The sequence below is a fragment of the Saccharothrix stipae genome (genome assembly GCF_054781895.1).
Map to the genome: position 1 here is coordinate 1,108,453 of NZ_BAAGTN010000008.1, position 56,145 is coordinate 1,164,597.

54 protein-coding genes, 1 tRNA gene and 2 riboswitches (2 of these 57 cut by a window edge) are annotated in these 56,145 nt (G+C 71.6%); of the genes, 29 read left to right on the top strand and 26 right to left on the bottom strand.

What is annotated here, in order from left to right:
* The 3 genes in view from ACYVLT_RS22045 to ACYVLT_RS22055 are tightly spaced (at most 56 nt apart) and all read right to left on the bottom strand, a layout consistent with a single transcriptional unit that may run on beyond the window.
* Positions 1-1,762, bottom strand: the 5' portion of a protein-coding gene (locus tag ACYVLT_RS22045) for a 3-hydroxyacyl-CoA dehydrogenase NAD-binding domain-containing protein (RefSeq protein WP_461122056.1). Its footprint begins 302 nt before the window's first position; the window shows 1,762 of its 2,064 coding nt (coding positions 1-1,762); the start codon lies at positions 1,760-1,762; its stop codon lies beyond the left edge, outside the window.
* Positions 1,762-2,964, bottom strand: a complete 1,203-nt coding sequence (locus ACYVLT_RS22050) for an acetyl-CoA C-acetyltransferase (RefSeq protein ID WP_461122057.1) — start codon at positions 2,962-2,964, stop codon at positions 1,762-1,764. The genes ACYVLT_RS22045 and ACYVLT_RS22050 overlap by 1 nt, the downstream gene beginning before the upstream one ends.
* 56 nt (positions 2,965-3,020) lie before the next feature.
* Positions 3,021-3,473 (bottom strand): GNAT family N-acetyltransferase, encoded by a 453-nt coding sequence (locus tag ACYVLT_RS22055; protein ID WP_461122058.1) that lies wholly within the window; start codon positions 3,471-3,473, stop codon positions 3,021-3,023.
* A 192-nt stretch (positions 3,474-3,665) separates the two neighbouring features.
* Here ACYVLT_RS22055 and ACYVLT_RS22060 point away from each other — a divergent pair, with 192 nt between their 5' ends.
* From ACYVLT_RS22060 to glyA, 8 genes are all read left to right on the top strand, one after another.
* Positions 3,666-4,790, top strand: a complete 1,125-nt coding sequence (locus tag ACYVLT_RS22060) for an acyl-CoA dehydrogenase family protein (RefSeq protein WP_461122059.1) — start codon at positions 3,666-3,668, stop codon at positions 4,788-4,790.
* Positions 4,790-5,920, top strand: coding sequence for a CaiB/BaiF CoA transferase family protein (locus tag ACYVLT_RS22065; RefSeq protein ID WP_461122060.1), 1,131 nt, complete (start codon positions 4,790-4,792; stop codon positions 5,918-5,920). The genes ACYVLT_RS22060 and ACYVLT_RS22065 overlap by 1 nt, the downstream gene beginning before the upstream one ends.
* 419 nt (positions 5,921-6,339) lie before the next feature.
* On the top strand, positions 6,340-6,501 hold the full coding sequence (locus ACYVLT_RS22070; RefSeq protein ID WP_181319924.1) for a hypothetical protein: 162 nt from the start codon (positions 6,340-6,342) through the stop codon (positions 6,499-6,501).
* A gap of 201 nt (positions 6,502-6,702) precedes the next feature.
* Positions 6,703-7,191 carry a helix-turn-helix transcriptional regulator gene (locus ACYVLT_RS22075; RefSeq protein ID WP_360464986.1) on the top strand — a complete coding sequence of 163 codons (489 nt, stop codon included), beginning with the start codon at positions 6,703-6,705 and terminating at the stop codon, positions 7,189-7,191.
* Between the two features lie 109 nt (positions 7,192-7,300).
* Positions 7,301-7,678, top strand: a complete 378-nt coding sequence (locus ACYVLT_RS22080) for a hypothetical protein (RefSeq protein WP_461122061.1) — start codon at positions 7,301-7,303, stop codon at positions 7,676-7,678.
* 14 nt (positions 7,679-7,692) lie between these two features.
* Positions 7,693-7,995 (top strand): DUF3817 domain-containing protein, encoded by a 303-nt coding sequence (locus tag ACYVLT_RS22085; protein ID WP_360464980.1) that lies wholly within the window; start codon positions 7,693-7,695, stop codon positions 7,993-7,995.
* A 63-nt stretch (positions 7,996-8,058) separates the two neighbouring features.
* A riboswitch (glycine riboswitch) is annotated at positions 8,059-8,146 on the top strand.
* Position 8,147: 1 nt separating this feature from the next.
* Positions 8,148-8,242: riboswitch (glycine riboswitch) on the top strand.
* 128 nt (positions 8,243-8,370) lie between these two features.
* Entirely contained in the window at positions 8,371-9,471 is a 1,101-nt protein-coding gene (gcvT, locus tag ACYVLT_RS22090; protein WP_461122062.1) for a glycine cleavage system aminomethyltransferase GcvT, read from the top strand.
* A gap of 15 nt (positions 9,472-9,486) precedes the next feature.
* A complete protein-coding gene (gene glyA, locus ACYVLT_RS22095) occupies positions 9,487-10,752 on the top strand; it encodes a serine hydroxymethyltransferase (protein ID WP_461122063.1) in 1,266 nt (421 codons plus the stop codon).
* A 103-nt stretch (positions 10,753-10,855) separates the two neighbouring features.
* On the opposite strand, the gene ACYVLT_RS22100 is transcribed toward glyA, so the two are convergent.
* Positions 10,856-11,503 (bottom strand): hypothetical protein, encoded by a 648-nt coding sequence (locus tag ACYVLT_RS22100; protein ID WP_461122064.1) that lies wholly within the window; start codon positions 11,501-11,503, stop codon positions 10,856-10,858.
* A 118-nt stretch (positions 11,504-11,621) separates the two neighbouring features.
* On the opposite strand from ACYVLT_RS22100, the gene ACYVLT_RS22105 reads away from it, so the two are divergent.
* Positions 11,622-13,727, top strand: coding sequence for a S9 family peptidase (locus tag ACYVLT_RS22105; protein WP_461122065.1), 2,106 nt, complete (start codon positions 11,622-11,624; stop codon positions 13,725-13,727).
* A 52-nt stretch (positions 13,728-13,779) separates the two neighbouring features.
* On the opposite strand, the gene ACYVLT_RS22110 is transcribed toward ACYVLT_RS22105, so the two are convergent.
* The 4 genes from ACYVLT_RS22110 to ACYVLT_RS22125 all read right to left on the bottom strand — a co-directional run bounded on the left by ACYVLT_RS22110 (position 13,780) and on the right by ACYVLT_RS22125 (position 17,600).
* Positions 13,780-14,622, bottom strand: coding sequence for a spermidine synthase (locus tag ACYVLT_RS22110; protein WP_461122066.1), 843 nt, complete (start codon positions 14,620-14,622; stop codon positions 13,780-13,782).
* Positions 14,619-15,032, bottom strand: a complete 414-nt coding sequence (speD, locus tag ACYVLT_RS22115) for an adenosylmethionine decarboxylase (RefSeq protein WP_461122067.1) — start codon at positions 15,030-15,032, stop codon at positions 14,619-14,621. The genes ACYVLT_RS22110 and speD overlap by 4 nt, the downstream gene beginning before the upstream one ends.
* A 55-nt stretch (positions 15,033-15,087) precedes the next feature.
* Entirely contained in the window at positions 15,088-16,287 is a 1,200-nt protein-coding gene (locus ACYVLT_RS22120; protein ID WP_461122068.1) for a type III PLP-dependent enzyme, read from the bottom strand.
* Between the two features lie 98 nt (positions 16,288-16,385).
* On the bottom strand, positions 16,386-17,600 hold the full coding sequence (locus ACYVLT_RS22125) for a metallophosphoesterase (protein ID WP_461122069.1): 1,215 nt from the start codon (positions 17,598-17,600) through the stop codon (positions 16,386-16,388).
* A 114-nt stretch (positions 17,601-17,714) separates the two neighbouring features.
* Here ACYVLT_RS22125 and ACYVLT_RS22130 point away from each other — a divergent pair, with 114 nt between their 5' ends.
* The 3 genes from ACYVLT_RS22130 (at position 17,715) to pabB (ending at position 21,302) form a co-directional block, all read left to right on the top strand.
* Positions 17,715-18,233, top strand: a complete 519-nt coding sequence (locus ACYVLT_RS22130) for a SigE family RNA polymerase sigma factor (protein ID WP_461122070.1) — start codon at positions 17,715-17,717, stop codon at positions 18,231-18,233.
* Positions 18,215-19,153, top strand: coding sequence for a hypothetical protein (locus ACYVLT_RS22135; RefSeq protein WP_461122071.1), 939 nt, complete (start codon positions 18,215-18,217; stop codon positions 19,151-19,153). The genes ACYVLT_RS22130 and ACYVLT_RS22135 overlap by 19 nt, the downstream gene beginning before the upstream one ends.
* A gap of 130 nt (positions 19,154-19,283) precedes the next feature.
* Positions 19,284-21,302 carry an aminodeoxychorismate synthase component I gene (pabB, locus tag ACYVLT_RS22140; protein WP_461122072.1) on the top strand — a complete coding sequence of 673 codons (2,019 nt, stop codon included), beginning with the start codon at positions 19,284-19,286 and terminating at the stop codon, positions 21,300-21,302.
* A 79-nt stretch (positions 21,303-21,381) separates the two neighbouring features.
* Here the strand turns inward: pabB and ACYVLT_RS22145 are convergent, their stop codons facing one another.
* Entirely contained in the window at positions 21,382-21,723 is a 342-nt protein-coding gene (locus ACYVLT_RS22145) for a histone-like nucleoid-structuring protein Lsr2 (RefSeq protein ID WP_015104119.1), read from the bottom strand.
* Positions 21,724-21,997: 274 nt separating this feature from the next.
* On the opposite strand from ACYVLT_RS22145, the gene ACYVLT_RS22150 reads away from it, so the two are divergent.
* Positions 21,998-22,279: a metal-sensitive transcriptional regulator gene (locus ACYVLT_RS22150; RefSeq protein WP_461122073.1), complete on the top strand. Its 282-nt coding sequence runs from the start codon at positions 21,998-22,000 to the stop codon at positions 22,277-22,279.
* A 63-nt stretch (positions 22,280-22,342) separates the two neighbouring features.
* Positions 22,343-22,416: transfer RNA gene (locus ACYVLT_RS22155), tRNA-Leu, on the top strand.
* 225 nt (positions 22,417-22,641) lie between these two features.
* On the opposite strand, the gene ACYVLT_RS22160 is transcribed toward ACYVLT_RS22155, so the two are convergent.
* Entirely contained in the window at positions 22,642-23,589 is a 948-nt protein-coding gene (locus tag ACYVLT_RS22160; protein WP_461122074.1) for an RNA polymerase sigma-70 factor, read from the bottom strand.
* Positions 23,586-24,539: an NAD-dependent epimerase/dehydratase family protein gene (locus ACYVLT_RS22165; RefSeq protein ID WP_461122075.1), complete on the bottom strand. Its 954-nt coding sequence runs from the start codon at positions 24,537-24,539 to the stop codon at positions 23,586-23,588. Before ACYVLT_RS22165 ends, ACYVLT_RS22160 begins: the two co-directional genes overlap by 4 nt.
* Positions 24,540-24,709: 170 nt before the next feature.
* Between ACYVLT_RS22165 and ACYVLT_RS22170 the strand changes: the two genes are divergently transcribed.
* The gene (locus tag ACYVLT_RS22170; protein ID WP_461122076.1) at positions 24,710-25,069 is read left to right on the top strand and encodes a hypothetical protein; all 360 of its coding nucleotides are present in this window, start codon (positions 24,710-24,712) and stop codon (positions 25,067-25,069) included.
* A 494-nt stretch (positions 25,070-25,563) separates the two neighbouring features.
* Here ACYVLT_RS22170 and ACYVLT_RS22175 read toward each other — a convergent pair whose 3' ends face one another.
* Together ACYVLT_RS22175 and ACYVLT_RS22180 are read right to left on the bottom strand one after the other, a co-directional pair.
* Positions 25,564-25,788: a helix-turn-helix transcriptional regulator gene (locus ACYVLT_RS22175; protein WP_461122268.1), complete on the bottom strand. Its 225-nt coding sequence runs from the start codon at positions 25,786-25,788 to the stop codon at positions 25,564-25,566.
* A complete protein-coding gene (locus ACYVLT_RS22180) occupies positions 25,716-26,528 on the bottom strand; it encodes an AraC-like ligand-binding domain-containing protein (protein ID WP_461122077.1) in 813 nt (270 codons plus the stop codon). The genes ACYVLT_RS22175 and ACYVLT_RS22180 overlap by 73 nt, the downstream gene beginning before the upstream one ends.
* A gap of 186 nt (positions 26,529-26,714) precedes the next feature.
* Between ACYVLT_RS22180 and ACYVLT_RS22185 the strand changes: the two genes are divergently transcribed.
* A complete protein-coding gene (locus ACYVLT_RS22185; RefSeq protein ID WP_461122078.1) occupies positions 26,715-29,480 on the top strand; it encodes a helix-turn-helix transcriptional regulator in 2,766 nt (921 codons plus the stop codon).
* 28 nt (positions 29,481-29,508) lie between these two features.
* Here ACYVLT_RS22185 and ACYVLT_RS22190 read toward each other — a convergent pair whose 3' ends face one another.
* The 3 genes from ACYVLT_RS22190 to ACYVLT_RS22200 all read right to left on the bottom strand — a co-directional run bounded on the left by ACYVLT_RS22190 (position 29,509) and on the right by ACYVLT_RS22200 (position 32,064).
* A complete protein-coding gene (locus ACYVLT_RS22190) occupies positions 29,509-30,324 on the bottom strand; it encodes an alpha/beta fold hydrolase (protein WP_461122079.1) in 816 nt (271 codons plus the stop codon).
* A 115-nt stretch (positions 30,325-30,439) separates the two neighbouring features.
* Positions 30,440-31,234 carry an alpha/beta hydrolase gene (locus tag ACYVLT_RS22195; protein ID WP_461122080.1) on the bottom strand — a complete coding sequence of 265 codons (795 nt, stop codon included), beginning with the start codon at positions 31,232-31,234 and terminating at the stop codon, positions 30,440-30,442.
* Positions 31,231-32,064, bottom strand: coding sequence for an alpha/beta fold hydrolase (locus ACYVLT_RS22200; RefSeq protein ID WP_461122081.1), 834 nt, complete (start codon positions 32,062-32,064; stop codon positions 31,231-31,233). The genes ACYVLT_RS22195 and ACYVLT_RS22200 overlap by 4 nt, the downstream gene beginning before the upstream one ends.
* A gap of 253 nt (positions 32,065-32,317) precedes the next feature.
* Here ACYVLT_RS22200 and ACYVLT_RS22205 point away from each other — a divergent pair, with 253 nt between their 5' ends.
* The 6 genes from ACYVLT_RS22205 (at position 32,318) to ACYVLT_RS22230 (ending at position 39,608) form a co-directional block, all read left to right on the top strand.
* Positions 32,318-32,806, top strand: coding sequence for a SigE family RNA polymerase sigma factor (locus ACYVLT_RS22205; protein WP_461122082.1), 489 nt, complete (start codon positions 32,318-32,320; stop codon positions 32,804-32,806).
* A gap of 13 nt (positions 32,807-32,819) precedes the next feature.
* Entirely contained in the window at positions 32,820-33,731 is a 912-nt protein-coding gene (locus tag ACYVLT_RS22210; RefSeq protein WP_461122083.1) for a hypothetical protein, read from the top strand.
* 387 nt (positions 33,732-34,118) lie between these two features.
* A complete protein-coding gene (locus ACYVLT_RS22215) occupies positions 34,119-35,600 on the top strand; it encodes a non-reducing end alpha-L-arabinofuranosidase family hydrolase (protein ID WP_461122084.1) in 1,482 nt (493 codons plus the stop codon).
* A 663-nt stretch (positions 35,601-36,263) separates the two neighbouring features.
* The gene (locus ACYVLT_RS22220; protein WP_461122085.1) at positions 36,264-36,725 is read left to right on the top strand and encodes a hypothetical protein; all 462 of its coding nucleotides are present in this window, start codon (positions 36,264-36,266) and stop codon (positions 36,723-36,725) included.
* Between the two features lie 112 nt (positions 36,726-36,837).
* The gene (locus ACYVLT_RS22225; protein WP_461122086.1) at positions 36,838-37,449 is read left to right on the top strand and encodes a TetR/AcrR family transcriptional regulator; all 612 of its coding nucleotides are present in this window, start codon (positions 36,838-36,840) and stop codon (positions 37,447-37,449) included.
* 5 nt (positions 37,450-37,454) lie between these two features.
* On the top strand, positions 37,455-39,608 hold the full coding sequence (locus ACYVLT_RS22230) for an MMPL family transporter (protein ID WP_461122087.1): 2,154 nt from the start codon (positions 37,455-37,457) through the stop codon (positions 39,606-39,608).
* Positions 39,609-39,653: 45 nt separating this feature from the next.
* Here ACYVLT_RS22230 and ACYVLT_RS22235 read toward each other — a convergent pair whose 3' ends face one another.
* Positions 39,654-40,397 carry an SDR family oxidoreductase gene (locus ACYVLT_RS22235; RefSeq protein ID WP_461122088.1) on the bottom strand — a complete coding sequence of 248 codons (744 nt, stop codon included), beginning with the start codon at positions 40,395-40,397 and terminating at the stop codon, positions 39,654-39,656.
* Positions 40,398-40,478: 81 nt separating this feature from the next.
* On the opposite strand from ACYVLT_RS22235, the gene ACYVLT_RS22240 reads away from it, so the two are divergent.
* The 5 genes from ACYVLT_RS22240 (at position 40,479) to ACYVLT_RS22260 (ending at position 43,755) form a co-directional block, all read left to right on the top strand.
* Entirely contained in the window at positions 40,479-40,973 is a 495-nt protein-coding gene (locus tag ACYVLT_RS22240) for an RrF2 family transcriptional regulator (protein WP_461122089.1), read from the top strand.
* A 121-nt stretch (positions 40,974-41,094) separates the two neighbouring features.
* A complete protein-coding gene (locus ACYVLT_RS22245; protein WP_461122090.1) occupies positions 41,095-41,388 on the top strand; it encodes a hypothetical protein in 294 nt (97 codons plus the stop codon).
* Entirely contained in the window at positions 41,388-42,761 is a 1,374-nt protein-coding gene (locus ACYVLT_RS22250) for a putative T7SS-secreted protein (protein ID WP_461122091.1), read from the top strand. The genes ACYVLT_RS22245 and ACYVLT_RS22250 overlap by 1 nt, the downstream gene beginning before the upstream one ends.
* Before the next feature lie 29 nt (positions 42,762-42,790).
* Entirely contained in the window at positions 42,791-43,276 is a 486-nt protein-coding gene (locus tag ACYVLT_RS22255) for a hypothetical protein (RefSeq protein ID WP_461122092.1), read from the top strand.
* Positions 43,273-43,755, top strand: coding sequence for a YbaB/EbfC family nucleoid-associated protein (locus tag ACYVLT_RS22260; RefSeq protein WP_461122093.1), 483 nt, complete (start codon positions 43,273-43,275; stop codon positions 43,753-43,755). Before ACYVLT_RS22255 ends, ACYVLT_RS22260 begins: the two co-directional genes overlap by 4 nt.
* Positions 43,756-43,906: 151 nt before the next feature.
* Here ACYVLT_RS22260 and ACYVLT_RS22265 read toward each other — a convergent pair whose 3' ends face one another.
* Both ACYVLT_RS22265 and ACYVLT_RS22270 read right to left on the bottom strand, forming a co-directional pair.
* Positions 43,907-44,809 carry an acyl-CoA desaturase gene (locus ACYVLT_RS22265; protein WP_461122269.1) on the bottom strand — a complete coding sequence of 301 codons (903 nt, stop codon included), beginning with the start codon at positions 44,807-44,809 and terminating at the stop codon, positions 43,907-43,909.
* 230 nt (positions 44,810-45,039) lie between these two features.
* Positions 45,040-45,240 carry a cold-shock protein gene (locus ACYVLT_RS22270; RefSeq protein ID WP_360457217.1) on the bottom strand — a complete coding sequence of 67 codons (201 nt, stop codon included), beginning with the start codon at positions 45,238-45,240 and terminating at the stop codon, positions 45,040-45,042.
* A 473-nt stretch (positions 45,241-45,713) separates the two neighbouring features.
* Between ACYVLT_RS22270 and ACYVLT_RS22275 the strand changes: the two genes are divergently transcribed.
* The gene (locus ACYVLT_RS22275) at positions 45,714-45,866 is read left to right on the top strand and encodes a hypothetical protein (RefSeq protein ID WP_461122094.1); all 153 of its coding nucleotides are present in this window, start codon (positions 45,714-45,716) and stop codon (positions 45,864-45,866) included.
* Positions 45,867-45,984: 118 nt separating this feature from the next.
* Here the strand turns inward: ACYVLT_RS22275 and ACYVLT_RS22280 are convergent, their stop codons facing one another.
* From ACYVLT_RS22280 to ACYVLT_RS22310, 7 genes are all read right to left on the bottom strand, one after another.
* A complete protein-coding gene (locus ACYVLT_RS22280) occupies positions 45,985-46,863 on the bottom strand; it encodes a dioxygenase family protein (RefSeq protein ID WP_461122095.1) in 879 nt (292 codons plus the stop codon).
* A 135-nt stretch (positions 46,864-46,998) separates the two neighbouring features.
* Positions 46,999-47,916: an AraC family transcriptional regulator gene (locus ACYVLT_RS22285; protein ID WP_461122096.1), complete on the bottom strand. Its 918-nt coding sequence runs from the start codon at positions 47,914-47,916 to the stop codon at positions 46,999-47,001.
* Between the two features lie 132 nt (positions 47,917-48,048).
* Positions 48,049-49,530: an AAA family ATPase gene (locus tag ACYVLT_RS22290; RefSeq protein WP_461122097.1), complete on the bottom strand. Its 1,482-nt coding sequence runs from the start codon at positions 49,528-49,530 to the stop codon at positions 48,049-48,051.
* 81 nt (positions 49,531-49,611) lie between these two features.
* Positions 49,612-51,279 carry an HNH endonuclease gene (locus ACYVLT_RS22295; protein ID WP_461122098.1) on the bottom strand — a complete coding sequence of 556 codons (1,668 nt, stop codon included), beginning with the start codon at positions 51,277-51,279 and terminating at the stop codon, positions 49,612-49,614.
* Complete coding sequence (locus ACYVLT_RS22300; RefSeq protein ID WP_461122099.1) at positions 51,276-53,069, bottom strand: DNA/RNA helicase domain-containing protein; 1,794 nt, start codon at positions 53,067-53,069, stop codon at positions 51,276-51,278. Before ACYVLT_RS22300 ends, ACYVLT_RS22295 begins: the two co-directional genes overlap by 4 nt.
* A 193-nt stretch (positions 53,070-53,262) precedes the next feature.
* On the bottom strand, positions 53,263-53,412 hold the full coding sequence (locus ACYVLT_RS22305) for a hypothetical protein (protein ID WP_461122100.1): 150 nt from the start codon (positions 53,410-53,412) through the stop codon (positions 53,263-53,265).
* Positions 53,413-53,700: 288 nt separating this feature from the next.
* Positions 53,701-53,898: a hypothetical protein gene (locus ACYVLT_RS22310; protein ID WP_461122101.1), complete on the bottom strand. Its 198-nt coding sequence runs from the start codon at positions 53,896-53,898 to the stop codon at positions 53,701-53,703.
* A 799-nt stretch (positions 53,899-54,697) separates the two neighbouring features.
* Here ACYVLT_RS22310 and ACYVLT_RS22315 point away from each other — a divergent pair.
* Positions 54,698-56,145, top strand: partial view of a hypothetical protein gene (locus tag ACYVLT_RS22315; RefSeq protein WP_461122102.1) — the 5' portion only. It continues 172 nt past the right edge of the window; the window shows 1,448 of its 1,620 coding nt (coding positions 1-1,448); its start codon is at positions 54,698-54,700; the stop codon falls past the right edge of the window.

Sequence of the window (56,145 nt, forward strand, 5' to 3'; positions counted from 1 at the left end):
ACCGCGCCAGCCCCGGCCACAGGAACTTCCGGCCGCCCTCCGGGTACTCGTAGAACCCGGCACCGCCGGACTTGCCGGTACGCCCCTCGGCGACCAGCTCCTCCAGGACGCGGAACGCCGGGTGGTCGCCCAACGCGCCCGCCGCGGCGGGGTCGTCGGCCAACGCCTGGTCGCGGATCTTCAGCTGGAGCGTGAGCGTGACCTCGTCGGACACCGCCAACGGCCCCACCGCCATGCCCGCCCGCCGAGCCACGTTCTCGATCAACGCGGGTGACACGCCCTCCGCCACCATCGACACGGCCTCGGTCACGTACGTGCCGAACGTCCGCGAGGTGTAGAACCCGCGGCTGTCGTTGACCACGATCGGCGTCTTCCCGATCCGCAGCACGTAGTCGAACGCCCGCGCCAACGTCTCGTCCGACGTCTTCTCACCGCGGATGATCTCCACCAGCCGCATCTTCGGCACCGGCGAGAAGAAGTGCAGCCCGATGAACCGCGAGGGATCACCCACCGCCGACGCCAACCCGGTGATCGGCAACGTGGACGTGTTGGACGCGATCACCGCGTCCGGCAGCACGGCCGCCTCCGCCGCCGGCAGCACCTCGTTCTTCAGCTCCCGGTTCTCGAACACCGCCTCGATGACCAGGTCGCAGCCCGCCAGGTCGGTGTAGGAGTCGGTCGGCGTGATGCCGGGCGCGTCACCGGCGCCACGTCGCGCGGCCTCCAGCGTGACGTCCTTCAGCACGACCTCGATCCCGGCCTTCGCGCTGACCTCGGCGATGCCCGCGCCCATCATGCCCGCGCCGAGCACGCCCACCTTGGTCACCTTCGACCGCTCGACCCCGGACGGCCGCGACCCACCGGCGTTGATCTCGTTGAGCTGGAACCAGAAGGTGTTGATCATGTTCTTGGCGACCTGGCCCGACGCCAGCTCCACGAAGTACCGCGCCTCGATCCGCAACGCGGTGTCGAAGTCCACCAACGCGCCCTCGACCGCGGCGGCCAGGACCTTCTCCGGCGCCGGGTACACGCCGTGCGTCTTCTTCCGCAGCACGGCGGGCGCGGCGGCCAGCAGCCCGTACAGGTTCGGATCACCCGGCCGCACGTCCGGCACCGCGTACCCCGGCTTGTCCCAGGGCTGCTGCGGCGCCGGGTTCTCCTTGATCCACGCCCTCGCCTTGGCGATCAGCTCGTCGCGCGACGACGCCAGCTCGTGCACGATCCCGGCCTGCAACGCCCGGGCCGGCCGCAGCTGCTTGCCCTCCATCAGCAGCGGCAACGCGGGCTGCACGCCCAGCAGCCGCACCATCCGGGTCACGCCGCCACCGCCGGGCAGCAGGCCGAGCGTCGCCTCGGGCAGCCCGAGCTTGATCCGGTCGTCGTCCAGCGCCACCCGGTGGTGGCACGCCAGCGCGATCTCCAGGCCACCGCCCAGCGCGCTGCCGTTGATCGCCGCGACCACCGGCTTGCCCAGCAGCTCCAACCGCCGCAGCTGGCCCTTGACCTCCTCCAGGAACCCGAGCGCCTCGGCCGCGTTCTCCGGCGTGATCGTGATCAGCAGGTTCAGGTCGCCGCCGGCGAAGAACGTCTTCTTGGCCGACGTCAGCACCACACCGGTGATGTCGTCGCGCTCCGCCTCCAGCCGCGCGACCGCGTCGCCCATATCCTGGTGGTACTCGGCGTTCATCACGTTCGCCGAGCCGGACATGTCCATCGTGAGGGTGACGATCCCCTCGTCGTCCCGCTCGAAGTGGATAGCCATCAGACCCTCTCGATGATCGTCGCGATGCCCATGCCGCCGCCCACGCACAGCGTGGCCAGGCCCCGCCGCAGGTCCCGGCGCTCCAGCTCGTCGAGCAGCGTGCCGAGGATCATGCAGCCGGTCGCGCCGAGCGGGTGGCCCAGCGCGATCGCGCCGCCGTTGACGTTGACCTTGTCGTCGGGCAGGTCGAGCTCCCGCTGGAACTTCAGCACCACCGACGAGAACGCCTCGTTGATCTCGAACAGGTCGATGTCCTCGACGGTCAGCCTGGCCTTGTCCAACGCCTTGCGCGCGGCCGGCGCGGGACCGGTCAGCATGATCGTGGGCTCGGAGCCGATGATCGCGGTCGCGATGATCCGCGCGCGGGGCGTGAGGCCCAGTTCCCGGCCGATGCGGGCGTTGCCGATCAGCATCGCCGCCGCGCCGTCCACGATCTGCGACGAGTTGCCCGGTGTGTGGACGTGGTCGATGCGCTCGACGGTGGGGTAGCGGTCGATGGCCACCGCGTCGAAGCCCAGGTCGCCGTGGAACCCGAAGCTCGGCTTGAGCTTGCCCAGGCCCTCCAACGTGGTCTCCGGGCGGATCGCCTCGTCGTGGTCGAGCACGACCGAGCCGTTCTGGTCGACCACGGCCACCAGCGAGCGGTCGAAGTAGCCCTTGTCCCGCGCCAACGTGGCCCGCTGCTGCGAGCGCAACGCGAACGCGTCCACGTCCTCGCGGCTGAAGCCCTCCAGCGTGGCGATGAGGTCCGCGCTCACGCCCTGCGGCACGAAGTTGACCGCCATGTTGGTCTCCGGGTCGGCCATCCACGCGCCGCCGTCCGAGCCCATCGGCACCCGCGACATCGACTCGACGCCGCCCGCCACCACCAGGTCCTCGAACCCGGACGCGACCTTGGCCGCGGCCAGGTTCACCGACTCCAGGCCCGACGCGCAGAACCGGTTGAGCTGCACGCCCGCGGGCCGCAGGTCCCACCCGGCCGCCAGCACCGCCGTGCGGGCGATGTCCGCGCCCTGCTCGCCGACCGGTGACACGACGCCGAACACCACGTCGTCCACCGCGGAGGTGTCCAGGTCGTTGCGCCGCGCCAGCGCCGCGAGCACCCCGGATGCCAGGGTGATCGGCTTCACGCTGTGCAGCGAACCGCGCTTCCCCCTGCCACGCGGTGTGCGCACCGCGTCGAAGATCAAGGCTTCGCTCATGTACCCCACGGTAGGCACCGCGCCCGGACCTGCCCATGACCGCGCGAGGTGACTTATTAGCTCACCGGCGTGAGGAGGTGGTCCATGATCTCGCCGTCGCCCGCGAAACCGAGCCGCGCGTACAGCCGCCGGGCCGTCCGGTTGTCCCGGAACACTCGCAACTGCACCCGCGCCCACCCGTGCTCCCGGGCCCACGCCAGCACGTCGCCGACCAGCGCCTCGCCGACGCCCCGCCGGCGGAACTCCGGCATGACCCACATGGAGTACAGGTACAACACGTCGGGGTGAACCTCGTGCGGCACACCGGCCACCAGCCCGATGGGCTCCGGGTCCTCCGCCACCACCTTCACCCCGTGCCGCGGCGACAACAGGTCCCGCCACCGCGCCTCGTCGTACTCCCGCTCCAACGCCAACGTGGAGCCGAACGCCTCGGGATCGCTGCTCAACGCCGTGAGCCGGATGTCACGCCAGGTCGCCCAGTCCTCGGGCCCCAGCCGCCGAAGTCGCATGGCCCAAGTCTGGCCCACCCCGCCCCGCGAGGTCGCGACTTCCAGGCGACCGAGCCGCCGTCTGCGGAGCAGCGGCCTTCAGACACTGACCGATCCGCTCAACATCAACCCTCACCCTGACGCGCTGCGGTCATGGCGGTGCGGCCCGACCGGTGGGAACGTCGGGGTATGCCTACTCGCCGTTCCGCATGGATGACCGAGGACCTGGACCAGCTGCGCAAGCTGGCCCGGACGTTCTTCGAGAGGGAGGTGGTCCCCCACCAGGAGCGGTGGGCCGCGCAGAAGCAGGTGGACCGGGACTTCTGGACCAAGGCCGGCGAGCTCGGCCTGCTCTGCCTGTCCATCCCCGAGGAGTACGGCGGTGGCGGCGGCACGTTCGCGCACGAGGCCGTGCTGCTGGAGGAACAGGCGCGGTGCGGGGACAGCGCGTGGGGCAACAGCGTGCACAGCGGGATCGTCGCCCACTACATCAACGCCTACGGCACCGAGGAGCAGAAGCTGCGCTGGCTGCCGAAGCTGGCGTCGGGCGAGTACGTCGGCGCGATCGCCATGTCCGAGCCCGGCGGCGGCTCGGACCTGCAGAACATCAAGACCAGGGCGCTGCGGCGCGGCGACGAGTACCTGCTGTCGGGCTCGAAGACGTTCATCACCAACGGCGCGCAGGCCGACCTGGTGGTCGTGGTCGCCAAGACCGACCCCGGCGAGGGCGCGACGGGCATCTCGCTGCTGGTCGTCGAGACCGCGCAGGCCGCGGGGTTCCGCCGCGGCCGGGTGCTGGACAAGATCGGGATGAAGGGCCAGGACACCGCGGAGCTGTTCCTCGACGACGTCCGCGTGCCCGCGGCGAACCTGCTCGGCACGAGCGAGGGCCAGGGGTTCATCCAGCTGATGCAGCAGCTGCCGCAGGAACGGCTGATCATCGCGGTGGCGTCGGTGGCGGGCATCGAGGCGGCGGTGGAGCTCACCCTGGCCTACGTCAAGGACCGCACCGCGTTCGGCCGGGAGCTGATCAAGTTCCAGAACACCCGGTTCAAGCTCGCCGAGTGCGCCACCGAGGCCCGGGTGACCAGGGCTTTCGTGGACGAGTGCGTGCAGGACCACCTGGCGGGCCGCCTCGACGTGCCCACCGCGGCCATGGCCAAGTGGTGGGCCACCGAGCGGCTGTGCCAGGTCGTGGACGAGTGCGTGCAGCTGTTCGGGGGCTACGGCTACATGACCGAGTACCCGATCGCGCGCGCGTGGGCGGACGCGCGCGTGCAGAAGATCTACGGCGGGACGAACGAGATCATGAAGGAAATCATCGCGAGGTCGCTCTAGTGCCGGGGCCGCTGGAGGGGCTGAAGGTGGTCGAGCTGGCCGGCCTCGCGCCCGGCCCGTTCGGCTGCATGGTGCTGGCCGACCTCGGCGCGTCGGTGGTGCGGGTCGACCGGGTCGGCGGCGCGGGCGACCCGGGGGTGCCCGTGCTGGGACGCGGGCGGCGGTCGATCGGCGTGGACATCCGCCGCCCCGAGGGCGCCGAGCTGGTGCTCCAGCTGGTCGGCGAGTCCGACGTGCTGGTCGAGGGCTTCCGGCCGGGCGTGACCGAACGGCTGGGCATCGGCCCGGCGCAGTGCCTGGCCCGCAACCGGCGGCTGATCTACGGGCGGATGACCGGGTGGGGCCAGGACGGGCCGCTGGCCGACCGCGCCGGGCACGACATCACCTACATCGCGGTGGCGGGCGCGCTGGAGCCGATCGGCCGGGCCGGCGCGCCGCCGACCGTGCCGCTCAACATCGTCGGCGACTTCGGCGGCGGCGGGCTGCTGCTGGCGATCGGCGTGCTGGCGGCGCTGTACGAGCGGGAGCGGTCCGGGCGCGGGCAGGTGGTGGACGCGGCGATGGTCGACGGCGCCGCGCTGCTGACGACGTTCCTGCACGGGATGTCGTCGGTCGGGGCGTGGCCCGGCGGGCGCGGGACGAACCTGCTCGACGGCGGGGCGCCGTTCTACGACGTCTACGAGGCGGCCGACGGCAGGTTCGTCGGCATCGGGGCGTTGGAGGAGAAGTTCTACGCCGAGCTGCTGGTCGTGCTCGGGCTGGCCGACGCACGACTGCCGTCCCGGCACGACCCGGCGAACTGGCCGGAGCTGCGGGCCCGCATCGCGGCGGCGGTGGCCACCCGCACCCGGGACGAGTGGGCGGCGCTGGCGGAGGGCACGGACGCGTGCCTGGCGCCGGTGCTGGCCCCCGGCGAGGCGCCGGGGTACGCGCACAACGCGCGTCGGGGGACGTTCGTCGAGGTCGGCGGGGTGGCCCAGCCCGCGCCGGCGCCGCGGTTCGAGCGGACGCCCGCCGCGACGCCGAGCCCGCCGCCCGCCGCGGGCGAGCACACCGTCGAGGTGCTGGGCGAGCTGGGGTTGGGCGAGGACGAGATCGCCGGGCTGCGGCGGTCCGGGGTGATCGGCTGAACCCCACCCGCTTCCGGCGCGTCGGATCGGGCGGAAAAAGGGCGCGGGAAATCACCTGAAGGGGGACCGGAAATGTGTGGCAGCCGCCATCGGCCATTGTCACGCACAGTGCGTACGCCGGCGCATTCGTGTGATGGGCTGCGGAGGTATGACGGTGTCGCTGCACCTCGGTGTTCGTGCCAGGGGGGTGGGCGAGTGCCCGTACCTTGGTGATCGGCGGGGCCATGGGTCCCCTTGATCGTCCGATCGGGTGACACCAGGGCCTGCTCAGGCGTGGTTGCGTGGTCGATCGGGCGACCGGTCGGGCGACGACGGCGGGTTCGATCGTCATCATCCGGGTGAATGGGGGACCATGGCGGTTGACACGCCCGGAGCGGCGCCCGGCCGCCCTGCCCTGTGATACGGACGGAGACCGATCAGTGAACGTCAAGAAGGTGGTGACGCTGGCGGCGGTCGCGCTGGTGCTGTTCCTCCTGATCACCCAGCCGAACGAGTCCGCCGAGGCGGTGCGGACCGCGCTCGGGTGGCTCCAGTCGGGCGCGGAGTCCATCATCACCTTCGTCCGCAGCCTCTTCGCCTGAGACGCCCGCCCGACCTCGTCGAACTCCGCACAATGCGGTCACGATCGGTGACCGCACGCCTCGAACGTTGCACCGTACGGGTGGAATGAGGGCTATAACGCCCTGGTAACAGGGTTTTGGACAATCCAGGGTCTAGCGGTTGTCGGTACCCGCTAATACGGTGCGTCGCATTGGCTGATCTTCGACCGACGAGGAGGCAGAATGGTCGAGGACTCCGGAGTCGACGAGCTGCTGCGGCAGTGGGCGGCTGAGCGCTCGGACGACGCCGAGCTGCAGGAGGTGAACCGGATCAAGGACGCGTGGCTCGCGGAAGCCCCGCCGTCCGCGCCGGGGATCCCCGTGCAGCGGGCGAATGGCGGTCCCCGCGGCCTGGTGAAGGTCGAGTCCGCGGATCCGGCGTACGTGACGGCGATGCGGAAGCGGGCGCCCGAGGTGCCCGAGGCTCTGCTCGCGGCCGCCGCCAGCTACTGGCAGCTGGTGGGCGACCTGTCCGAGGCGGAGCAGTGGTGGGACGCGGGCATCAGCCCGCTGGACCAGCGCGCTCTGGACTACCGGGCGGCCGGGCTCACGCCCGCCGACCTCGGTCGTCGCCTCGGCCCGATGACGGTGCTCCAGCACCTGCGTCGGGGTAGTGCGGCGGCCTGGTGCGTGGCCAGGCTGCAGAGGCAACGCCGGGACGGCGTCGCCTAGGTCCGACGAGTCGGGGCGGGCTCCTGTGGTCGAGGGGCCCTCACCGTGAGGGGCGGGCTCCTGCGCGGGGAGCCCCAGCCCCGGGAGATGCACGAAGTACTCTTGAGGCGTGCAAGGCCTCATCACTCCCAAGCGGCTCGCGATCGCGGCCGTCTGCCTGGCGTCACTGGTCGTGTGCTGCGGCCTGGCCTACTGGCAGTGGGAGCGGTTCTCCGAGGCCGGCGGCACGTTCCAGAACCTGGGTTACGTCTTCCAGTGGCCGCTGTTCGGCCTCTTCCCGGCGTTCATGGTGTGGCGCATCCGCAGGCTGGACGCGCGCCGCAAGGCCGAGGCCGCCGACGGCGCCGTGCCGGAGCCGGTGGCCGCGCCGCCGCGGCCGGTCGTTACCGTTGAGCCCGTCAGAGCGCCCGCGCCGGACGACGAGGACGAAGAGCTCGCGGCCTACAACCGCATGCTCGCCGAACTCCACGCGCGGGACCAGCGGTGAACGAAGGTAGGGCGATGAGCGGCGCGTTGACCAGGTTCCGGTTCATGGCTTACGTGGTCGGTGTCGGCCTGCTGCTGCTCGTGGTCGCGATGATCGCCAAGTACGCGGGCGGCAACGAGGGCATGATGCAGGTCGTCGGCCCCGTCCACGGCTTCCTGTACGCGGTGTACCTGGTGCTCACCGTCGACCTGGCGCTCAAGGCGCGCTGGTCGATCAAGGGCACCGCCCTGGTGCTGCTCGCCGGCACGATCCCGTTCGTGTCGTTCTACGCCGAGCGCAGGGTGGTCGAGAGCGTCCGGGCCGAGAAGAGCCTGTGACCGGGGTTGACCCCGTCCGCCGCGCACCCCTAGCGTCTGGCGGTACCAACTGAACACGGCCGTCGATGTCGCGCGGGAGAGTCCCCCACCAGGGCGCCGAAGGAGCAACTCCTCCCCGGAATCTCTCAGGCACAGGTACCGCCCGACGAAGGCAACTCTGGAAAGCAGGCGCACCCGCTGCGCCTCGCCCACGGTGCAAGCCGCCCTCACCCGGTGGCGAAGCTCTCAGGCTCATGGCAGAGGGGGAGGCTCACTCGACGAGGAGTCTCCGGTGGACCGTGTCATCCTTTCGACCGTGAAGTTCCCGGACGTGCCCGCGGCCGACCCGACCGGTCGGCGCGCGGGCACGCCCGCACCCAGGGAGGTCTCCGCCTGATGGAAAGCCGCCGCACGCCCCTGCACGCCGAGCACGAGGCGCTGGGGGCCATGTTCACCGACTTCGCGGGCTGGCGGATGCCGCTGCGCTACGACAGCGAGCTGGCCGAGCACCACGCGGTGCGCACGTCGGCGGGCCTGTTCGACCTGACCCACATGGGTGAGATCCGGCTCACCGGCCCGGAGGCGGGCGCCGCGCTGGACCACGCGCTGGTCGGCCACGCGTCCGCGATCGGCGTCGGCCGCGCCCGCTACACGATGATCTGCGAGGCCGACGGCGGCGTCGTCGACGACCTCATCGTCTACCGCACGGGCGAGGTCGAGTACCTCGTCGTGGCCAACGCCTCCAACGCCGCCGTCGTGCACGAGGCGCTGGTCGAGCGCGCGAAGGGCTTCGACACCACCGTCGAGGACGCCTCGACCGACTACGCGCTGCTGGCCGTGCAGGGGCCGAGGGCCACCGCCATCCTCGCCGGCCTCACGCCCACCGACCTGGGCGCGGTCAAGTACTACGCGTCGTACCCGACCGAGGTGGCGGGCAAGCCGGTCCTGCTCGCCCGCACCGGCTACACCGGCGAGGACGGCTTCGAGCTGTTCGTCGCGCCGGACGACGCCGCGCACGTGTGGCAGGCCCTGCTGGAGGCGGGCGCACCGCACGACCTCAGGCCCGCCGGCCTCGGCTGCCGCGACACGCTGCGGCTGGAGGCGGGCATGCCGCTGTACGGCAACGAACTCGGCCGCGACCGCACGCCGTTCCACGCGAACCTCGGCCGGGTGGTGAAGCTGGACAAGCCGGGCGACTTCGTCGGCCGCGACGCCCTGGCCGCCGTGTCCGAGCAGGGCGTGGACCAGGTGCTCGTCGGCCTCAAGACCACCTCGCGCCGCGCACCCCGGCACGGCTACCCGGTGCTGGACGCGGCGGGCGACCCGATCGGCGAGGTGACCAGCGGCGCGTTGTCGCCGACCCTGGGGTACTCGGTGGCGATGGCGTACGTGGCCGTCGGCAACACCGAGCCCGGCACGGCGCTGTCGGTGGACGTCCGGGGCAAGCACGAGCCGGTCGAAGTCGTCGCACTGCCCTTCTACAAGCGCACCTCGTAAGGGAGACCCACACACATGTCCGAGCACTTCAACACCTCCCTCGCGGAGTTCGACCCGGAGGTCGCGAACGCCGTCGCCGCCGAGCTCGACCGGCAGCAGAGCACGCTGGAGATGATCGCCTCGGAGAACTTCACGCCGGTGTCGGTGCTCCAGGCGCAGGGGTCGGTGCTGACGAACAAGTACGCCGAGGGCTACCCGGGCCGGCGCTACTACGGCGGCTGCGAGAACGTCGACGTGATCGAGCGGCTGGCGATCGAGCGGGTCAAGGCCCTGTTCGGCGCGGGTTTCGCGAACGTGCAGCCGCACTCGGGCGCGCAGGCCAACGCGTGCGCGATGTTCGCCCTGCTCCAGCCGGGCGACACGATCCTGGGCCTGGACCTCGCGCACGGCGGCCACCTCACCCACGGGATGCGGATCAACTTCTCCGGCAAGCTCTACAACGTGGTGCCCTACCACGTGTCGGAGTCCGACGGCCGGGTCGACATGGCCGAGGTCGAGCGGCTGGCGCTGGAGCACAAGCCGAAGCTGATCGTGGCCGGCTGGTCGGCCTACCCGCGTCAGCTCGACTTCGCCGAGTTCCGCCGGATCGCCGACTCGGTGGACGCGTACCTGATGGTGGACATGGCGCACTTCGCCGGCCTCGTGGCGACGGGTCTGCACCCGAGCCCGGTGCCGCACGCGCACGTCGTGACGACGACCACGCACAAGACGCTCGGCGGCCCGCGCGGCGGGGTGATCCTGACCAACACCGCCGAACTCGCGAAGAAGATCAACTCGGCGGTGTTCCCCGGTCAGCAGGGCGGTCCGCTGGAGCACGTGATCGCGGGCAAGGCGGTGGCGTTCAAGCACGCCGCGTCGCCCGAGTTCGCCGACCGGCAGCGGCGCACGGTCGAGGGCGCGAAGATCCTCGCCGACCGGCTGTCGCGGCCCGACGCGGCCGCGGCCGGGGTGAAGGTGCTCACCGGCGGCACGGACGTGCACCTCGTGCTGGTCGACCTGGTGGCGTCCGAACTGGACGGCAAGCAGGCCGAGGACCGGTTGCACGAGGTGGGCATCACGGTCAACCGCAACGCGGTGCCGAACGACCCGCGGCCGCCGATGGTGACCTCCGGCCTGCGGATCGGCACGCCCGCGCTGGCCACCCGCGGGTTCGGCGCGGCGGACTTCGCCGAGGTGTCGGACGTCATCGCGGCGGCGTTGCAGCCCTCGCCCGACCTGGCGGAGCTGCGATCGCGGGTCGAGGTGCTGGCCGCCAAGCACCCGCTGTACCCCACGCTGTGACGGTCGTGGGCGTCGGCTGACGCCCCGCTGCGCAACGCCCTGATCCCCCGGCCAACCCCAGGCCGGGGGATCAGGGCGTTCCACAGTGGACCACCCGGGTCGACTAGGCGGCGGGAGCGGTCACCCCCGGTGGGAGGCACTCGATGTTGCGCTTGCCGTTGGGCTGCACCACGAACCAGGTGCCGCCGACGCCCTGGCCCTTCCACTGGCCCGGCGCCTCGTCCTTCGCGTAGGTGTACAGCGGCCAGCCGTCCAGGGTGACCTGCTCGGTGCCGTCGGCCCTCTTCACCGTCGACACGAGCGCGGGGTCGACGCCCTGCAGCTGCGGCGTGCCGTTGGACAGCACGGGAGGCCACGTCACCGCGCACTGGCCCTCGCAGTTGGACTTCGCCGGGTCCGGCGTGTCCTTGTCGAACCGGTACAGCGTCCGGCCGTCGCCGTCCTGCACGACCTCGCCCATCTTGGGCACGCTCTTGCCCACCAGCGTGACCTGCGGGCCGGACGGCGCCGGTGCGGCCTGGCCCTCCGGTGCGGCGGCGGGCTCCTCGACGGGCGCCGCTTCCTCGCTGGTCGGAGGGGCCAAGGGCTCCTGCACGTCGCCGTAGTCGCCCTGGGCCGCAGCCCCCACCTGCTCGGTCTGCGCGACCGTCTTGCCCTGCAGGCCGGTGGCGTTGGATGTCCACATGACCAGCGCGAGCACGGCTGCCATGCCGCCCGCGACGGCGATGGCGATGCGGTTTCGTCGGATCACACTCACTCCTCCTTGGTCCGTCAATCGCTCCACCGACGACTACGGCCCTCCCGCCGGTGCGGTTCAGCCGCGGGCCGAATCCGTGAACCAGTACAGGGGGTGCCCGTAGGGTGTCCGGGTGGGCAACGAGATCTCCTTCCCGCGCCAGCACGCGCGCACCCAGCGGTTCACCCTCGGCGCACCGCGGACGTTCACCGCGGCCCCGGACGGCGCCAAGGTGTACTTCCTCCGCACCGCCGCGGCCACGAGCCGGGCGAACGGCCTGTGGGCGTTCGACACCGCGACCCGGACCGAAGCGCTGCTGGTCGACCCGACCACCCTGCTGACCGACCCCGAGGACCTGTCGCCGGAGGAACGGGCACGCCGCGAGCGCGCCCGCGAGCAGGCCGCCGGCATCGTGGGCTACGCCACCGACGGCGCCGCGCGGCAGGCGGTGTTCGCGTTGTCCGGCAGGCTGTTCGTGGTCGAGCTCGCCACCGCGGCCGTCCGCGAGCTGCCGGTGGCCGGCGCGGCCATCGACCCGCGCCTGGACCCCACCGGCCGCAAGGTCGGGTACGTGGCCGACGGCGCGCTGCACGTGGTCGACCTGGACACCGGCGAGGACCGCGTGGTCGCCTCGCCGGACGGGCCGGACGTCACGTGGGGCCTGGCGGAGTTCATCGCGGCCGAGGAGATGGGCCGTTACCGGGGTTACTGGTTCTCCCCGGACGGCGAACGCGTGCTGGCGGCCCGCGTCGACAACGCGCCCGTGCCGCGCTGGCACATCGCCGACCCGGCCAACCCCGGCACGCCCGCCACCGAGATCGCCTACCCGGCGGCCGGCGCGGCGAACGCCGTGGTCGAGGTGGCCGTCTTCGGCACCGCTGGCACCGACCGCTCCGATGGCGCCGACCGCGCCACGGGCACCGACCGCACCGACGTGACCTGGGACCGCGAGGCGTTCCCGTACCTGAACGCGGTGTCGTGGACGTCGCACGGCAAGCCCCTGCTCCAGGTCCAGTCACGCGACCAGCGCCGGGTGCGGGTGCTCGCGGTGGACGTGGCGACCGGCGCCACCGACGTGGTCGCCGACGACACCGACCCGCGCTGGCTGGAGATCGTGCCGGGCGCGCCGCGCTGGACCCCCGGCGGCGAGCTGGTGCGCGTGCTGCCCATCGGTGACGCGAACCGGCTCGTGGTCGGCGACCGGGCGTGGACGCCGGACGGCTTCCAGGTCCGCGCGGTGCTCGACGTGGCCGAGGACGGCGTGCTCGTCACCGCCTCCACGGACGACCCGACCCGGACGGGCGTCTTCCTGGTCACCGGATCGGCCGTCACCCGACTGTCCACAGAGGACGGTGTGCACGGCGCGACCCGCGCCGGCGGCGTGCTGGTGCTGTCCCGCTCCTCGATGGACCACTTCGGCGCGCGCGTCACCGTCTCCACCGGCGGCGAGATCGGCACGTTCGCCGAAACCCCCGTGCTGACGCCCGAGGTCCGGTTGCTGACCGTCGGCGAGCGCGACCTGAGGGCGGCGCTGCTGTTCCCGCGCGGCCACGTACCGGGCACGAAGCTGCCGGTGCTGCTCGACCCGTACGGCGGTCCGCACGCGCAGCGCGTGGTGTCGGCGCGCAACGCCTACCTGGCGTCGCAGTGGTTGGCCGACCAGGGTTTCGCGGTCCTCGTGGTGGACGGTCGCGGCACGCCCGGTCGCGGTCCGGCGTGGGAGCGGGAGATCGCGTTCGACTTCGCCGGCGCGACCCTGGAAGACCAGGTGGACGCCCTGCACGCGGTCGCGGCGGGCGAGCCGGACCTCGACCTGGCCAGGGTCGGCATCCGCGGCTGGTCCTACGGCGGCTACCTGGCCGCGCTGGCCGTCCTGCGGCGCCCGGACGTGTTCCACGCGGGCATCGCCGGCGCGCCCGTCACCGACTGGCGGCTGTACGACACCCACTACACCGAGCGCTACCTCGGCGACCCGGCCGAGCGGCCGGAGGTGTACGACGCCAACTCGCTCATCGCCGACGCGCCGAAGCTGGAGCGCCCGCTGATGATCGTGCACGGCCTGGCGGACGACAACGTGGTGGCCGCGCACACCCTGCGCCTGTCCTCGGCGCTGCTGGCGGCGGGACGGCCGCACACCGTCCTGCCGCTGTCCGGCGTCACCCACATGACCCCGCAGGAGCAGGTGGCCGAGAACCTCCTGCTGCTCCAGGTCGACTTCCTGCACCGCGCCCTGGCCTGACGCGCGAGCGGGGCCGTCCCACCGTGGGGACGGCCCCGCTCGCACACCACCGTCAGGCCAGGGAGTGCCGGACCAGGTAGGGCGGGATCGAGTTGCCGACCAGGGCCAGGTCGTCGATCGTCTCCGGCTGGTAGCCGGCGCCGGGCAGCCGCTCGACCATCAACGCGGTCGGGTCGGCCACCTCGTCGGCCCGCCCGAACAGGTACGCCCACTCGTGCTCGTCCGAGCCGTAGTACGCGACCGTGTCGAACACCTCGTTGAACCGCTGCCACATGCGGACCAGCGTGGTGTTGCGCCACATCGTCTGGCAGCCCGCCTGGGACACCACGACGCCGCCCGGCGTGAGCAGCGCCTTGCACATGGCCAGGAACTCGGCGCCGTACAAGCGGTTGTGCTGCGCCTCCTCCTCGCGCTCGTCGGGCAGGTCCACCAGGACGATGTCGTAGCGCTCCGACGTCGTCCGGATGTACTCGTAACCGTCGATGTACCGCACGTGGACGGGGCCTTCGCCCTTCTCCGCCAACGCCAGCTCGTCGAGCGTGTAGCCGTAGGGCAGGTGCTCGGCGCACAGCCGCACGGCCTGCGAGTCGATGTCGATGTGGTCGACCACCGAAGCGCCCGCCGCCACCGCCATCTGGCACACCACGCCCTCCGACGACCCGATGACCAGCACCCGGTCGACGCGGTCGGCCAGCAGCAGCGCGGGCACCATCAGCGCCTCGTGGTAGGTCAGCTGGCTGAGCTCGGTGCTCTGCCGGTCGTCGTCGCAGAACAGCGACAACCCCTGGGCGGTGCGGGCGATCACCAGGTGCTGGAACTCGGTCCTGGTGTCGACCACGACCTCCTCGACGTCCCAGTGCCTAGTCATGCCGGCCGCGAGCGGTTCGCGGATCAAGACGCCTTCTCCTCACCGACGAGCGCGGGGACGCGGTGCCCCCGCCTGACCATGTCCGTCCGTGCCGACACAGCTCCCAGCGCTTCGGCCAGCAACTGCACCGCGAGCGCGGGCTTGGCGCGCGTGCCGCAGGTGAACACGTCCACGAACACGGCCCCGACCTCGGGGTAGGTGTGGATGGACGCGTGCGACTCCGACAACAGGGCCAGCACGGTGACCCCTTGCGGCTCGAACTGCTTGGAGACCACCTCCAACACCGTGGCGTCAGCCTGGGTGAGCGCCTCGCCGAGCGCGTGGCGCAGGAACCGCTCGTCGTCGAGCAGTTCGGGGCTCACGCCTTCAAGCTCGGCGAGCACGTGCTGTCCTGCGAACAAGCCGACCGGCTCGGTTTCGCACGGGAGTTCGGACATCAATCACTCCAAACATCTTCAGGAGGGGCACAGCAGCGGACAGGCGGGGGCGCGCTCATCGCACGCAGTGGGTGGCCAACGGCGGGAAGCCGTTGAACGCCACCGACGAGTAGCTGGCCGTGTAGGCGCCGGCACCGAGCAGGTCGACGTGGTCGCCCGCGCGCAGGTCCAACGGCAGCTCGTAGCAGGTGTTCTGGTACAGGACGTCGTCCGCGTCGCACGTGGGACCGGCCAGCACGACGGGCCCCACCGGCACCCCGGGTGGCGACACCCCGGCGAGCGGGACCCCGTCCCGGCTGGTGACCAGCGGGTACGCGATCGCCTCGCCCTCGGTCTCCGCGAGGCCGCCGTAGCGACCGATGTCGAGGAAGACCCAGCGGCGTTCGTCCGAATAGGACTTGCGCGACACCAGCACCACTTCGGAGCGGATCACGCCGGACTCCGCCACGATAGCGCGTCCGGGCTCGATCATCACCTCGGGCGCGAAGTCGCCGAAGTGACGCGCGATCGACGCGGTGATGGCCGCGGCGTAGTCGGCCAGCGGCGGCGGCTGCGTCAGGTAACCCGCGGGCAGGCCGCCACCCAGGTTCACCGTGGTCGGCGAGAGCCCTTCGGCGCGCAGCTTCCCGATGATCTCGGCGGCGTCGGCGATCGCGCCGTCCCACCCGCTCGGGTCCAGCTGCTGCGACCCGGCGTGGAACGCCACGCCCAGCGGAACGAGGCCGAGTTCGGCGGCCAACCGCAGGAGATCCGTCGCCATCTCGGGTGAGCAACCGAACTTCTTGCCGAACGGGTAGGTGGAACCCTTGCTGTCGACCAAGATCCGCAGCAGCACGGACGCGCCGGGCGCGTGCTCGGCCAGCGCGCGCACGTCCTGTTCGCTGTCGGACACGAACAGCCGCACGCCGCGCCCGTGGGCGTAGGCGATGTCCCGCGCCTTCTTGATCGGGTTGCTGTAGGAGACGGCCTCCGGCGCCGCGCCGCGGGCCAGGCACAGGTCGATCTCGGCGGGGCTCGCGACGTCGAAGCTCGACCCCTCGGCGGCCAGCAGCTCGACCACCTCGGGCGTCGGGTTCGCCTTCACCGCGTAGAAGATCCCCACCCGCGGCAGCGCCGCGCGGATCGCCGCGAACCGGTCGCGCACCGTCGGCAGGTCGATCACCAGGCAGGGCGTGTCCGGTTGGTCGTGGTCCAGGAAACGACGAATACGAGCCATTGCCTCGCGCAGCCGTTCATCGGCAAAGCTCGTCGTCATCTCGCTAGGGGTCCCCCTTCGCAACCGTGATGAGGCACGGTCCGACCGTGTTCGGGCACGGCCGTCCACTCTAGGTGGTGCGGGCGAAAAATGCGCTATCAGCGGGCGAACTTGTGATGCAACTCCACGACGGTGATGTCCGGCGGCGCGCCGACCCGCACCGGCGGACCCCAGAAGCCGACCCCGTTGGTGGTGTAGACCTGCGTGCCGTCGACGGTCTCCAGACCGCTGCGCACCGGCTGCTGGAGGCCCACCGCGAGGTGGAACGGGAACATCTGCCCGCCGTGCGTGTGCCCGGACAGTTGCAGGTCCACACCGTGCTTGGCGGCCTCGTGCGCCTGCACCGGCTGGTGCGCCAGCAGCACCACCGGCGTCGAGGTGTCGCGGCCGTCCAGCGCGCGGGCGAAGTCCGGGCCGTCCTGGAACGCCTCGCCGGTGACGTCGTTGACGCCCGCGAGGTCGAACGACGCGCCCGCCCGCTCGACGGTCAGCCGCTCGTTGCGCAGCGGGTTGACCCCGAGCCGCTCCAACTCCGCCAGCCACGGCTCCGCGCCGGAGTAGTACTCGTGGTTGCCGGTGACGAAGAAGCTGCCGTGCGTGCTCACGAGGTCGCGCAGCGGAGCCGCCGCCTCACCCAGCTCGTCCACCGTGCCGTCGACGAGGTCGCCGACGATCGCCACCAGGTCGACCTGCTGGGCGTTGATCATGCGCACGATGCGCTCGGTGTGCCCGCGGCCGAGCAGCGGCCCGAGGTGGATGTCGCTCACCACCGCGATCCGGTAGCCGGCCAGCCGCTGGTCGAGCTTGCCCAGCGTGACCGGCACCCGCTTGAGCACCGGGTCGCCCAAAGCCTGCGTGGTGCCGTAGCTCACCACACCCGCCGTGGCCACGCCGCCCGCGATGGCCAGCGACCGCGCGATGAACAGCCGCCGACCGGGGTCGACCGGCCGCTCCCGCGGCGTGCTCGCCGGCGTCTCCACCACCGCGTCCGGCGCGCCGACGGCCGCGGGCGCCTTGTGCCGGCGTGCCGCGCGCAGCAGCACCAGCCGGGGGATCTCCAGCACGCCGAGGATCAGCGCGAAGTAGAACGCGCCCGCCAGCCAGATGAACCCCGGCCACGCCACGAGCACGGCGAAGCCCGACCCGAACCGGCTCAACCCCAGGGCCGCCACCAGCAGCACGTAGAGGAACACCACGATCGCGGTGCCGGTCCGCCGGCCGCGGCCGGGCCGGGTCGTGGCCAGCACGACCCGCCGCCAGATGTAGTAGTGGGCCGCGCCCATCACTGCGGCGAACAGCGCGAAGAACAACAAGTGCGGCCTCCCGGGTGGTGATGGGTCCAGTTTCCACGAATCTCGAAGTCCGCATGCAACCCCCCGACGGTCCGCGGGCGTGATTACCTCGTACCGCAGCACGGGGGAGGACAGATGAGTGATCGGGACGCCGCGTTCGCGGAGTACTTCGCGGCGCGGTCCGAGGCCATGCGCGGCACGGCGTACCTGCTGTGCGGCGACTGGCACCGTGCCGAGGACCTGGTCCAAGCCACGTTCACCAAGCTCTACGTGGCGTGGCGGCGGATCAACCGGCACGAGGCACTCGACGCCTACACCCGGCAGACGCTCGTCCGGACGTTCGTGTCCGACCTGCGCCGGGGGTGGTTCCGCAAGGAACGGGTGAGCGAGACGACCGCCGACGTGGCGGACGTGTCGCGCGGCTCGGCGGAGGACCGGCTGGTGCTGCTGGCGGCGCTGGCCAAGGTGCCGCCCAGGCAACGCGCCGTGCTCGTGCTGCGGTACTGGGAAGACCTGTCGGTCGAGGAGACCGCCAGGGCGTTGAGCTGTTCGGAAGGAACGGTGAAGAGCCAGGCCGCGCGGGGGCTGCAGACGCTGCGCGGCCTGATCACCCCTCAGCAGGGAGAAAAGGTGCGATGGACGAGCGCGAGTTGAAGAGCGCGTTGGAGGAAGTGATGGTGGCGAGCAGCCCGCCGCCACCCATGAGCCCGGAGGCTGCGCTGGACCGGGGCCGTCGTGCGCAACGCCGCAGGCAGGCCACGTGGGGCGGTGCGGTCGCCGGTCTCGCGGTGGTGGCCATCGCGGTCGGCGCGGTGATGGTGCCGAACCTGACCGGCGGCGGCGCCGGCGTCCAGGTGGCGGGAGGGCAGTCGTCGGGATCCCGACCGCCGGCGACCACCCCCACCGGGTCGCCGTCCGAGCCGCCGTCGGTGACCGTGCTGCCGCCCTCGGGCGGGCCGCCGGAGAGCGGGACCTCGACGCCGTGGCCGGACGGGCAGGGCGACCGCACCGCGACCAGCGGCCCCCGGGCGGACAAGGGCGTCAGGCTGCTCAACGACCTGGCGTCGTCGCTGCCACCCGGGGTCAGGGCCGAGGACCGGACCCGGATCGGCTTCGCCGACTACGGGCCGATGACCTGGCGGCAGGCGCAGTTCGCCGAGTACGTCGGTGACCTGCAGGTCTGGGACTACGACGCGCGCACGCCCGTCGTGATCACCGGCGAGGCCGGCGTCGGCGAGCTGTCCATCAGGGTCGAGACCAAGGGCAACACCCGGCTCGGCGACCTGACCGGGTGCGAGGCGGCGACGAAGTACCCGTACCCGGTCGCGGGCGGCACGTGCCGACTCGTGGACGTCGGCGGCAAGCAGGTCGCCGTCGTCACCGGGGCCACCCCGGACGCGGGCACCAACACGATGGAGGCGGGTGCGTTCTACCGGCACCCGGACGGCACGCTGGTGACCGTCGGGTACTCCAGCGAGTTCCGGGACTCCGGCCACCCGGCGCTGTCGCGGCCCGCGTTGACCGGGGAGCAGCTCGCGGCGATCGCCGCGGACGCGAAGTTCCACCTGGACTGAGCACCCGAGGGACGGAGAGGCCGGGCGACAGGCGCGCCCGGCCTCTTCGGTGTGTGCCGCGTCGTGGTGCCGCCTCGCCCGTCCAGGGGTACTCCATCCGGGTGTTCGTGCAGGTACCGTGCTGTTTGCCATGCGGACGCTGCTCATCGACAACTACGACTCGTTCACCTTCAACCTCTTCCAGTACCTGGCCGAGGTGAACGGGCGCGAGCCGGTCGTCATCACCCACGACGACCCGCGGTTCCGGCTGTCCGACCTGCGGCGGTTCGACAACGTGGTGATCTCGCCCGGCCCCGGCCGGCCGCAGCGCGCCGCCGACTTCGGCCTGTGCCGCGCGGTCATCGAGCACGCCGACATCCCCCTGTTGGGCGTCTGCCTGGGGCACCAGGGACTGTGCCTCGCGCACGGCGCGACCGTGGGCTTGGTCACGCCCCGACACGGCGTGGTGGACCAGGTGCGGCACACGGGGGTGGACGTGTTCGCCGGCCTGCCGTCCCCGCTGCCCGTGGTGCGCTACCACTCGCTGGCCGTGTCGGACCTGCCGCCGTCGCTGGAGCCGATCGCCTGGGCGGCGTCCGACGACGTGCTGATGGGCGTGCGGCACCGGTCCCGGCCCGCCTGGGGCGTGCAGTTCCACCCCGAGTCGGTGTGCACTTCGCACGGCCACCAGCTGCTGGCCAACTTCCGCGACCTGACCGACGCCGCGGCCGCCCCTCCCGTCCTTCCGGCGCCCGTGCCGTCGCCGCCGCTCGAGGGCGTTCGCGAGGTCCTGGTGCGACGGGTGGACGTGCACCCGTCGCCGGAGGACGTCTACGCGGCGTTGTACGGAGCGTCTCAACACGCGTTCTGGTTGGACAGCAGCCTCGCCGGGGAGCGGGGCCGGTTCTCCGTGATGGGCGACGCGTCCGGGCCGCTGGCGCGGGTGGCGACGTACGACGTGTGGACCGGTTCGGTGACCGTGGACGGGGAGACGCGGCCCGGGCCGTTCTTCGACTGGCTGGAGGCCGACCTGGCGGCGTGGCGGGTGGCGCCGCCGGACGTGCCGTTCGAGTTCGCCCTCGGCTGGGTCGGCTACCTCGGCTACGAGCTGAAGGCCGAATGCGGCGCAACGGCCGCGCACCGTTCGGAGCAACCGGACGCGGCATTCGTGTTCGCCGACCGGGCCCTGGTTTTCGACCACGTTTCCCGGTGCGTCTACCTGTTGGCGTTGACCGACGAGGACGGCTGGTTGGGCCGAACGGCCGATTTCCTGCGTGATTTCACCGCGGTGCCGGCGGCGGCCCCGCGCCCGGCCCGCGCCGACTCCGTGCAACCGCGGCACAGCCGTTCGCACTACTTGAAGCTGGTCGCGGCTTGTCAGGAGGCCATCACCGCGGGCGAGAGCTACGAGGTGTGCTTGACGAACACGGTGACGTGGCGCGGGTCGGTCGATCCGTGGGACGCCTACCGGTTCCTGCGTGCGGAAAGCCCGGCGCCGTTCGGGGCGTTGCTCCGTTTCGGTGCGCTCTCCGTGCTCAGCACTTCACCCGAGCGGTTCATCCGGGTCGACCGACAGGGTGTCGTCGAATCCGAGCCAATCAAGGGCACACGACCCCGCGGGGCCACCGCCGCCGAGGACGCGGCTTTGCGAACAGCCTTGGCTACCAGCGCGAAGGACCGCGCCGAGAACCTCATGATCGTGGACCTGGTCCGCAATGATCTGGGCCATTGCGCGGAAGTGGGCAGCGTCGAGGTGCCCAGGATCTTCGAGGTGGAGAGCTACGCGACAGTGCACCAGCTCGTCAGCACCGTTCGGGCTCGACTGCGTTCCGGTAGTTCCGCCGCGCGGGTCGTTAGGGCCGCGTTCCCCGGTGGGTCCATGACGGGTGCGCCCAAGATCCGGACAATGCAGATCATCGACGGGCTGGAAGCCGGGCCCCGGGGTGTCTACTCCGGGGCGCTCGGTTACTTCTCACTCTCCGGAACGGCTGACTTCAGCATCGTCATCAGGACGCTCGTGGTGGACCGCGACAAGGTGAGTTTCGGCGTCGGCGGCGCGGTCATCGCGCTGTCCGACCCCGCGGAGGAATTCGAGGAGACCGCGGTCAAGGCGACCGCCCTGCTGAGCCTGGCCGGAGTCGAGTTCCCGGGGCGCTCGTCCTTGCCCTGAGTTCGCTGCCCTGGGTATCGCTGACCTGCGGTTTTCCCCTGCGGCAGGCACCGCCCGCCGCAGGGGAAAACGGCGTGACTCAGGAGGCGTGGGCTTCCTGGAACTGCACGACCAGGCCCTGGGGAATGCGGCCGCGGTCGGAGATCTGGTGGCCCTGCGCGCGAGCCCAGTCCCGAATGGCCTGGGCCTGGGCCTTGTCACCAGCCTTTACCGTGCTCTTGCCGGTGCCCTTGCGCTGCTTGCGGCCACCTGCGCGGCGCGCCTTGGCGACGAAGTCGGCCAGGGACTCGCGGAGCTTGTCCGCATTGTCCTTGGAGAGGTCGATGGAGTACTCCACACCGTCCAGCGCGAAGGTCACGGTCTCGGCGGCTTCGCTGCCGTCGAGGTCGTCGATGAGTTGGACGACGGTCTGCTGTGCCACTGTTCCTCCGTGTGTGCTCGCATAGCGCGTGCTGCCCTCGACTAGTTCTGCGCCACACGCTTAGGTCGACACCATAGTGCACGAGAGGAATATCGCCTAACCTTTCGCGGTGAAAATGTGGTTGATGCCCCCGGACGGGTCATTTCGCGACACAAACCGCACGGAGCCGAATTGCGAGGCCCCGGACGCCGTCACCCCGTGGTGCCGGTCACACCCGGACGGGTGGCCTATCCTGGAGCCCGGTACCCGCCCAGGGTAGGGAAGGCCGGGAGCGATGCACGGTTACACGGCGGACAAGGACGCGTACCTCAAGCGATTGCGCCGCATCGAGGGGCAGGTCCGCGGTCTTCAGCGGATGGTCGAGAACGACGAGTACTGCATCGACGTGCTGACCCAGATCTCGGCGGCCACGAAGGCGTTGCAGGCGGTCTCCCTGGGCCTGCTCGACGAGCACCTGAAGCACTGCGTGGCACAGGCCGTCGCCGAAGGGGGCGAGGTGGCCGACGAGAAGATCGCCGAAGCCTCCGCCGCAATCGTCCGCCTGGTCCGCTCCTGACCAACCCACCCGGCCGCCCCGCGAGGCGGCCGGACAACCTGATCGAGTAGAGTGCTCCCGCCGGCCCCCGTAGCCCAATCGGCAGAGGCAGCGGACTCAAAATCCGTCCAGTGTGCGTTCGAGTCGCACCGGGGGCACCGAAGGATGGAACAGGACCGTCACCCGCGGGGTGACGGTCCTGTTCCGTATTCTCCTGTTTGCGCTGCTGGCGGCGTTGCCGTGCATCGTCGGGCGAAATGACCGCCGTGTCCTGGGCGGTCCGGCCGGCGGCGATGGTGGGACCGGTCAGGGTCATCCGGCAGGTGGCGCTGTGGGTGTCACGAACGGCACCTCGCGAGCCCGCTCGCTGTCGCGCGACGCTGTCACGACGCGCTCGCGTCGGTCGGCCCTGACGTCGGCTGCCTTCCCAGCGCCCGCACGTCGGCGACCGGGCCGAGGTGGCGCAGCTTGTCGGGGTTGATCACCGAGCGGATCGCCTGCACGCGGCCGTCGACGATGTCGAGGCTGAAGACGTTGATGACCTCGCCGTCCCTGGTGCGGATGACCGCGCCCGGCTGGCCGTTGACCTCGCGCTGCTCCAGCGAAAGTTCGTGCGCCCGCAGCTGCTTGCTCATCGCCATGAACAGGCGGGCGATCTTCTCCGCGCCGACGATCGGCGTGCTCCACTGCGGTGCCTTGCCGCCGCCGTCGCCGTAGGTGCGGGCGTCGGCGGCCAGCAACTCGACCAGTCCGTCCACATCGCCTTCCGTGAACGCCGTGAAGAAGCGCGTCGCGAGGTCGTCGCGCTGCTCCCGGGTCGCCTCGAACCTCGGTTGCTCCGACCGGATGTGGCGCCGCGCCCTGGACACGAGCTGGCGGCAGTTCGCCTCGCCCTTCCGCACGATCACCGCGATCTCGTCGTAGCCGTAGCCGAACACGTCGTGCAGGAGGAACGCCGCGCGCTCGACCGGATTGAGCCGCTCCAGCACGAGGAGGAACGCCATCGACAGCGAGTCCGCCAGCTCAGCGCGCGTTGCCGGGTCGGCGTCACCGCCGTCGGTGAGCAGCGGCTCCGGCAACCACTGGCCGACGTAGCTCTCCCGCCGCACGACCGCGGAGCGGAGCCGGTCGATCGAGAGCCGGGTGACAACCGCCGAGAGGTACGCCTTGGGCGACTCGATCACAGCGCCGCCCGCCGCGGCGGCGCGTAGATACCGGATGAACGCCTCCTGCACGACGTCCTCGGCGTCGCCCGCGCTCCCGAGCATCCGGTACGCGATCGAGAACATCAGCGGGCGCAGCTCGTGGAAGACGGCCTCGACGTCGCTCACGCGGCGATCCCGGTGGTGGTCGCGTCGGTCAGCGCGTGCCGGAAACCGGTGCGCCAGGTCGCCAGCGCCGGCTGCCACCCGAGCTCCCGCTTCGCCTTGGCATTCGACGCGCCCCGCGCCTGCGTCATCCATCGCACGGTGGTCTCCCCCGCCGCGACCCGGCCGAGCCAGGCAGGCACGCGCATCGGGGCCTTGGCGCCGACGCACTCCGCGAGGTACGGCAGCCACTCCGATACCGGAGCCGGCTCGTCGTCGACGATGTTGTAGACACCGGCCGCGCCGTGCTCGACGGCCGCGACGGTGGCCGCCGCCGCGTCGTCGAGGTGGATCCACGACCAGATGCCCGCGCCGTCGCCGATCATCGGCAACTTGCGCTTCCTGAGCAGCGCCACCAGGTCCTCCGACGCGCCCGGACCGTAGAAGTTGCCGTACCGCAACACGATGCCCGTCAGCGACGCCGTCGAAACGACCTGCTCCAGGAACCGTATCGCGCCGAGCGCCTCCCGCTGGTACTTCGCGGGCCGCGGGTCCACCGGGTCCTCCTCGGTCTTGACCAGGCCGCCCTCGCGGGCGTTCGTCCACCCGGTGTAGCTCTGCGCCACGAACCGGTCCACGCCCACCGCGTCGGCGGCCGCCAGGAGGTGCTGGGTGCCCTGGACGCGCAGCTTGTTGGTCGTCGCGAACCACCGGTCGAACTTCCTGAGGTTGTTGCCACCGGCCAGGGCCGACATCTGGTGCACGATCACGTCGGGCTGGGCCCGCGAGACGGCCTCGCCGACGGCGGCCGCGTCGAGGCCGTCGAGCACGACCGGTTCGGCGCCCAGCGCCCGCAGGGTCGCGAACTTCGCCTCGCTGCGAGTGGTCGCGACCACCCGGTGGCCGCCCGCGACGAGCTGCGGGATGAGCCGGATGCCGAGGGCGCCTGCCGCGCCTGCCACGAAGACCTTCATGTCGTTCTCCTGTTTCCGTCGGTCGTGCCCTCAGGGACGAGGCAGCCCCGCGCCCTGTGACAGCCCGACGAAAACCCGCCGCCATGTCACAGACGGCGGGCGAGCCTCGTCCTCCAGCCGTCCACAGCGGAGAGATGAGGAACCTCATGCCCCAGAACCGGGTAGTCACCGTGACCGTCCTGATCGGCGCCACCGCGATGATCGCCGTCGGCCTGTGGGGCCGGCTCGCCCCGGCCGACTTCGCGGACTGGGCAGGCTGGCCGCACCACGAGCACTTCCTGCACGACGCCGGCGTGTTCCAGATCGCCATCGGCCTCACGATGCTCGTCGCGCTGTGGTGGCGCGACCCGATCACGGTGGTGCTGACGGGATTCGTGTTCACCAACGTGTTCCACGCCCTGAACCACTACCTCGACCGCGCCGACGGCGGCCGTGACGGGGACTGGGCACCGCTGCTGGCGTTGGCGGCGCTGGGCGCGATCGGACTGTTCCTGCAGCGGCGACGTACTCGCGTCGCCCGCAGTGTCTGACCTGCCTGCCGACCAGCATCCAACCTGGAACCGCCGGTCAGCCCTGTTCCCGTCCTTTGGTGCTCCCGCCGGGGGCACTACCGGTAGCGCAGGCCGCCATCTGCGGTTTCAGTGCATCTATTCACAGGGTCCGACCGGTCGTCCCCAGGGCTGCCAGTGTCGCCAATTGAGACGTTTCACCGCGCGGACCCGTCACGACTCGGCTGTCCCGCCGACCCGACTCGATCATCGTCGGTCGAACAGGGGGTCCCGCTGCGCAGGCCGGTGTTGTGTTGCGGATTTTTGTGACCAGCTGGCGTTCAGTGAAAGATCAGCGACGCCGGGATGCTTCGGCACATGACCAAAACGTTACTCAGAGGGCAAGCTCCTCTACTACCCGAACACCGACCCCGCCTTGTCTGCGCCGCGGGAGATCGGGCATGGGTGGGGCACGTTCAAGCACGCAGTCGTCTTCGGGTGAAGTGATCACCAGCGCGGCCGCGCGGGTCTGGTGGTCACTGGGCGCTTGTTGCGCCCCCAATGCGTCGCCACTCGCTCGGCGTCATGCCGTATGCCGCGCGAAAGCGTCGGGTGAAGTGGGTCGGGTCGGTGAAGCCCCACTGCCGGGCGATCATCGCGACGGTGCGGCTGTGGTTGTCCGGGCGGATCAGGTCCTGCCGGGCGCCTTGGAGTCGTTCGGCGATGATCCACTGTTCGAGGCTGAAACCGCATCGGCGCAGATCTTGTACAGGTAGCGCAGAGACACGTTGTGCGCGGCGGCGATGGTGGGCGGGCGGAGGTCGGGGTCGGTCAGTCGTCCGCGCACGTAGGCGCGCACCCGGGTGAGGAGCGTCTGGTGCAGGACCGCGCGGGCGTGCCGGTCGGGGTGTGCCGCCGAGATGAGCAGTGCACGGGCCAGTTCGACGGTGGCGGTGCCGAGGGCGGTGGCTCCCGGGTCGGTGCTGAGGCGGTCGGCGTCCCGGCTCAGGTGGGTGACGTGGTCGGTGAACAGCCGGTAGAGAGGGCTGGCGCGCAGGTCGCGCACGGCACGTCGGATGACGTCGAGGGGCAGGCCGAGCTGCTCGAACCGGATCTGGACGCAGCCGGCGGCCCCGTTGCCGGACCAGGAGAACTCGTACGGGGCGGAGAGGTCGACCGCCATCAACTCGCCCGGCGTGATCACCTGCCGCACGGACAGCTGTTCGTGCCGGCCCTTGGCGAGTTGTTGGACCGACAGCGCGACCACCGGCTCGACGTCCTGCTTGGCCTGCTTGGCCGTGCGTAACAGCCGGATGCCGGAGGCGCGGTTGGTGAAGATCTCGGCGGCGCCGAGGTCCCACACCCCCATCAGCGCGTGGACGTCACCGTCCGGGTCCTCGTGGATGACGTGACAGGGAGCGGACGCCTCCAGCATCGCCGTGTGGATGGCCTCGACGCGGTCGACGGCCGGCAGCTCGGCCGTGTTGAGGACGAATGGCATCGCGCACCCCCCTTGTGAGCGCTCACATTGTGCACGGTCAGCCGAGATGCTTGCACCCACAGCCCGGTTGCCGACTCGTCCCACTCATAACCTTGGCCCGTTCGACTCGCGGCATGGTTCCTGGGGGCTTCTCGTGTCGGTAGTGGCTTTTCCCGCACCGCGCGCATGCACGGTCAGCGGTCCGTCATGACGCTCCACGGCCGCCGACCGGAGCGTGCCCGCCTCGACCGGCTCGTCGCCACGGTCCGGGAGGGGCTGAGCGACGTGCTCGTGCTGCGGGGCGACGCCGGCATCGGCAAGACCGCGCTGATCGACTACGCCGGCGCCAGGGCCGAGGGCCTGCGCGTCATCCGGGTGGCCGGGGTCGAGACGGAGCTCGGTTTCCCCTTCGCGGCACTGCACCGGTTGCTGGTCCCGCTGCTGAACGCCCGGCGCGGCCTTCCCCCCGCGCAGGATCGCGCGTTGCGGGTGGCGTGCGGGCAGGTCGAGGGGCCGCCGGCCGACCGGTTCCTGGTGGGGCTCGCGACCCTGACGTTGCTGGCCGAGGTCGCCGCCGGTGGGCCGGTGTTGTGCTGCGTGGACGACGCGCAGTGGCTGGACGAGGAGTCGCTGGGCGTGTTGGCGTTCGTCGGACGCCGGTTGCACGCCGAGGGCCTCGGCCTGCTGTTCGCCACGCGCGGTGCCGTCGACGCGCTCGCCGGGCTCGCCGTGCTCCACCTGACCGGGCTGTCCGAGCCGGACGGGGTGGAGCTGCTGAGGGCGGTGGCGACCGAACCGCTGGACGGCGTCGTCGCCGCGCGCATCGCGATCGCGACGGGCGGCAACCCGCTCGCGCTGACCGACCTGGGCCAAGAGCTGTCGACGGGCCACCTGACCGGCGCGCTGTCCCTGCCCGACCCGCTACCGATCGGCAGCCGACTGGAGGACCACTACCTGCGCCGGGTACGCGCGCTGCCGCGGACCACGCAGATCTGGCTGCTGCTGACCGCGGCCGAACCCGGCGGGGACGTCGGTTACATCACCGACGCCGCCGCGCGGCTGGACGTCGGTCCGGACGCGCCCGGTCCCGCGGAGGCGGAACGTCTGCTGGTGGTGGGGACCACCGCGGAGTTCCGCCACCCGCTGGTGCGTTCCGCGGTCTACGGCGGTGCGACCAGCGTGCAGCGGCAGGCGGCGCACCTCGCGCTCGCCGCGGCGACCACCCGGCCGGCCGACGCGGACCGGCGCGCGTGGCACCTGGCCGCGGCCTGCGTCGGCACCGACGAAGCCGTCGCGGCCGAGTTGGACCGGGCGGCCGACCGGGCGGGCGCGCGCGGTGGGTACGCGGCTCGCACCTCGTTCCTGATCCGGGCCGCCGAGCTGACCCCCGAGGGGCCACGCCGCGCCGACCGGGTGCTCGGGGCCGCCGAGGCGGCGTTGTTGGCCGGTGCTCCGTTGCAGGCCCTGAAACTGCTCGACGACGTCGGCACCGACCTGATCGACGACGTCGGCCGCGGTCGTGCGCTGCTCGTGCGCGCCGGCACGCTGGTGGTGCTCGGCGGCGAGGGGGCGTACGCGGGGGGCTCGGCCCTGTGCCTCGACGCCGCGTCGGCCTTCGGTGAACGTGCGCCCGACCTCGCCCGCGAGGCCCTGCTGGAGGCCGTCGAGCACACCGTGCGCGGCGGGCACCTCATCCGCGACACCACGGTCGAGCACATCGCCCGTGCCGCCGACGAACTCGGCGCACGCACCCTCGACGCAACCGTGCGCGATCTTCTGCTCCGCGCGTTCACCGTGCTCGTCCGGGACGGCTGCGAGTCCGCGGTGCCGCACATCCGGTGGGCCGCCGATGCCCTGCTGGACCCGGCAACGCCCGGCGAACACGTGCTGCGCAGGCACGTGACGGGCGCGACGCTGAGCATCCTGCTGTGGGAACCGGAACTGCACCGGGCGGTGTGGCGGCGGGCCGCCGAGGTCGCCCGTGCGAACGGCGCCTTGTGGACGCTGGTCACCGCGCTGTACTGCTCGGCGACGGTGGAGACGTTCCTGGGCGACCTGGCCGCCGCCGAGGACCTGCTGGCCCAGTGCAACCAGGTCCGTGCGGCGATCGGCGCCACCGATGAGCTGTGGACCATCCACCGCCTGCCGGAACTGCTGGCCTGGCGCGCCGAGGAGGGTGGCGATGCCGCGGCCGCCCTGCGGGAGACGCTGGCGGCGGCCAGCTGGCTCGGCAGCGGTTCCATTCAGTCCATCGTGCGCATCGGCCTGGTCGTGCTGCACCTCGCGCGGGGCGACTACGCGCACGCCCGCACGACCGCCCAAGAGGTCGTCGAGTCGGACGTGCTCGGCATGCACACCCGCATCCTGCCCGACCTCGTCGAGGCGGCCGTCCGCAGCGGTGACCGGATCACGGCGAACTCCGCGCTGACCAGGTTCACCTCGATCGCCGAGGCCGCCGGCACCGGCTGGGCGCTGGGGGTGCTGACCCGCTCGCGCGCCCTGCTCGCCCCCGCCGGCACCGCCGAGCCGCTCTACCGCGACGCCGTCACCCTGCTGTCCGGCACCGGCGCGCACGCCGACCTCGCCCGCGCTCACCTGCTCTACGGCGAGTGGCTGCGCCGGCAGAGGCGTCGCCGGGACGCCCGCGAACAGCTCCGGACCGCGTGGGAGATGTTCGAACGGATGGGCGCTCCCGGCTTCGCCTCGCGTGCAGCCAAGGAGTTGGTCGCCACCGGCGCGAAGGCGCGGCGCCGGGTGGACGAGACGGTCGGCGACCTGACCGCGCAGGAACTCGCGATCGCCAAGCTGGCCGCGCGCGGCGCCACCAACCCGGAGATCTCCGAGCAGCTGTTCATCAGCGCCGCCACCGTCGACTACCACCTGCGGAAGGTCTTCCGGAAGCTCGACGTGACGTCCCGCCGGCAGTTGGCCCACGCGCCCCGACTGCGCGCCACGCTGGACGTGGACCCGTGAGGGCGGATCCCGGGGCGGGCTCAGGTGCTCATCGGGCGGCGGCGAGGATGAGCGCCGCGGTCTGGGCCGGCTTGGACATCATCGCGACGTGCGAACTGCGCACCTCGACGACGTGGGAACCCGCACGCTTCGCCATGAACCGCTGCGCGGCGGCGGGGATGAGCTGGTCGTGCTGGGCGACGAGGAACCACGACGGGATCGTCCGCCACGCCGGCGGCCCGGACTGCTGCTGGAGGGACTGCGCGTTCGCCGGGCGCTGGGTGGCGGCCATGACCGCGGTCCTCGCCGGCGACAGGTCACCGGCGAAGACCTCCCGGAAGGCGGTCTTCTTGACGTAGCCGTCGTGGCTCGGCGAGCCGTCGGGCAGCGTGATCGGCCGCAGGTCGAGCGCTTCGAGCCCGAGCTTCGAGCCGGGGAACTGCGTCTGGAGGTGGTAGACGGTCTCGCCCTCGTCGGGGGCGAACGCGGCGACGTACACCAGGGCCTTGACGTTCGCGTTGCCGGTGGCGGCGTTGGTGATGACCACTCCGCCGTAGGAGTGGCCGACGAGGACGATCGGTCCTTCGACGACGGCGAGCAGGCTCGCGAGGTAGGCGGAGTCGGACGGGATGCCGCGCAGCGGGTTGGCCGGGGCGATGACCTGGTAGCCGTCGCAGAGCAACCGGTGGACGACGTCGTTCCAGCCGGACGCGTCGGCGAACGCGCCGTGCACCAGCACGATGGTCGGTTTGGGGCCAGGGGCGGCGGTGGCCTCGCCCGCGGCGCCGACGGCGGTCGCCACGCCCGCGGCGGCGACGCCGGCCAGCAGCGTGCGACGCCGGAGTCCGGTCGGTTCGTTGGTCATGTGCGTGTCCTCACTGGTGCCGGCGGTGATGGTGGTGGGTTCGCTGGGAGGCGCCCGGCGGCGCTCGGCTCGACCGACGTGGTCGGGCCGCTGACCCGCACGGGTCGGATCCGCGTCATCGGGCGTGCCGGAGAGCCCAGTCCAGGGCGTGGTCGGCGACCTGCTCCCAGCCGGGTTCCGCACAGGTCCAGTGCGAGCGGCCGGGGAACTCGAAGTACTCGGTGACCGTGCCCGGTGCCTTGTAGTGGTTGGCGTTGGACCTGTTCACCGACGGCGGCATGATGTTGTCCTCGCCGCCGGCGATGAACAACAGGGGCGCCCGCCGCTCGTTGTGGAAGTCCACCCAGGTCTCCTGCTTGCCCGGGGTGAAGTTGGCCAGCAGCCCGTACGCCCAGACCCAGCTGCCCGGCGCCGGGATGGCGTACCGGTCGTAGGCCGCTTGGGCTTCCTCCTCCGGGAGGGTGTTGGTGAAGGCGTAGTGGAACTGCTGCGGGGTGAACCCGGCCGCCTGGTGCCGCTTGGCGGGGTTCTTCAGGATCGGGAACAGCGACTTGATCTGCGACGGCGGGTTCACCCGGATGCCCTCGGGCGGTGCCGAGTTGATGACCACGCCGGCGGCCCCGTGCCCCCGGTCGAGCAGGAGCTGGGTCAGCGTTCCGCCGAACGAGTGCCCCATGATGATCGGCTTCTCCGGCAGCGCCGTGATGACCCTCTCCAGGTGGGCCACCGTGTCGGGCACGGTCGCCGTGGCGATCGGCGTCGGGTCGGCGCGCAGCGCCTCCACCTCGACCTCGAAACCCGGGTACGCCGGCGTCAGGACGGTGTGCCCCTTCGCCTCGAAGTACGGCACCCAGTGCTCCCAGCTGCGCGGCGTCACCCACAGCCCGTGTACCAGGACGATCGTGCTCACGCGTCGTACTCCTTCAGGAAGTCCAAGAGGTCGGCGCCGAGGCGCTCCTTGTGGGTGTCGGTGATGCCGTGCGGCGCACCGGGGTAGACGACCAGCCGCGCGCCCTCGATCAGCCCGGCGGACGCCTGGCCGCCGACCTCGAACGGCACGACCTGGTCGTCGTCGCCGTGCACGACCAGCGTCGGGACGTCGAACTTGGCCAGGTCCGGGCGGAAGTCCGTGGCGGAGAACGCGGCGATGCACTCGTAGGCGTTGCGGTGTCCCGACGCCATGCCCTGCAGCCAGAACGCGTCGCGGATGCCCTGCGAGACGTTCGCGCCCGGCCTGTTGTGGCCGAAGAACGGCCCGTCGGCCAGGTCCTGGTAGGTCTGGGACCGGTCGGCGAGGGACCCCGCGCGGATCGCGTCGAACACCTCCACCGGCACACCGCCCGGGTTGTCCTCCGTGCGCAGCATGAGCGGTGGCACCGCCGAGACCAGCGCGACCTGCGCGACGCGGCCGGTGCCGTGCCGGCCGACGTAGCGGGCGACCTCGCCGCCACCGGTGGAGAACCCGATCAGCGTGGCCTCGGTCAGGTCGAGGAAGTCCAGGAGCGCGGCGAGGTCGTCGGCGTAGGTGTCCATCTCGTTGCCGTCCCACGTCTGGGTGGAGCGGCCGTGCCCGCGCCGGTCGTGGGCGATCACCCGGTACCCGTGGTCGGCCAGGAAGAAGGCCTGGGCCTCCCAGCTGTCGGAGTTCAACGGCCAGCCGTGGCTGAGCACGACCGGCCGGCCGGCGCCCCAGTCCTTGTAGAAGATCCGTGCCCCGTCAGAGGCCGTGACGAAACTCAACGTGGTCTCCCTTGGCGTCGGGCCGGTGGTGTTCCGGCCACGCGACGACGATCCCGGGAGACCACCGACGTTCGAATCACGTGGTCCGCGTAGTGGATGCCGTGGACCGCGTCGGCCACGAAGCCGACCGGCTCCGCACCGCGCCGTCGTCGATCGGCACCTTCCGCTCGGATTTGTTTCGACTTGGGGCAACCTCGCGGCGTCCGGGGCGCGTTCCTGCTGTTGTGGAGGCACGACACTGGAGGTCACCGGGGTGAAACGCGCCGAGGAGGACACGTACCGCGAGTACGTGACGGCTCGGATGGAGACGATGCGGCGCATCGCGTACCTCCTGTGCCGGGACTGGCACACCGCGGACGACGTCGTGTCGATCACCATCGGCAAGCTGTACCGGCACTGGCCGAGGGTCGGCGCGACACCCGGTCTCGACGCCTACGTCCGCAAGGCGCTGCTGCGCACCTGGCTGGACGAGAAGCGCCGGCCGTGGCGTCGTGAGCAGGCCGTCGAGGAGCTGCCCGAGCTGCCGACGGAGGAGGAGTTCGCCGTGGTCGGCCGGGCCCAGCTGCTCGACCTGCTCGACGGGCTGCCGCCCAGGCGCCGGGCCGCGGTGGTGTTGCGCCTGTACTGCGATCTCTCGGTGGAGGAGACCGCCGAGATCCTCGGCTGCTCGGTGGGCACCGTGAAGAGCCAGACCGCGCGGGGGCTCGACACGTTGCGCGCCAAGGCGGCGCGGTCCGACTAGCGAGAGGTGCGTGATGGACAAGCAACTGTTCGACGATGCGATCGGGGAGGTGCCGCCGTCCACGGTCGACGTGGACGCGGTCATCGTCCGCGGCCGCCGCGCGGCCCGGCTCCACCGTGTGACGCACCCGACGGTCGCGGCCGGGGTGGCCGTGGTGCTGTTGACCGGTGTGGCCGCTTACTCGATGACATCGGGCGAGGACGATGGCACGACCGTCGCCACGGCACCCCCCACATCTGCCACGGCACCACCGAGTTCGACGCCGCCGAGGTCGAGGACGCAACCGTCCGGGCACGATCAGCCGGGCGTGGTCACGCTCCCACCGATCCCGGACCCGGTGCCGCCACCGCGGTGCGAGAAGGGCGACCTGGAGACCGTCGCGGAGGCCGCCGGGCGCCTCACCCAAGCCGCCACCAAGGCCGTGCGGGAACGACGCCCGGACGTGCAACTCTTGGCGAACGCGACGTTCCCGGCGGGCACACCCCGTGGGCCGCTGGAGTTCTACCAGACCACCGAGCCGGCGGCTCCCCACGTGTCCGTCTGCGACTTCCTGTCCACTCTCCACGCTTGGGCGACGGCCCGCACACCACTCGGGGACGGCAACATCGGATTCGAGACCTGGCCCGCCTTCTTCCCCACGCTGAACCCGCCGTGCGAGGAGAAGGACACTCCCGATCGGATCCACTGCGAGGAACTCACCGGACCCCACGGGGAGAGGATCCTCACCGAGACGTTGGAGTTCGCGAGGGGCACCCGCAAGCACCAGGTGCAGATCATCCGCGCGGACGGCACGTGGCTGCGGATCCACTCGGAGAACGACGCCATGACGAAGGGCAGCGGCGGACCGACCGCGCCCACGCCTCCGTTCACCGTCGAGCAACTCATCGCCATCGGCACCGACCCGGCACTGACACTGTTCCCTTAGGACGAACACCTCTCGCGCACCGGTCCACAGGGTGCTCGGCCGGAGCGGCTTTGTCTCTTGTGGACACGGTTGGCGAAGGGGGAGATTAGCTCCCCGACGGGACCTTCGCGAGGTCGAGCGTCTCATACGGGACTTCTTGCGAAAACCTGCCCGTTACATCTTGACGCCGCTGATGTTATCGCTCACAGTCCACGTGGTGCGTTCAGCCGCACCGCCGGTCGGCCGCCTAACACCCACACCCCAACGTATTCCGGCACGGAACATCCTCGGAATGTTAGCGCTAACACGCGACTTTCCGGGTAGTTGCCCGTGCGCGGGTGTCGTCGGGGTCGGCGCCGATGCGGCCCGCCTCTTGTCGGCGGTCCCAAACGATGAAAGGACGATGCTATGTCGGTTGGGTTTGCGCGCACCGCGGGGTGGCGCCGTCGGTGGCGGTCGGGGTTGGCCGCCGCGGCGGTACTGGCGGTCCTGGGCGGGCTGCTCACGGTGGCCACGACGCCGGCGTCGGCCGCGACGGTGGACACCGCGGCCTGGTACGTACTGGTGAACCGCAACAGCGGCAAGGCTCTCGACGTCAACGGCGTGTCCACCGCCAACGGCGGCAACCTCGTCCAGTGGTCCCGCACCAACGCCAACAACCAGCAGTTCCAGTTCGTCGACTCGGGTGGCGGCTACTACCGGTTGCGCGCGCGGCACTCCGGCAAGGTGCTCGACGTCTTCAACTGGTCGTCGGCCGACGGCGCCTCGATCGTGCAGTGGACCGACGGCAACGGTGCCAACCAGCAGTTCCGGCTGGCCGACTCCGACGGCGGCTACGTCCGGCTGATCAACCGCAACAGCGGCAAGGTGGTGGAGGTGCAGGGCGGCTCGACCGCCGACGGCGCCGGCGTGGTGCAGTTCAGCGACTGGAACGGCAGCAACCAGCAGTGGCAGCTCGTCCGGGTCGACGGGGGCAGCGGCACCTGCACCCTGCCGTCGTCGTACCGCTGGTCGTCGACCGGCCCGTTGGCGACCCCGAAGTCGGGGTGGGTCTCGCTGAAGGACTTCACCACGGTCGTCCACAACGGCCAACGCATCGTCTACGCCTCGACGCACGACACCGGGGACAGCTGGAGGTCGATGAGCTTCAGCCCCTTCACGAACTGGTCCGACATGGCCGGCGCCACCCAGAACACGTTGTCCATCGGCGCCATCGCACCGACGCTGCTCTACTTCGCCCCGAAGAACATCTGGGTGCTCGCCTACCAGTGGGGCTGGCCGGACTCCTTCTCCTACCGGACGTCGAGCGACCCCACCAACCCCAACGGCTGGTCCGAGCAGCGGACGCTGTTCACGGGCACCCTGCCCACCGGGGCGCCCATCGACCAGACGCTCATCGCCGACGACACGAACATGTACATGTTCTTCGCCGACGACCTCGGCAACATCTACCGCGCCAGCATGCCCATCGGGAACTTCCCGGGCAGTTTCGGCGCGTCCTACACGAGGATCATGAGCGACACGGCGGCCAACCTGTTCGAGGCGGTCGAGGTCTACAAGGTCCAGGGCCAGAACCAGTACCTGATGATCGTCGAGGCGCAGGGTGCGAACGGGCGCTTCTTCCGCTCGTTCACCGCCACCAGCCTCGGCGGCACGTGGACCCCGCAGGCCGCCACGGAGAGCAACCCCTTCGCCGGCAAGGTCAACAGCGGCGCCACCTGGACCAACGACATCAGCCACGGCGACCTGGTGCGCACCAACCCCGACCAGACCAAGACCATCGACCCCTGCAACCTCCAGTTCCTCTACCAGGGCCGCGACCCGCGTTCCGACGGCATGGACTACGGCAAGCTGCCCTACCTGCCGGGCGTGCTGACCCTGCAGCGATAACCGGTGACGTGACACAGGTCCGGCAGTTCCTGACGTCCGCGGGCGACGACGCGCACCGAACCGGGTGAGCGTCACCATGAGCATCAGGAACGTGTGAACCTGGAGCGGCGGGCTCGGCACAAAGCCGAGCCCGTCCGCGCACGTGGGGAACCCAGGGGCGATCACTGACCTGGCGGCGACGTACCCGGTGTTGTTCCCGCCGCTGATCTTGTGCACATCGTGGATGCGCACGCCGATCCCTCCGGTGCCGGCGAAGGATCTTGGGGGAGATGGTTCCACACGGGATTCGCCGATTCCGCCGGCCGGGCGGCGTCCGCGCGCTCGACCGACAGCGCCAGTGCCACCGCGTCGGTGTCGTGATCCCGAGGCGTGTTGCGAGTGGCGACTGGTCCGCTTGCGGCGCGGCATCGACTGTGGAATCGCTGTAGCACGCCGGTCTGTGCCGTCGGGTCCGATCACCGTGCCGCCCACCACGTTCGTCGGCCCGCCTGACACTTCGATCCGGTCCAGCGAGTGCTGCGGTTCGCTGTCGCCGCGCGGTTCCGATTCTTCGGCGCAGTACGGTGCGGTTAACGTGGCGAGGATGAACCAAAGGCCACGTTGGCCGGGCGGACACGATATGCTGGACCCGTACCTCGACTGAGGGCGGAATAGGGAATAAAAATGGCGGCGGTCGAGGAGTTCGGTCAGCGGTTCGTACGAGAGAATACGGATGTCATACAAGTCGACGGTGAGGAAGTTCGCCTCAGGATGGTCCTCAAGGATGTGCTGTCAACGAGTCGACTGCGCATTGAGTTCCGCGATTACACTCGAGAGGTTGGTCAGGCGCTGTGTGTGGCAACCGCAAGAGGGACGCTGCGTGCGGCTGACGCCAATGCCGGGCAATTGATTCTTTGGGCCGACTCCGTCCCGTCCGAGGTGAGTGTTGAACTAGGCTCGGCTGATTCTTCGGATGTCTTCATCTGGAACGCCTGGGGTCGTCGAGGGGGTGGTGTCGACGCGGCGCTCCGATTTGCCGGGATGAAAATTGTCGACGCCGGCCCGAATACTTGGATGCTGTATTGCAGTGACGGCGTCGGGCAAGCGAATTTCAATGATCTGGTAGTACGGCTCGAATTGGTCTAAATTCTCCCGGTCGGCGTAGAGGGCTGATGGGCGTCGGCGAGTGACGGAGCCCACCTACCGAGTCGGTCGGCTTACCGACCGGATCGGTCGGTAAGGGCGTACCGTGGTGGGCATGGCACGAGCGCTGCGTGGGATGACCGAGGACCAGTTGCTCGATCGCGTGGCCGGTCTCTTCGCGCGACACGGGTTCGATCACACGTCGGTGAAGGACCTGGCTGACGCGGTCGGGTTGTCGAAGGCCGGGTTGTTGCACCACTACCCGAGCAAGGAAGCGCTGTTCGAGGCCGCGTTGGACGTCGGTCGCACGCACAGCAGGCAGCTGCTGGAGCAGGTGACGCGGATGTCCGCCGGCCCGGCGCGGGACCGGCGGGCGGTGGAGTTGTTGGTCGACTTCGCGTTGGACCGACCCGGCCTGATCGCCCTGGAGTCGCGCGCGATCGGCCTGCTGGGCGCCGACGACGTGGACCGCAACCGCCTGGACGCCTTCTCCCAGCACGTCTTCGTGGTGTTCGGCGTCGAGCCGGACGGTGACGACACCGAGCGGCTCGTTCGGGTCGTCGGGATGCTCAGCGCCCTGGCCGTGCTGAGCCTGGCGGCCAACCACGCGGGTGAGAAGACCGCGTGGCGGCCGCACATCATCGCCACCTGCCTGGACGCGCTCGGCCACCGCGACGCCTCGCCGGCCGGCCCCTCTCCATCCGTCCCGACCCCCGCGGAGGCCTGACCCCCATGGCACGCCTGCTCTACCGACTCGGCCTCGGCGCGCACCGCCGCCGCCTGGTCGTCGTCCTGCTGTGGCTGCTGGTGCTCGGCGGCACGGCGGTCGGCGCGGCCACCCTGGCCGGGACGACCTCCGGTTCCTTCGCCATCCCCGGCCAGGAGTCCACCACCGCCCTGGACAAGATCTCCGAGGAGTTCGGCACGGGCGGCGGCGCGACCGCACGGGTGGTCGTCAGCGCCCCCGACGGCGGCAAGGTGACCTCTCCCGACCACGCCCAGGAGCTCGCCGCGCTGGTGGGGAAGCTGTCCGAACTGCCAGGCGTCACGTCGGCGACCAACCCGCTCGACCCGCGGGCACCGACCGTGAACGCCGACCAGGACGTCGCCTACAGCACGGTCACCTTCGAGGCCCCGGTCGGCGAGGTCACCGAGGCGCAGCGCACCGCGCTCGTCGACGCCACCCGGGACGTGGGCGGGCTGACCGCCGAGGTCACCGGTGAGGCCACCCAGGCCCCGCCGCACGTGGGCGGCCCCGCGGAGATCATCGGCGTGGTCATCGCGCTGCTGGTCCTCGCCATCACCTACGGCTCGCTCGTGCTGGCCGGCATGAACCTGCTGACCGCCGCCGTCGGCGTGGGCATCGGCGCGCTGGGCGTCACCATCGCCTCCGGCTTCATGGACCTGCAGTCCACGACACCCATCCTGGCCGCGATGCTCGGCCTGGCGGTCGGCATCGACTACGCCCTGTTCATCATCAACCGCTACCGGCAGGAGCTGCGCCGGGGCCGGGACGTGGGCGACGCCATCGGCACGGCCGTGGGCACCGCGGGCTCCGCGGTGGTGACCGCCGGCCTGACCGTGGTCATCGCGCTGGCGGGCCTGGCCGTGGTCGGCATCCCGTTCCTGACCCAGATGGGCGTCGCCGCCGCGGTGACCATCGTGGTCGCGGTGCTCGTCGCGGTCACGCTGGTGCCCGCCGTGCTGGGCTTCCTCGGCCGCCGCGTGCTGCCGCGCAAGCAGCGCACCGCACCGGTCGAGCACGACGGGGCCGCCGAGCGCGGCTTCTTCCGCGGTTGGATCGGCGGTGTCACCCGCAACCGGGTCGTGGCATTGCTGCTGGCGGTCGCCGGGCTCGGCGCGATCTCGCTGCCCGTGCTGTCGATGGAGACCACCCTGGTCGCCGCGCCGGCCGCCGACTCGACGCAGGCCCGTGCGGAGCGGACGCTCGCCGACGGGTTCGGCGAGGGCTTCAACGGTCCGCTGGTGGTGCTGTTCGAGGGCGACGACGCCGCCGGGACCGCCGCCGCGGCCGCCGGGACCATCCAGGGCGCCGGTGACATCGCGCTCGTCACGCCGCCGGTGCCCAACGCCGACGGCACCGCCGCCATGGTCACCGTCATCCCGCGGTCGGGCCCGGCCACGCAGGCCACCGAGCAGCTGGTCACCGACCTGCGCGAGCGGCTGGCCGACGTGACCGGCGCGACCACCTACGTCACCGGCGCCACCGCCGTGAGCGTGGACGTGGCCGTCGCCCTGGACGAGGCCATGCCGGTCTACCTGGCGCTGGTCGTCGGGCTCGCCCTGGTGCTGCTGGTCCTGGTGTTCCGGTCGCTGCTGGTCCCGCTGGTGGGCGTGCTGGGGTTCCTGCTCACCATCGGCGCCTCGCTCGGTGCGACGGTCGCGGTGTTCCAGTGGGGTTGGCTGGCCGACGCGGTCAACCTCGACACCACCGGCCCGCTGCTGAGCCTCACCCCGATCCTGATGGTGGGCATCCTGTTCGGCCTCGCCATGGACTACCAGATCTTCCTGGTGTCCCGGATGCACGAGGCGCACCACCACGGCAGGCCGCCGCTCGACGCGATCCGCACCGGCTTCGGGCAGGCCGCGCCCGTGGTCGTCGCCGCCGCGCTGATCATGTTCTCGGTGTTCGCCGGTTTCGTGCCGGCGGGCGAGGGGCCGATGAAGTCCATCGCGTTCGCCCTGGCCATCGGCATCCTGGTGGACGCGTTCGTGGTCCGCATGGTCATCGTGCCCGCCGCGCTGGCCCTGCTGGGCGAGAAGGCCTGGTGGCTGCCGAAGTGGCTGCGCCGGCTGCCGACCCTCGACGTCGAGGGCGCCGCGCTGGAGCAGGACCGCAAGGAACTGGTCGACGCCGGCCGGTGACCGCGACGGGTCCGGCGTCGACACCGGCGCCGGACCCGTGCGGGTTCACGCCGACTTCGCGAGCCACTCGTCGAACGTGGTCGGCGCGATGCGGGCGTCCGCGCCCGGCAGCAGCGCGTTCCCGGCCATCTCCGGGCCGAACACGCCCGACCACGTCGGCACGAGGCGCACGTCCCGGCCACGCGCCTGGTGCGTGCGCCGTGCCATGTCGACGAGGTCCTGCGTCTCGGGGCCGGCGATGTCCGCGTGCCGTCCCTGCGGCTCGCCGACGACGACCTCGGCGAGGATGTCGGCCACGTCCTGCGGCGCGATCGGCTGCACCAGCAGCGGCGCGATGGTGGCGACGCCGTCCCGCTCGGTCCAGCCCGCGACCATCTCGGCGAAGTCGTGGAACTGGGTGGCGGGGACGATCGTCCACGGCACGGGGCTCGCGGCGACCAGCCGTTCCTGCTCGCGCTTGCCCGCGTAGTGCACGTTGCCCTCGATGTCCGCGATGCCGACGATCGACAGCAGCACGTGGTGCCGGACGCCGGCCCGCGCCCCGGCGTCGAGCAGGTTGCGGGTCATCCCGCCGAACAGGCGCACGGTCTCGGCGCGGTCCGCCGCGGGCACGTTGACCGCGGCGACCACCGCGTCGACCCCGGCCAGCGCCTCGGCGAGGCCTTCGCCGGTCGACAGGTCCACGCCGAGCGAACGGCTGACGCGCACGACCTCGTGCCCGCCCCGTTCCAGGGCGGCCGCGGTGAGGGAGCCGATGTTGCCGGTCGCGCCGGCGACTGCGATCCGCATGACGATCCTTCCGTTCGGACGTGTGCGGTCAACTTATCTCGGACTAAATAGATCCGCAATGTCTTGGATAGACTGGGCGGCGTGAAGCTGCCTGTGAGCACGGAGTGGGTCCTGCACTGCGCGACGACCCTGGCGCAACTCGACCCCGGTGCCACGGCGTCCGCGGCCCAGCTCGCCGCCTACTACGACCTGCCGGCGCCCTACCTGGCCAAGCAGCTCCAGGCACTGGTCCGGGCGGGCGTGCTGGCCGCGACCACCGGCCCGCGCGGCGGTTTCCGGCTCGCCCGGCCCGCGTCGGAGATCACGTTGCTGCACGTGGTCGAGGCCGTGGACGGCGCGTCCTCGCCGTACGAGTGCCAGGAGATCCGCCAACGGGGCCGCGGCGCGTTGCCCGCGCGGGACTGCCTGGACACGTGCCTGCTCGCCGCCAAGATGGCCGACGCGCACGACGCGTGGCGGCGCAGCCTCGCCGCGGACTCGCTCGCCGACGTCGTCGCCGCGCTGCCGGCCACGGCCCCGGCCCGCACCCGGTCGCTCCTCGCGTCGACCGGGACCGCACCGCGCCGAACGCCCTGAGCGCGCCCTGACGCCGTCCGCACGAACCGGATTCCGCCAAACGCCTGCGCGCCGACCGCAACCGGCGATATAGGTGTCTCCGGAAAGCCCGCACGGCGGGCGGGGGACGGACGGGGTGGACGTGAGCGGGTTCGGGGCGGTGCCCGAGGAGTTGCGGCAGGCGGCCGGGAAGATCGGCGACGCGGGCGACCAGACAGCCGGCATGGTGTGGTGCGGGCCGAGCGGCGAGTACGGGCACGACGGGGTCGCCGGCGCGTGGGAGCTGTTCATCGAGGAGATGAGGGCGTACGTCGAGCGGCTGCGTCAGCAGGCCGACGAGCACGCCATCGGGTTGCGCGCGGCGGCATCGTCCTACCTGGACGTCGACGGCGAGGGTGCGGCCGCGTTCGGTCGGCTCGACGGGCCGGTGTCCTGATGGCCGCGCGACTCGGCGAGACCGACGACCCCAAGGCGCTCGTCCCCGGCGAGCCGGAGCTGATCGGCGGCGACCTGCGGCAGCTGGTGCGGACGCTGCGGCAGGTCGTGGCCGTCGGCGAGGACCTCGCCCGGGTCGACCCCGGCGGCTGGAGCGGTGGCGCGAGCGGCGCGTTCCGGTCGGCCTTCCACGCCGAACCGCCCCGCTGGCTCCAGGCGGGCGCCGACATGGGCGGCGGCGGGCAGCTGCTGGCCGACTACGCCGACGCGCTGGTCAAGAGCCAGGCCGAGGCGCAACGGGCCGTCGAGCTGTACCTGCAAGCCCGGGCCGCGTCCCGCCTGGCCGCCGCCGAGCACGACGCGATGGTGCTCTCCGGCACGGCCACCGCGCCGTTCCAGGACCCCGGTCAGGCGGGCGCGGCCGAGGCGCAGAAGGTGCTCGACGACGCCCGCAACGGCCTGTCCGGCATCGGCGACGTGGTGGCCAAGGCGCTGGGCTGGGAGCCCGACGGCAAGGGCGGCTACAAGAAGACGTTCGGCAAGGAGAAGTTCGGCGCCTCCCACCGCGCGACCGACGAGGAGGGCGAGGACACCGGCGGCTGGCAGTACGGCGTGGACGGGCGCTCGTACGAGAGCAAGTCCGGCAGCGAGTCCAAGCGCCTGCTCACCGAGGCGATCGGCGAGATCGCCGAGAAGTTCGGCGTCGACCTGCGCGAACGGGAGTGGGGCGAGGACGGGCACGCCGCGGTCAAGGAGGGGGAGGAGGACGGCGACTTCCGGGCCGGCCCGATCTCCGGCCAGGGCCGGATCAGCGGCACGCTGCTCAGCGCGGAGGCCGAGGCGACCGCGACCGCGAGCTACTCGGGCGTGACGGTCGGCGCGAGCGCGGGCGCGTACCTGGCCACCGCCCACGCCGACGGCGAGATCAAGGTCGGGCAGCACGCGAGCGTCTCGGGCAGCGCCGACGGCATGGTCGGCGCGGCCGGCGAGGTGAAGGGCTCGATCGGGCTGCTCGGCGCGAAGGGCAACGCCGAGGCGTTCGCGGGCGCGAAGGTCTCCGGCGAGGCGGGCGCCGAGGTCGCGGGCATCGGCGCGGGCGTGAACGGCGAGGCGTGGGCCGGCATCGGCGGCCACGCGAGCGGTCAGTTCGGCATGGGCGAGGACGGCAAGTTCCACGTCGGCGGGTCGGTGGGGCTCGCGTTCGGCGTGGGTGGCAAGGTCGGGTTCGACGTCAGCGTCGACCCGGTCGAGGTCGTGGAGACGGTGGTCGACGTCGCGGACGACGTGGGCGAGATCGCGCAGGACGTCGGCCGCGGCGTCGGCAACGCGGCGGAGAGCGCCGGCCGCGCCATCGGCCGCCTGTTCGGCCGGTGAACGGCATGACCCCAGGAGGAGACCCAGGCATGGCCACCACCCTTCCGGTGCCGATCGAGTTCTCGTTGCCCGACGGGTGGCTCTCGGCTCCGCCCGACGAGGTCGGGGCGCCGCAGGCGGCGTTCGTCGCGCTGCACCCCGGTTCCAGCGCGGGGTTCACCGCGAACGTGACGATCAGCGGCGAGGTCCGCGCCGACGACGCGACGCTGGCGCAGATCGCCGAACGGGCCGCGGCCCGGCTGGCCGACGGCGTCGGCCCGGTCGAGGTCGGGCGGCGCAACGAGCTGGAGTCCGCCTACACGCAGGTGGTGCGGCTGACCGCGCCCATCGACGGACGTCCGGTGGACCTGGTGCAGTTGCAGGTGTTCCTGGCCATGGCGGACGTGCGCGACGAGCGCAGGCGCGCGGTGCTCCAGATCGTGCTCAGCGCGACGCCCGCGCAGTTCGAGGACCTGGTCGGCGACTTCCAGGCGTTCCTGAAGACCATCCGACCGGACGAGGGGGCGACCCGGTGACCGAGTCCGCCGACATCCTGCTGCGCCGCATCGAGGCCATCGACACGGCCGCCGCCGACAACCGGCTGCGCGCGGAGTCCTACCGGCGCATGGCCGAAGGGCTCCGGGACGTGGTGGGCACGGCGACGTCACCCGACCGCGTGGTGACCGTGCTCGCCGGGTCGGACGGCGCGGTCAAGGCGATCACGTTCGGCCCGGCCGTGCGCGCGGTCGACCCCGCGGCGCTGTCCACCACCACGCTGCGCACCATCGCGCTGGCCCGCGCGGACGCGGCCCGCAAGCAGGCCGAGGTGGTCCGCGCGGCGCTGGGCGACACGAAGCTGCTGGACGAGGTGCTGGCCGACGACCGGCGGGCGTTCGGCGACGAGCCGCCGCAGGAACCCGTGGCGGTCACCGCGCCGCCCCGGGTCGTCCGGCGTGCCGCGCCGGTCGAGGACGAGGAGCCGGACATGGCCTACCGGAGCCGCGACGCCTGGTGATACAGGTGAGTCCATTGTGGAGCGGCGGATGTCCTTCGGTGGAACCGGAAGTTCCGTCGAACGGGTGCCGGCGTGATCTTCCCGGCGGACTGTCCCCAGCGGACGCGGAACCGCCCGTGCCGATCGGGGGCACGGGCGGTTCTCGACGCGGTCAGGCGGCGTTGGCCTTGAGCTTGCGCGCCAGGTGCTCGGGCCTGGCCCAGCGCACCTTGGTGGCCCAGCCCAGCTTCTCGAACGCCCAGATCAGGCGGGCCGTGATGTCGATCTGGCCGCGACGCACGCCGTGTCGCGCGCACGTCGGGTCGGCGTGGTGGGAGTTGTGCCACGACTCGCCCATGGAGGCGATCGCCAGCGGCCAGAAGTTGGCCGACTTGTCCCGCGCGGTGAACGGCCGGTCGCCGATCATGTGGCAGATCGAGTTCACCGACCACGTCACGTGGTGCAGCACGGCCACCCGGACCAGGCCCGCCCAGAAGAAAGCGGTCAGCGCGCCCCACCAGCTCCACGTCACCAGGCCGCCGATGACGGCCGGCGAGAGCAGCGTGACCACGGTCAGCGCCGGGAACCAGCGGTTCACGCGCTGGATGTCGGGGTCGGCGAGCAGGTCAGGCGCGAAGCGCGCCGCGTTGGTCCGCTCGCGCTGGAACATCCAGCCCAGGTGCGCGTGCCAGAACCCCTTGGCCAACGCGCCCGCGGACGTGCCGAACCGCCAGGGGGAGTGCGGGTCGCCGTCGCGGTCGGCGTAGGCGTGGTGCCTGCGGTGGTCGGCGACCCAGTCGATGATCGGCCCCTGCATGGCCATGCTGCCGACGACGGCGAGCGCGATCCGCAGCCCGCGGTTGGCGGTGAACGCGCCGTGGGTGAAGTAGCGGTGGAAACCGGCCGTCACGCCCAGGCACGTCAGCGCGTAGAAGAACAGCGCGAGGCCGATGTCGACCCACCCGAGGCCCCAGCCCCAGGCGAACGGGACCGCGGCGGCCAGGGCGAGGGCCGGGACGACGACGAAGAGCTTGACCAGGAACACCTGGGTCGAGGACTTCTCACCGGCGAACATCGGTTCCGGTGCGGTGCGGGAGCGGTCCGTCGTGGAACCGGTCCGGAGTGCTTCGGTCACGAGCGGTACCTCCGTGCGTGCGGTGACGGGTCTCCGCCGCCGGGGTCTCGGGCGATCGGTGTGGAAATACCCGACACCCCCCGGTCCCAAACGGGGGCCGGGGGGCGTCGGGCTTCGAGTCTCCCTCGGCGTCACGCCGATAGGAGCAAGTCGAACGGGTCGGGCTGGGCTCAGATGGCGCGGACGCCGACGGCCTGGGGACCCTTGGGGCCCTGGTTGACGTCGAACTCGACGCGCTGGTTCTCCTCCAGGCTGCGGTAGCCGTCGCCCTGGATCTCCGAGTAGTGCACGAAGACGTCCGGGCCGCCCTCCTGGGCGAGGAAGCCGAAGCCCTTCTCCGAGTTGAACCACTTCACGGTGCCCTGAGTCATGTTCTCTCCTTCTGCGGTGCTGGGTGCGGCGCCCCGATCGGGGCCCCGGGTCGGATTCAGACGACGACTTCTCCAGCTTGTCCCGCAAGGCAAAGGAAGAACTTCGTCCGCAACGTCATTCCGCGAAACTACGGTGGAAACACGGACACAAGATTGACGACCACCCCGTACAACCCGGCGGTGGCCCGGATCGTTCCCCCGGGCCGTCCGAAGTGGGTCAGGTCACCCCTTCGGGGGGCCTGCGCCGGTTCGGCGACCGTCGAGGGGATCCGAAGTGGACGCCGCCGTGCGGGCTCGCGACCGACACGCTCACCGTAACGCTGTGGCGGTAACGGCACCACGACGTGTACCGTAGGCGCCATCGGGGGCGTTCCTTTCTTCTGAACCCCGAACACCCTCGCTCCGTGCGGGGATCTCCGGACCGGCATCACCGGCCGTGAGCACGCAGCGGACGCGAAGAAAGTCGGAAACACATGTCATCCACGTACCAAGAGCTGTTCAGCCACCCGGACACGGACAAGCCGGAGGACACCAGCGGTCCGCGCCGGGACGAGCAGCGCTCCTACACCGACCTGTTCCGCGAGCCGGCCGACGTGCCGCCGCAGAACACCGGCGGCACCTCCTGACCAGCACTTCCTGAGCGTCCGGTCCTGGTGCGAGAACCCCTCGGCGGCTGCGGTCGCCGAGGGGTTCCCCGCACGCGTCAGACCACCGGGTTCACCCCACGGGGTTCACCCCGCGGGTTCACTCCGCGCGCCACAGCGCGGGCACGTTCGGCGGTTCCCAGCCCGGCTGGGCGAGGTGCCCCTGCAAGCACACGTACCCGACGCCGTTGTGGGTGACGCGGGCGCCCGCCGCGTAGTTCGTGCCCGCCGCCCACGTGCCGCCGCCCGGCGAGGACGGGGTGGTGGTCGTTGAGGTCGGGCGCGTGGTGGTGGTCGTCTGCGGCACGTTCAGCACGAAGTCGAACTTCGCCTCACGCCCGCCGCCCGCGGTCCGCACCTCCATCAGCAGCCGCGGGTCGAAGATGCTGTCGGTGTTGTTGCGCGGCTCGCCCGGGAAGTACAGCTGGGTGGTGAGCACCGGGCGACCGGGCGCCTGCACCTTCACGTGGATGTGCCGGGTGCGACCGGGGTAGAGGCCGGGCACGATCGTGGTCAGCGTGAACGAGCCGTCAGGGTTGGTGAACTGGTGCCCCCGGAACCGGAAACCGCTGTTGTCGTACACCCCGTTGACGTCGGCCTGCCAGAAGTCCATCAGCGCGTTGCCGATCGGCAGGCACGCGCGCCCGAACACGTAACCGGTGACGGTCAGGCGCGTGCCCGGCGTGCCGGCGTCGACCAGCGACGTGCGGCGCGGCGAGTTCGGCTTGAAGTACGGGCCCTCGGTCTGCGGCGGGGTCGGGTCGTCACCGTCGTCGCACTCCGGCGTCAACTCCACCGGACCGCCGTTCGCGCCGACCGTGCGGGCCAACGCGGGCACGCCCATCAGGGCCACCGGCAGCGCCACCCCCGCGGCGACCGCGGCGCGCAGCACCGTCTTGCGGCTGAGGTGGTGGGCGTCCGTCCCGTCGCCGGGTGGGTCCGCGGTCGTGCCGCGGTCGCCGTCCGTGGATGCGTCCATAGCCTGCTCCTTTGAGCCAGCTCCTCGTGGGGGCTTGGTCGGGATCACCCCGAACCTACGGACGCGGATCACCCCCGACGATGGACTGACGCCGCTGGTCGTGGTGATCCTCGTGGTCGCCGTTGCGCGCCGCGCTCACTGTGAACGCCCGGTCCGGGGGTGCCCGGCCCGATCCGCCCGCCGGAACGCGCCGGGGCTCACGCCCGCCTCACGCCGGAAGAAGCGGCAGAAGTACGCGGGATCGGCGAAGCCCACCCGGTTCGCCACCTGCCGCACGGTCAGGTCGGTCTTGACCAGCAGCCGCTGCGCCTCCTGCGTGCGCACCTGGCGGACCAGCTGCGACGGCGTCCGCCCGGTCGCCGCCTTCACCGCCTCGGTCAGGTAGCCGGGGGTGACGCCGATCCGCTCCGCGTACGCGCGCACCGACCACAGCCGGTGGTCCGTGCGGCCGGCCAGCCGGACGAACTCCTCGGCGACCGCGCCGGGTCGGGCCGGTGGCGCGGCGTCCGGCGTCGCGGGCAGCCGCGCGGCGCGCACGACCAGCACGTGCAGCAGTGCCCGCAGCACCGTCTCCACGCCCGCCTCGGCCCGCCGGTACTCGTCGTGCAGCTCGGCGATCGACCGGTCGATCCGGGCGTGCGCCCGCTCGTCCAGCGTCAGCCAGGGCCGTTCGCTCAGCCGACGCAGCAGCTCGCGGTCGGCGGGGTGGTCGAGCAGGAAGTCGTCGGTGAACAGCAGCACCGATCCGTGCAGGTCACGGGCGTCCTCCCAGTGGTGCACCTGGCCGGGCGCGAGCACGCACAGGTGCGGCGGGCGCAGCTGCCAGCGGGCCAGGTCGACCACGTGCGTCCCGGTGCCGCCGGTGACGTGCACGATCTCGTGGAAGGTGTGCCGGTGCGGGAACGACGCCCGCGACATCGGCCCGATCGTGTCGAACGTGCCGACCGCGAACGGCAGCGCGTCGGGCACCGGCACCTCCAGCCGGTGCACGGGCAGCTCGCCCTCGCGTGGCGCCCGGCAGGGCGTTCCCGGTAACACGGTGGTGCCGCGCATCGCCGGCCTCCTCTCCGTCGCCGGACCTGAGGTCCAGACCAATTGCCCATCCAGGACACCCTGGCACGAGCGGTTTCGGAGCGGAACACGTCGGAGCGGGTGGGCCGAGGAGGAAGCCGGTCCGGTCGGCGCTCACCCGCCCGGGTAGAGCCCGGGCTGCGCCACGCCGGCCGCGCGCGGTGCGGTGAAGGTCGGGCCGCGGGGCGCGTCCTGCGGCCCGGGCCGCCCGCCGAGCAGCACGCTCGTCAGCGACGCCCGTTCGTCGACCATCGCGCGAGCCACGTCGGCGAGCTCGTCGCCGACCACCGGCACGCCGCCCGCGCCGTCGGCGCGCACCGCGCCCAGCACGGCCCGCCGCAGCAACTCCTTGATGAACGACGCGGTGACGCCTTCGGTGGCCTCGACCACCGGCGCCAGGTCGGCGCGCAGGTCCACCCCGCGCCCGTAGAGCTCGAGCAGCCTGCGCCGACCGTCCGCGTCGGGCCGCGGCACCTCGACGGCCAGGTCGATCCGGCCCGGCCGGTCGGCCAGCGCCCGTTCCAGCTCGTCGGCCCGGTTCGTGGTGAGCACGAACGTGACGTCCGCGTCCGCGCCGACGCCGTCCATCGCGTCGAGCAGGGTGAACAGCAGCGGGTTCGCCGGGCCGGCCGCGTAGCCGCGGTCCATGGCCACTAGGTCGACGTCCTCCACCACGACCATCGACGGCTGCAACCGCCGCGCCAACGCCGCCGCCTGGCCGATGAGCCGCATCGCCTGGCCGGTCAGCAGGATCACCGTGCAGTCGTCCAACCGGCTCATCAGGTACCGGACGGTGTGCGTCTTGCCGGTGCCGGGCGGGCCGTGCAGCAGCAGCCCGCGCTTGAGGTGCTGCCCGGCCGCGAGGAGCCGTTCGGAGTGCTCGGCGATGCCGATGACGTGCTCCTCGATCGAGTCCAGCACGCCGTCCGGCAGCACCACGTCGTCCGCGTCGAGCGCCGGCCGGGGCAGGAACGTCACCAGCTCGTTGCCCCGGTGCTCGCTCACCCCGAACGCCAGCACCTGTCGGCGGAACGCGTCGTGCTCCCGCATCAACCGCTCGATCTCACCACCCACCGCCCGTGCTGCCGCGCGATCGGCGGAGAGCACCTCCAGCCGGCACATCGGCGGCCCGAAGTCGTTGGTGCCGCGGATGCCGACGAACACCGGCGTGCCGTCGGGGGCGGTGGTCGGCGCCAACCCCAGCTGGACGACCTCCACGCTGTCCTCCGGCCCCACGGCGGCCGTCGCGTAGTCGGCCGCGCCGAGCTCGTAGGCCATCGCGTGCCGGGCCGACAGGAGCATCCCCATGATGTCCTCGTGGCCGCGGTGCTGACCGCCGACCCCGAACCACTCGACGCCCGGCGTGTGCGCCGCGAGGTACGCGTCGACACCGCGCTGGAGGTTGACGTGCTCCCACACCTCGAACCGCGTGGCGACGGACAACACCTGCGACAGCTCGCAGCCCAGGTGGTCGCGCACGCGCGCGATCAACGGCGCCGCCTCACCGTCCTGCTCGACCACGTTCGCGGCCAACTGCATCAAGCGCCGCAAACTGCCCGCAAGCGCTTTCGCCTCGTCCCCGGAGAGTTCCCCCATGACCTGCCACCCCCTGCGCTCCATCATCACGCATCCGGGCCGCCGCGTCGCGGGTAGGCGGTGATCGGTCCCGGAACGGCGTCAGGAGCTCGGTGGTGCGATCACGCACAGCTCCCGGTGGTAGGTGATGTGGGCATCGTCGATGTGGTGCTCGTCGGCCCGGTGGAGTTCGCCTACCTCCGACCGGTCGCGGACCCGGCGCACGACGTAGTCCTCGTCCACGTACAACCCGAACCCGTCGAACTCGACGTGGCAGTTCGCGCACAGGCAGAGCAGGTTCGCCAGCTCGTCCGGGCCCTCGTGCACGGTGAGGCTGCGGATGTGCGCCGCCTCGCTGTAGTAGCCGAATCCCGTCTTGAGGCGGGTCCGGCAGAACTGGCAGTAGTGGTCGTACAGGGCTTTCACCCGCTTGACGACGTCGCGGTCGCGGACGATCGAGGAGCCCTGGTTCGGCCGCAGACGGCGTTCACCGGACGCGCCGCCGTCGCGCCGCCTGCCGCCGTCGACCGTCGCGAAGTCCTCGAGGCCCACACTCGCCAGGAGCGTCTCGTGGTCCTCGAAGTCGTCCAGGTGCCGGGACCGCAGGGCGTTGATGGCCTTGGTGCGGAACGAGACGTCAACCAGCAACCGGTATGAGTCTTCGGTGAAGCCCGCGCTGGGCTCCGTCGCGTCCGCGCCCCCCGGAGCGGCGCCCTCGGGGACCACCTGCCAGAAACCGGTCCGCCGCAGGTCGTGGAACGGTCGCTCCACCTCGTCGGCGCCGTCCAGCCCGCAGGTCGCCAGCACGCCCGCGACCTCCTGCCGGAACGTCGACCACGGGTGCAGCCGCGGCTCGCGCTTGACCCGGCCGATCGCCCACAACAGGGCGACCGCGTCACGCTTCGCGGTCTGCTGCTGGTCGTGCAAGGCGAGCAGTCGCGCCAGGAACTCCTCGGCGGAGAACCGAGTGGTGCTCGACCTTGCGGTCGGCTGTGGTGGTTGTCCGAAAGGCAGGCCCACCTTCTCCGCGGCGACGAGCGTCACCGAGCGCAGCGTCGCCTGACCGGTCGATCGGAGTACCACCGCGGTCGCGTCCTCGTCGATCAGCCGGACGTCGCCCAGCGCCATCATGTGCTCGAACGTCTTCCCGTTCTGGTCGACACCCCAGACCGAGCGGGCGGCGGCCAGGTTGCGGAACAGCTTGAGGATCACGGCTTCGGCGATGAACCTGCGTTCGGCGTAGAACAGCACCCGGTCACCGACCCGTCTGCTGCGGATCGCCTTCGCCTTGGTGTTGTGGTCCGATGCCGGCTCGGTGTTGCCCCACAGCCTCGCCGTTCCGTCGCGGTACAGCGCCTCGAGCTCGGCGAGGTCCGCGCCGAACGCCTCGGCGTGGTCGGCGAGGCGGATCCCCTGCCGCACGGTGCGGGCGAAGTTCTCCAGGCCGCCGTCACGGCGACCGCCACGCGGCTGCAGCAAGAGCTGAGGCGGGTCACGGCGCTCTTGCACCACGAAGCCGAAGCCGCTCAGGAGGCGGCCCACCGTGGCACGGCCGCCGCTGAACTCGTCCGGTCGCAGCGCCCGTCCGTCCAGGAACTCGTGCGCGACGCCGGTGATCGCCTTGGAGTCGTACTGCTTCCCGTTGTGCACCAGCACGAAGCTGCGGGCCCGGTCGTACCCGTACCGGTCGAGGAAGGCCTCGCCACCCAGCTCGTCGTACCGCGCGATCGCGGCGAGCACGTCTTGTTCACGGACCTCGCGGTACGTCATGCGCGGAGCGTAGGGGAAGGGTCCGACAATGCGCCGTGCGGTGGGAACAATCCGCGTAGGAACCGCTGGGTCTCCGGGTCGGTGGAGTGGAACCGGCATCCGTGGGTCCCTCGGGTGGCCAGCACCCAGTAGGTGTTCAGCGCCAACCGCAGGTACTCGTCCGGGGTGACCTTCTTCCTCGCCTTCCTGATCGACCCGTCGTGGCTCTCGTCAGGCCGGCCGACCCACTCGCCGTCCCGGCGGACCAGGTCGGAGCCGATGATCACGCCGCTGTAGTCGTACTCGAGTGCCTGCGCGGTGTAGACACACCCGACCTGGTTCTCGCCACCGGGATCGGTCGCCCAGAACTCCTTCCGGGGCGCCGCGACGGCGTCACCGTTCTTGCGCGTCTGCCTCGAGTTCCACGGCCGCCGCCAGGTGTGGTGCCGGCCGTGCTCGTCGGTCCACTCGATCACCACGTCCTCGCTGAGCCCTTGGCCGCGCACGTCTACGGGCCACGGCCAGCAGAACCCGGCGGAGATCCGGGCCGTACGCCCGCCCGTGCCGCGTGCGTGGATCCACGCGGACAGCTCGGCCGGGTTCTCCGCCAAACCCACCTCGTAGTCGCCCTCGGCCCAGGGCTCGGCCACGTTGTCGACCGCGAACAGGCGGTCGAGCCAGTTCAGGTACCGCTGGGATCCGCCGCAGCGGAACTGGCTGGTCAGCGCTATGTGCGTGAACTCCGCGTCGAATTTCTCGGCGACCACCGCCAGCTCCGCGACGGTGATCCCCTCGTGCGGGCGCACGACCTGCCGCTCGTCCAGGAAGAACACGCTCACGGGCGAGCCGCCGACCAGCCGGTCGACGGTGCGGTCGTCCTGGCGCAGTCGCTGCGCCTCGTCCACCAGCGGGATGACGTGGGTGCCCGGCCCTCCGGGCCGGAAGGCGTCGGGCACCAGGAAGAGCTGCTTCGCCCACGGCAGTTCGGTGGCCCGGTCCAGCTGCCTGCGCAAGGTCCCGGACGGGGTGATGAACCGCGTCTCCACCCGGCCGCGCTTCGACCGAATGCGCGGGATGTCGGCGAGCAGGCGTAGCGCGACCACGGTCTTGCCGGTGCCGGGGCCGCCGGTGACCGCGATGACCTGTCTCTTCTTCGACCGCTCCGGGTCGAGGGTGCGCAGGACGCGGACCTGCGCCGTCTGCTGGTCACCCACCAGCGTGAACTCCGACTTCTGCGACAGGACGCCGTCGAGGTCCTCGAACACCGACTTCGACGGCCGCTGCCGGGCGGCGACGAACCGGTCCACCTGCTCGCGCGTCGGTGCACGCAGGTCTTCGCAGCGCAGCAGCCGCGCCAACTCGGCGCCCTCCGCGCCGGACAGCTCGTCCCGGCCGACGATCGGCACGTCGCGGCTGCCCACGCTGTCCGCCACGGCGTACCGCAACCGGTGCACCACGTCGACCGGCGCGTTGTGCAGGAAGGCGACAGCCCGGTACTCGAGGTCGAGCGTGGCCTCCTCCAACCACCGCTCGAGGTGGCTGGTGTAGCCGAACACCTGGCGGCACGGGTGCGGCCGGACCATGTCGTCCAGGGCCACTTCGAGGGGCGAGGCCCACGTGAAGCGGCTCCACTGCTTGAGCTCCACCACGACACCGGTCAACCCGCCGCGAGGACGTGCTCCCAACAGCAGCGCGTCCACCCGTTCGGCGCTGCCCGCGAGCGTGTACTCCAACAGCAGCCACGACTCGGCCTGCCCGGCCCGCACCAAGGCGTCCACCAACACCGGCCAGCTGTTGACCCAGCTCCGCACCTCGGCCGGCCCGGGCCGCTCCCCGTGCTGCTCTTCGAAGCGATCGGCACACTCTCGGACGAACCGCTCGGGTGACGACCTGACCGCTTCGCGGATCCCACCCACCTGCCCGCAGTGGACATGCATGATCTACAGCTACCAGACCGCCCCGACAAGGACGTCGGGAATCACGAACCCCGCCGCCCCTCCACCGTCACCGCTGGAAGCCCCGCAGCGCGGAAACCAGGTGCGCAACGTCCACATCCGCGCCTTCCGCGATAGCCCTGACCTGGCCCGGCACCGGTTCGAGCCGGTGGTGCGCCGCCCCACCGGGCAGCCCGTCGTCGCTGCCGAGCGTGGACAACGGGGTGCTCAGCGGCGCGAGCCGGTAGACCCGCCGGGCGCGGCGCCGCGGACTCGGCCAGCACCAGCGTCCGGCCGTCGCGCAGCACGAGGCTCGCCTTCTGCGGGTCGCGCGCCAGGACGACGCAGCGCTCGCCCGCCAGGGTGGCCACCCTCGTCGCGTGGCGCCTGGGGTTGCGGACTCCCCGTCGAGCACCCAGACCCCGCCGACCAGCGTGGCAGGAAGACTTTCCCGCTCGGACGCCGGGCACAACTCCGCCGACGGGTCGTCGGCGGAGGCCTCGGCGAGTTAGACCACTGCGGCCACCTCGGTCTCGGTGGGTACCCGTGCATAGGCTTGGTCCGGCACGTACAGATAACCCTCGACCAGCGGTGGTTCGGCGAACGCCGCCCACTTCCCCGCGTCGTCCCAGGCTGACTTCGCGATCAGGTCGTGCTCTCCGCCTCCATGCGGGTTCGCGTCCTGGAAGAGCAGCGCCAGGCACACCGCGCTGAGCGAGCCGAGGAAGGACGACGCCTGACTCGGCGTCTGGTGGCCGTGAAGAGGACGCGCAACGGGGCGATGTCGGAGTGTCGAGCCGGTCGAGCGCCAGGTCCGCCGCCCCCGTCCGGCGCGAAGTCGTGCCGTGCCTCGGCTTCCAGCAGCGGGCGGAACATCCGGCGCACCGAGTCCGGAAGCGAGTGCCTGCCTGGACGGAGCGCGCCTTGCCCGACCGCCGCTGTGCCGAGCGTCGCGGACGGGCCGTTGTACTGGGAACAGAACCCCCACGGCCGTGGCGAGCAGGAGCCGGGCCCAGCTCGGCGAGCGCGGTCACGCCCTTGTCCATCAGTGAGCGGACCCGGTCGGCACCGTGGGCTTGGCGTTGGTCGTGGTGCCGAAGTGACATAACGGCCAAGGTGACCTCGGCCATGCGCAGGAGCGTCCGGCACGCGTCCGCGTCGAGACACCCGGCACGAGGGTGTCGACCGGTGACCCCACCGGCGCCTCGACGGCGAGCGGGTACCGCTCACCGCGCTGGCCCAAGCCCGGAATGCGCCACCGCGGACCCCGCACCTCCATCACGACACCCATGACCGACCACCCGACAGCGAGGACATGATCACGTCGGCATTGTCGGCCGAGGCTCCCCGGTGTTTCACCGACGGGTGCGGGTCATGGCCGGTTCCCGGACCACTCGGCATCCGGCGTGTGCGCCCTGGATCGCGTCGATGGCGCGGGAAACGACAGGACCTGCGCCGACTCGCTCCGGCTTGGCATCGTCGCAAGTGCCCGACACGATGTGCGGGTGTTGGTGGACGACTCGGGGGAACCGGTGAACGCCGCCTTCTCGGTCGAGGTCGAGGTCGAGAGGTTGGCGTTGGTGCTGGAGAGCGCCAGTGGCAGGGCCGCCGGCCGGGACGTGCGCAACCCCGACTACCGCAAGGCGTTGGAGTTGCTGCTGCGCCGGCTGGGTGACCTGCGCGCCGTGGTGCGCGAGGCGTTGATCGACTCGCTCCGCACGCGCTCCCTGCCCGAGGCCGAGCGGTTGTTGGTGCACGAGCCCCTGCGGTTGACGCCGGAGGTCGACTTCCTCGCCTTGCGCAAACGGCTCACCGGGGTGCAACGCCGGATCGGTCAGTCCGGCGGTGCGTCGAACGGCGGCAACAGCACGAAGCGCATCCGGCTGCGGCTGGACGTGCCGGGGTACGGGAGTGGCGACGCGGTGCGGCTGGCGCGATATCTGGAGCACGGGCGTCGGAACGCGGTCGACATCACCTGGTCCGAGGGTCGGCTCGACGCGTCCGGTCTCGTGCGCCTGCTCGGCAGGTTGCGCGTGCACCGGCAGGCCCCGCTGCACAAGCCGCTGTCCCTGGTTTGGGCCATCGCGCGGGTTGCCGACGGGCACGACCGGCTGTTCCGGTGGGACGAGTTCGAGAAGCCGGTCGGCGACCTGCTGGAGGCGTTCGGCGGCAACCGGACGCCCGGTTACCCGTTCTGGCACCTCGGGTCGATGCCGGACCTTTGGGAGACGCGCGGATTGGCCAAAGAGCCGGGCGTGCACGACGCGAACGCCTTGGCCGGCTTCACCGAGGACGCGTTCTACCTGCTCACCGACCCCGTGGTGCGGGTGGACGCCCTGGCCGCCCTCCGCACCGCCCACCTCGACGGGTTCGACCGGCGGGTGCTGTGGCGGAAGGTCGGGCTTGCGGTCGCGGAGGACGTGAGCGACCTGCTTCGGGAGAGGATCGGGGTGAGGCTGTCCGGTGGTCGTCGGCTGAGCGCGGTCCGGGACCGGGTGGCCGTGGTCACCGGAGCAGGCGAGGTCCGCGAGGTGCCGCTGGACCTGGTGCAGGAGGGGCTCGACGATCTCGCCGGTGCGGGGCGGAGTGGGCTTGGAGGGCTGCTCGCGGACCTGGTGGCCGCAGCGGCGGACACGGACGTCGAAGACGGCCGCTTGGCGCCCGCCCAGGACGACCTGGGTGCCGAGGACTACGCCGTGCTCGACGGCGAGGCTCTGCGCAAGTACCGCCGGGAGCAGGGCCGGCTCCGCGGGCTGCTGCTGGACGGGGCCGAGGCGGCAGCTTGCGCGCTGTGCGGACGCGAGTTCCCTGCCGCCCTGTTGGTCGCCGCCCACGTCAAGAGGCGTTCGGAGGCGACGGAGCACGAGAGGCGGGACCTGCGCAACGTCGCGATGCTCGCGTGCTCGTTCGGCTGCGACCGGTTGTACGAGCTGGGGTACGTCTCGGTGGGAGA

Bases quoted from the DNA above. Each gene is read 5' to 3' on its own strand.
- ACYVLT_RS22050 (WP_461122057.1), bottom strand. From the start codon at position 2,964: ATGAGCGAAGCCTTGATCTTCGACGCGGTGCGCACACCGCGTGGCAGG.
- ACYVLT_RS22055 (WP_461122058.1), bottom strand. From the start codon at position 3,473: ATGCGACTTCGGCGGCTGGGGCCCGAGGACTGGGCGACCTGGCGTGAC.
- ACYVLT_RS22060 (WP_461122059.1), top strand. From the start codon at position 3,666: ATGACCGAGGACCTGGACCAGCTGCGCAAGCTGGCCCGGACGTTCTTC.
- ACYVLT_RS22075 (WP_360464986.1), top strand. From the start codon at position 6,703: ATGGTCGAGGACTCCGGAGTCGACGAGCTGCTGCGGCAGTGGGCGGCT.
- ACYVLT_RS22085 (WP_360464980.1), top strand. From the start codon at position 7,693: ATGAGCGGCGCGTTGACCAGGTTCCGGTTCATGGCTTACGTGGTCGGT.
- gcvT (WP_461122062.1), top strand. From the start codon at position 8,371: ATGGAAAGCCGCCGCACGCCCCTGCACGCCGAGCACGAGGCGCTGGGG.
- glyA (WP_461122063.1), top strand. From the start codon at position 9,487: ATGTCCGAGCACTTCAACACCTCCCTCGCGGAGTTCGACCCGGAGGTC.
- speD (WP_461122067.1), bottom strand. From the start codon at position 15,032: ATGTCCGAACTCCCGTGCGAAACCGAGCCGGTCGGCTTGTTCGCAGGA.
- ACYVLT_RS22120 (WP_461122068.1), bottom strand. From the start codon at position 16,287: ATGACGACGAGCTTTGCCGATGAACGGCTGCGCGAGGCAATGGCTCGT.
- ACYVLT_RS22130 (WP_461122070.1), top strand. From the start codon at position 17,715: ATGAGTGATCGGGACGCCGCGTTCGCGGAGTACTTCGCGGCGCGGTCC.
- ACYVLT_RS22135 (WP_461122071.1), top strand. From the start codon at position 18,215: ATGGACGAGCGCGAGTTGAAGAGCGCGTTGGAGGAAGTGATGGTGGCG.
- pabB (WP_461122072.1), top strand. From the start codon at position 19,284: ATGCGGACGCTGCTCATCGACAACTACGACTCGTTCACCTTCAACCTC.
- ACYVLT_RS22150 (WP_461122073.1), top strand. From the start codon at position 21,998: ATGCACGGTTACACGGCGGACAAGGACGCGTACCTCAAGCGATTGCGC.
- ACYVLT_RS22165 (WP_461122075.1), bottom strand. From the start codon at position 24,539: ATGAAGGTCTTCGTGGCAGGCGCGGCAGGCGCCCTCGGCATCCGGCTC.
- ACYVLT_RS22180 (WP_461122077.1), bottom strand. From the start codon at position 26,528: ATGCCATTCGTCCTCAACACGGCCGAGCTGCCGGCCGTCGACCGCGTC.
- ACYVLT_RS22185 (WP_461122078.1), top strand. From the start codon at position 26,715: ATGACGCTCCACGGCCGCCGACCGGAGCGTGCCCGCCTCGACCGGCTC.
- ACYVLT_RS22190 (WP_461122079.1), bottom strand. From the start codon at position 30,324: ATGACCAACGAACCGACCGGACTCCGGCGTCGCACGCTGCTGGCCGGC.
- ACYVLT_RS22210 (WP_461122083.1), top strand. From the start codon at position 32,820: ATGGACAAGCAACTGTTCGACGATGCGATCGGGGAGGTGCCGCCGTCC.
- ACYVLT_RS22215 (WP_461122084.1), top strand. From the start codon at position 34,119: ATGTCGGTTGGGTTTGCGCGCACCGCGGGGTGGCGCCGTCGGTGGCGG.
- ACYVLT_RS22220 (WP_461122085.1), top strand. From the start codon at position 36,264: ATGGCGGCGGTCGAGGAGTTCGGTCAGCGGTTCGTACGAGAGAATACG.
- ACYVLT_RS22225 (WP_461122086.1), top strand. From the start codon at position 36,838: ATGGCACGAGCGCTGCGTGGGATGACCGAGGACCAGTTGCTCGATCGC.
- ACYVLT_RS22230 (WP_461122087.1), top strand. From the start codon at position 37,455: ATGGCACGCCTGCTCTACCGACTCGGCCTCGGCGCGCACCGCCGCCGC.
- ACYVLT_RS22235 (WP_461122088.1), bottom strand. From the start codon at position 40,397: ATGCGGATCGCAGTCGCCGGCGCGACCGGCAACATCGGCTCCCTCACC.
- ACYVLT_RS22250 (WP_461122091.1), top strand. From the start codon at position 41,388: ATGGCCGCGCGACTCGGCGAGACCGACGACCCCAAGGCGCTCGTCCCC.
- ACYVLT_RS22255 (WP_461122092.1), top strand. From the start codon at position 42,791: ATGGCCACCACCCTTCCGGTGCCGATCGAGTTCTCGTTGCCCGACGGG.
- ACYVLT_RS22265 (WP_461122269.1), bottom strand. From the start codon at position 44,809: ATGTTCGCCGGTGAGAAGTCCTCGACCCAGGTGTTCCTGGTCAAGCTC.
- ACYVLT_RS22270 (WP_360457217.1), bottom strand. From the start codon at position 45,240: ATGACTCAGGGCACCGTGAAGTGGTTCAACTCGGAGAAGGGCTTCGGC.
- ACYVLT_RS22275 (WP_461122094.1), top strand. From the start codon at position 45,714: ATGTCATCCACGTACCAAGAGCTGTTCAGCCACCCGGACACGGACAAG.
- ACYVLT_RS22280 (WP_461122095.1), bottom strand. From the start codon at position 46,863: ATGGACGCATCCACGGACGGCGACCGCGGCACGACCGCGGACCCACCC.
- ACYVLT_RS22285 (WP_461122096.1), bottom strand. From the start codon at position 47,916: ATGCGCGGCACCACCGTGTTACCGGGAACGCCCTGCCGGGCGCCACGC.
- ACYVLT_RS22290 (WP_461122097.1), bottom strand. From the start codon at position 49,530: ATGGGGGAACTCTCCGGGGACGAGGCGAAAGCGCTTGCGGGCAGTTTG.
- ACYVLT_RS22295 (WP_461122098.1), bottom strand. From the start codon at position 51,279: ATGACGTACCGCGAGGTCCGTGAACAAGACGTGCTCGCCGCGATCGCG.